This is a genomic window from Candidatus Krumholzibacteriota bacterium (assembly GCA_034520215.1).
Classification (GTDB): Bacteria; Krumholzibacteriota; Krumholzibacteriia; order Krumholzibacteriales; family WJIX01; genus JAGHBT01.
In genome coordinates this window covers 922,744-980,414 of the sequence record JAXHNR010000002.1, presented here as the reverse complement: position 1 = coordinate 980,414, position 57,671 = coordinate 922,744, and the positions used below count along the sequence as shown (strand labels likewise).

Annotated in this window: 44 protein-coding genes and 1 riboswitch (1 of these 45 running past the window's edge); of the genes, 13 read left to right on the top strand and 31 right to left on the bottom strand. The window is 44.6% G+C overall.

Translation table 11 applies throughout. The features are described 5' to 3' along the window. Positions 1-24: 24 nt before the first annotated feature. From tgt to U5O15_10805, 11 genes are all read right to left on the bottom strand, one after another. Complete coding sequence (gene tgt, locus U5O15_10855) at positions 25-1,128, bottom strand: tRNA guanosine(34) transglycosylase Tgt (protein MDZ7861139.1); 1,104 nt, start codon at positions 1,126-1,128, stop codon at positions 25-27. A 35-nt stretch (positions 1,129-1,163) separates the two neighbouring features. Beyond that, positions 1,164-2,219 (bottom strand): tRNA preQ1(34) S-adenosylmethionine ribosyltransferase-isomerase QueA, encoded by a 1,056-nt coding sequence (gene queA, locus U5O15_10850; GenBank protein ID MDZ7861138.1) that lies wholly within the window; start codon positions 2,217-2,219, stop codon positions 1,164-1,166. 26 nt (positions 2,220-2,245) lie between these two features. Beyond that, on the bottom strand, positions 2,246-3,280 hold the full coding sequence (ruvB, locus tag U5O15_10845; GenBank protein ID MDZ7861137.1) for a Holliday junction branch migration DNA helicase RuvB: 1,035 nt from the start codon (positions 3,278-3,280) through the stop codon (positions 2,246-2,248). Positions 3,281-3,302: 22 nt separating this feature from the next. Continuing rightward, positions 3,303-3,905 (bottom strand): Holliday junction branch migration protein RuvA, encoded by a 603-nt coding sequence (ruvA, locus tag U5O15_10840; GenBank protein ID MDZ7861136.1) that lies wholly within the window; start codon positions 3,903-3,905, stop codon positions 3,303-3,305. After that, on the bottom strand, positions 3,902-4,396 hold the full coding sequence (gene ruvC / locus U5O15_10835) for a crossover junction endodeoxyribonuclease RuvC (GenBank protein MDZ7861135.1): 495 nt from the start codon (positions 4,394-4,396) through the stop codon (positions 3,902-3,904). Before ruvC ends, ruvA begins: the two co-directional genes overlap by 4 nt. 77 nt (positions 4,397-4,473) lie before the next feature. After that, entirely contained in the window at positions 4,474-5,229 is a 756-nt protein-coding gene (locus U5O15_10830) for a YebC/PmpR family DNA-binding transcriptional regulator (GenBank protein ID MDZ7861134.1), read from the bottom strand. Positions 5,230-5,250: 21 nt separating this feature from the next. After that, the gene (gene fusA, locus U5O15_10825; protein ID MDZ7861133.1) at positions 5,251-7,341 is read right to left on the bottom strand and encodes an elongation factor G; all 2,091 of its coding nucleotides are present in this window, start codon (positions 7,339-7,341) and stop codon (positions 5,251-5,253) included. A 115-nt stretch (positions 7,342-7,456) separates the two neighbouring features. Continuing rightward, positions 7,457-8,191: a YIP1 family protein gene (locus U5O15_10820; protein ID MDZ7861132.1), complete on the bottom strand. Its 735-nt coding sequence runs from the start codon at positions 8,189-8,191 to the stop codon at positions 7,457-7,459. A 191-nt stretch (positions 8,192-8,382) separates the two neighbouring features. Continuing rightward, complete coding sequence (locus U5O15_10815) at positions 8,383-9,459, bottom strand: PDZ domain-containing protein (GenBank protein MDZ7861131.1); 1,077 nt, start codon at positions 9,457-9,459, stop codon at positions 8,383-8,385. Positions 9,460-9,718: 259 nt separating this feature from the next. Beyond that, entirely contained in the window at positions 9,719-10,975 is a 1,257-nt protein-coding gene (locus tag U5O15_10810; GenBank protein MDZ7861130.1) for a glycosyltransferase family 2 protein, read from the bottom strand. 333 nt (positions 10,976-11,308) lie between these two features. Further along, positions 11,309-13,327, bottom strand: a complete 2,019-nt coding sequence (locus tag U5O15_10805) for a two-component regulator propeller domain-containing protein (GenBank protein MDZ7861129.1) — start codon at positions 13,325-13,327, stop codon at positions 11,309-11,311. A gap of 337 nt (positions 13,328-13,664) precedes the next feature. On the opposite strand from U5O15_10805, the gene cysQ reads away from it, so the two are divergent. The 4 genes from cysQ to cysC are packed head-to-tail and all read left to right on the top strand — an operon-like array spanning position 13,665 to position 17,067. Then, positions 13,665-14,426: a 3'(2'),5'-bisphosphate nucleotidase CysQ gene (gene cysQ, locus U5O15_10800; GenBank protein ID MDZ7861128.1), complete on the top strand. Its 762-nt coding sequence runs from the start codon at positions 13,665-13,667 to the stop codon at positions 14,424-14,426. Positions 14,427-14,459: 33 nt separating this feature from the next. Next, entirely contained in the window at positions 14,460-15,032 is a 573-nt protein-coding gene (locus U5O15_10795; GenBank protein MDZ7861127.1) for an adenylyl-sulfate kinase, read from the top strand. Further along, positions 15,007-15,180: an adenylyl-sulfate kinase gene (locus U5O15_10790; GenBank protein ID MDZ7861126.1), complete on the top strand. Its 174-nt coding sequence runs from the start codon at positions 15,007-15,009 to the stop codon at positions 15,178-15,180. Before U5O15_10795 ends, U5O15_10790 begins: the two co-directional genes overlap by 26 nt. A gap of 12 nt (positions 15,181-15,192) precedes the next feature. Then, on the top strand, positions 15,193-17,067 hold the full coding sequence (gene cysC / locus U5O15_10785; GenBank protein ID MDZ7861125.1) for an adenylyl-sulfate kinase: 1,875 nt from the start codon (positions 15,193-15,195) through the stop codon (positions 17,065-17,067). A 124-nt stretch (positions 17,068-17,191) separates the two neighbouring features. Here cysC and U5O15_10780 read toward each other — a convergent pair whose 3' ends face one another. The 6 genes from U5O15_10780 to tyrS form a co-directional block, all read right to left on the bottom strand. Then, the gene (locus U5O15_10780) at positions 17,192-17,380 is read right to left on the bottom strand and encodes a hypothetical protein (protein MDZ7861124.1); all 189 of its coding nucleotides are present in this window, start codon (positions 17,378-17,380) and stop codon (positions 17,192-17,194) included. Positions 17,381-17,498: 118 nt separating this feature from the next. Next, complete coding sequence (locus U5O15_10775; protein ID MDZ7861123.1) at positions 17,499-18,686, bottom strand: hypothetical protein; 1,188 nt, start codon at positions 18,684-18,686, stop codon at positions 17,499-17,501. A gap of 535 nt (positions 18,687-19,221) precedes the next feature. Further along, positions 19,222-20,655 carry a M1 family aminopeptidase gene (locus U5O15_10770; GenBank protein ID MDZ7861122.1) on the bottom strand — a complete coding sequence of 478 codons (1,434 nt, stop codon included), beginning with the start codon at positions 20,653-20,655 and terminating at the stop codon, positions 19,222-19,224. 176 nt (positions 20,656-20,831) lie between these two features. Next, positions 20,832-21,809 (bottom strand): hypothetical protein, encoded by a 978-nt coding sequence (locus tag U5O15_10765; protein ID MDZ7861121.1) that lies wholly within the window; start codon positions 21,807-21,809, stop codon positions 20,832-20,834. Between the two features lie 69 nt (positions 21,810-21,878). Beyond that, positions 21,879-22,217 carry a carboxymuconolactone decarboxylase family protein gene (locus U5O15_10760; protein ID MDZ7861120.1) on the bottom strand — a complete coding sequence of 113 codons (339 nt, stop codon included), beginning with the start codon at positions 22,215-22,217 and terminating at the stop codon, positions 21,879-21,881. Positions 22,218-22,321: 104 nt separating this feature from the next. After that, a complete protein-coding gene (tyrS, locus tag U5O15_10755) occupies positions 22,322-23,557 on the bottom strand; it encodes a tyrosine--tRNA ligase (protein ID MDZ7861119.1) in 1,236 nt (411 codons plus the stop codon). A 263-nt stretch (positions 23,558-23,820) separates the two neighbouring features. On the opposite strand from tyrS, the gene U5O15_10750 reads away from it, so the two are divergent. From U5O15_10750 to U5O15_10725, 6 genes are all read left to right on the top strand, one after another. Then, on the top strand, positions 23,821-25,299 hold the full coding sequence (locus U5O15_10750) for a C1 family peptidase (GenBank protein MDZ7861118.1): 1,479 nt from the start codon (positions 23,821-23,823) through the stop codon (positions 25,297-25,299). 32 nt (positions 25,300-25,331) lie between these two features. After that, positions 25,332-25,763, top strand: a complete 432-nt coding sequence (locus U5O15_10745; protein ID MDZ7861117.1) for a hypothetical protein — start codon at positions 25,332-25,334, stop codon at positions 25,761-25,763. Between the two features lie 100 nt (positions 25,764-25,863). Next, complete coding sequence (locus U5O15_10740; GenBank protein ID MDZ7861116.1) at positions 25,864-26,652, top strand: DUF3800 domain-containing protein; 789 nt, start codon at positions 25,864-25,866, stop codon at positions 26,650-26,652. A gap of 548 nt (positions 26,653-27,200) precedes the next feature. Beyond that, positions 27,201-27,313, top strand: a riboswitch (cyclic di-GMP riboswitch). Between the two features lie 96 nt (positions 27,314-27,409). After that, positions 27,410-28,021: a hypothetical protein gene (locus U5O15_10735; GenBank protein MDZ7861115.1), complete on the top strand. Its 612-nt coding sequence runs from the start codon at positions 27,410-27,412 to the stop codon at positions 28,019-28,021. Between the two features lie 114 nt (positions 28,022-28,135). After that, entirely contained in the window at positions 28,136-28,366 is a 231-nt protein-coding gene (locus U5O15_10730; GenBank protein ID MDZ7861114.1) for an addiction module antitoxin, read from the top strand. Beyond that, positions 28,353-28,673, top strand: a complete 321-nt coding sequence (locus U5O15_10725) for a type II toxin-antitoxin system PemK/MazF family toxin (protein ID MDZ7861113.1) — start codon at positions 28,353-28,355, stop codon at positions 28,671-28,673. The genes U5O15_10730 and U5O15_10725 overlap by 14 nt, the downstream gene beginning before the upstream one ends. A gap of 171 nt (positions 28,674-28,844) precedes the next feature. Here the strand turns inward: U5O15_10725 and U5O15_10720 are convergent, their stop codons facing one another. The 9 genes from U5O15_10720 to wecB form a co-directional block, all read right to left on the bottom strand. Beyond that, positions 28,845-29,354: a hypothetical protein gene (locus tag U5O15_10720; protein ID MDZ7861112.1), complete on the bottom strand. Its 510-nt coding sequence runs from the start codon at positions 29,352-29,354 to the stop codon at positions 28,845-28,847. Between the two features lie 187 nt (positions 29,355-29,541). Next, positions 29,542-38,385, bottom strand: a complete 8,844-nt coding sequence (locus U5O15_10715) for a glucoamylase family protein (protein MDZ7861111.1) — start codon at positions 38,383-38,385, stop codon at positions 29,542-29,544. An 892-nt stretch (positions 38,386-39,277) separates the two neighbouring features. Further along, positions 39,278-41,137: an ABC-F family ATP-binding cassette domain-containing protein gene (locus U5O15_10710; GenBank protein ID MDZ7861110.1), complete on the bottom strand. Its 1,860-nt coding sequence runs from the start codon at positions 41,135-41,137 to the stop codon at positions 39,278-39,280. Between the two features lie 203 nt (positions 41,138-41,340). Beyond that, on the bottom strand, positions 41,341-42,549 hold the full coding sequence (locus tag U5O15_10705; protein ID MDZ7861109.1) for a glycosyltransferase family 4 protein: 1,209 nt from the start codon (positions 42,547-42,549) through the stop codon (positions 41,341-41,343). A 431-nt stretch (positions 42,550-42,980) separates the two neighbouring features. After that, positions 42,981-45,134 (bottom strand): bi-domain-containing oxidoreductase, encoded by a 2,154-nt coding sequence (locus U5O15_10700; GenBank protein ID MDZ7861108.1) that lies wholly within the window; start codon positions 45,132-45,134, stop codon positions 42,981-42,983. A 25-nt stretch (positions 45,135-45,159) separates the two neighbouring features. Continuing rightward, a complete protein-coding gene (locus U5O15_10695; protein MDZ7861107.1) occupies positions 45,160-46,401 on the bottom strand; it encodes an alginate lyase family protein in 1,242 nt (413 codons plus the stop codon). Positions 46,402-46,800: 399 nt separating this feature from the next. Further along, on the bottom strand, positions 46,801-47,973 hold the full coding sequence (locus tag U5O15_10690; protein ID MDZ7861106.1) for a hypothetical protein: 1,173 nt from the start codon (positions 47,971-47,973) through the stop codon (positions 46,801-46,803). A gap of 86 nt (positions 47,974-48,059) precedes the next feature. Beyond that, on the bottom strand, positions 48,060-49,181 hold the full coding sequence (locus tag U5O15_10685) for a hypothetical protein (protein MDZ7861105.1): 1,122 nt from the start codon (positions 49,179-49,181) through the stop codon (positions 48,060-48,062). Beyond that, positions 49,171-50,301 (bottom strand): UDP-N-acetylglucosamine 2-epimerase (non-hydrolyzing), encoded by a 1,131-nt coding sequence (gene wecB, locus U5O15_10680; GenBank protein MDZ7861104.1) that lies wholly within the window; start codon positions 50,299-50,301, stop codon positions 49,171-49,173. Before wecB ends, U5O15_10685 begins: the two co-directional genes overlap by 11 nt. Before the next feature lie 588 nt (positions 50,302-50,889). Here wecB and U5O15_10675 point away from each other — a divergent pair. From U5O15_10675 to U5O15_10665, 3 genes are all read left to right on the top strand, one after another. After that, the gene (locus U5O15_10675) at positions 50,890-51,696 is read left to right on the top strand and encodes a sulfotransferase family 2 domain-containing protein (protein ID MDZ7861103.1); all 807 of its coding nucleotides are present in this window, start codon (positions 50,890-50,892) and stop codon (positions 51,694-51,696) included. 510 nt (positions 51,697-52,206) lie between these two features. Then, positions 52,207-52,347, top strand: a complete 141-nt coding sequence (locus U5O15_10670; protein MDZ7861102.1) for a hypothetical protein — start codon at positions 52,207-52,209, stop codon at positions 52,345-52,347. A gap of 227 nt (positions 52,348-52,574) precedes the next feature. Then, complete coding sequence (locus U5O15_10665) at positions 52,575-54,146, top strand: flippase (GenBank protein MDZ7861101.1); 1,572 nt, start codon at positions 52,575-52,577, stop codon at positions 54,144-54,146. Positions 54,147-54,201: 55 nt separating this feature from the next. Here U5O15_10665 and U5O15_10660 read toward each other — a convergent pair whose 3' ends face one another. The 5 genes from U5O15_10660 to U5O15_10640 all read right to left on the bottom strand — a co-directional run. Continuing rightward, positions 54,202-55,275: a polysaccharide pyruvyl transferase family protein gene (locus tag U5O15_10660; GenBank protein MDZ7861100.1), complete on the bottom strand. Its 1,074-nt coding sequence runs from the start codon at positions 55,273-55,275 to the stop codon at positions 54,202-54,204. Between the two features lie 4 nt (positions 55,276-55,279). Continuing rightward, positions 55,280-56,629 (bottom strand): Coenzyme F420 hydrogenase/dehydrogenase, beta subunit C-terminal domain, encoded by a 1,350-nt coding sequence (locus U5O15_10655; protein ID MDZ7861099.1) that lies wholly within the window; start codon positions 56,627-56,629, stop codon positions 55,280-55,282. 42 nt (positions 56,630-56,671) lie between these two features. Continuing rightward, complete coding sequence (locus U5O15_10650; GenBank protein ID MDZ7861098.1) at positions 56,672-56,902, bottom strand: integrase core domain-containing protein; 231 nt, start codon at positions 56,900-56,902, stop codon at positions 56,672-56,674. A gap of 46 nt (positions 56,903-56,948) precedes the next feature. Next, entirely contained in the window at positions 56,949-57,380 is a 432-nt protein-coding gene (locus U5O15_10645) for an IS3 family transposase (protein ID MDZ7861097.1), read from the bottom strand. Positions 57,381-57,513: 133 nt separating this feature from the next. Further along, positions 57,514-57,671, bottom strand: partial view of a hypothetical protein gene (locus U5O15_10640; protein ID MDZ7861096.1) — the 3' portion only. Its footprint extends 1 nt past the window's final position; 158 of the gene's 159 nt are visible here — the last part of the coding sequence; its start codon straddles the right edge of the window (only 2 of its three bases are visible, at positions 57,670-57,671); the stop codon is at positions 57,514-57,516.

The following is a 57,671-nucleotide window of genomic DNA, read 5'->3' as shown; positions in this document are numbered from 1 at the left end:
CATTCCTCCCTTTTTAAAGTATAACTAGTGATTATCTTTCTTATTATAAAATTCCTCCCTCCACTGGAGGAAAGAACCTTCTTCAATAGATTGCCTTATTTCGGCAAGCAAATTCAAGTAAAAATAAAGATTATGGTATGTGGAAAGGCGCGGACCCAACAATTCGCCCGCCATAAAGAGGTGCCTGAGATAGCTGCGCGAATAATTCCTGCACACCTCACACTGGCATTCCGGGTCTAGCGGACCGAAATCATCCTTGTTAGCAGCGTTTTTAAGGACGACTTTGCCGGTCGATGTAAATACCGTTCCATTCCTGGCGTTTCGCGTAGGCATAACACAATCAAACATATCCACTCCTCGGGCAATTGCCTCAACGAGGTCTTCAGGAAAACCAACTCCCATTAGATACCTCGGTTTCTCTACAGGAAGAATATCAGCAACTAACCGGGTAATATCAAGTAATTCATTCTTTGGTTCGCCAACAGACAATCCTCCTATCGCGTATCCCGGAAAATCAAGGGCTGTTATTTCACTCACAGACCGCTCTCTCAAATCGGGAAAGACAGATCCCTGCACAATACCGAAAAGCGCCGGACGGCTGTCATCAACAATACCTGCGGAACTTATATGCTCGATACTTTTTCGGGCCCAGAGAGTAGTCCGTTCCAGGGCGTCTTCCGCCCTTTCCCTTCCGCACGGATATTCAACACACTGGTCTAATACCATAATAATATCCGCTCCTATATCAAGCTGTATATCCACTACCCTTTCCGGCGTGAACATGTGTCTTGATCCGTCTATATGGGATTGAAATTCTACTCCTTCGTCGCTGATACGGTTTAAATCAGCGAGACTGAAAACCTGATACCCGCCGCTATCGGTCAAAACCGGCCTGTTCCAGGACATAAACTTCCCGATACCGCCCCCGGCGGATATTATATCCTCGCCCGGTCTCAAATGAAGATGATATGTGTTGGCAAGAATTATATCCGCGCCAATCGCACGCAGATCCGCCGGCGAAAGGGTCTTTACAGTACCAAGAGTGCCAACCGGCATAAACACGGGAGTATCTATCCCTCCATGGTCTGTTTCTATATACCCCCTCCTCGCCCCATTATCCGTATTCAACAATTTAAAACTGAAGGACACCCTTTAAATCCCCTTTACTGGATAAACATCACGTCACCATAACTATAAAAGCGAATACCTCTTTTAGCGGCCCAATCGTAAGCATAAAGCATATTTTTCCTGCCCGCGAAAGCTGAGACAAGCACGAAGAGGCTCGATCGCGGTAAATGCAGATTCGTAATAAGAGCGTCTGTGATTCTGAATTTGAACCCGGGAGATATAAACAGTCTCGTGCCGCCGGTTATCCAGATCTCTCCGTCTTTTTCATCTTCCGTTCTATCTTCAATTACTCCCGCCGCGAGAGATTCCAGAACCCTCGTAGTGGTAGTACCAACGGCAATTACCCTGCGCTTATCCTTCTTAGCCTGTTTTATTTCATTCCAGACTTTCTTTCTTATTTTAATATATTCATATGATAATTCGTTTTCCTCAACGACCTCGTTCCTCAACGGCCTGAAAGTCCCCGGCCCCACATGAAGAGTCAAAGGCAGAACAGAACAACCCTTCCATTTGATCTTTTGTAAAAGTTCGTCCGTAAAGTGAAGCCCCGCCGTCGGCGCCGCGACAGACCCCTTATTAGAAGCGTAGACAGTTTGGTAACGTCTTCTGTCAATCTCCTCACTCTCCCTTTTTATATAAGGAGGAAGCGGCATCAAACCGTATCTCTCAATAAATTCCCATTCGGAGGTTTCTACCAATAGTTTTATTTCCCATTCCCCCCCTCCCACTTCCCTTACTATCACAACCGAATCCCCGTCCTCCCCCACAAGTATCCGGTCACCTTCCTTGATACGCTTCGAGGGCTTAACCAGAGCAGTCCAGGCTTTTTTACCGGTCTGTCTGATCAAGAATATTTCAACACGCGCCCCCGTTGGCTTTCTACCGTATATTCGAGCGGGGATTACTTCTGAATCATTAATCACCAGAAGGTCACCGACCCGCAGATACCTCGCAATATTAGCGAAACGGGTTTCTCTAATACCTCCGTGTCTCCTGCCGAATATAATCAATCTGCTCTCTTCGCGGCTTTGGGAAGGATACTGCGCAATAAGCTCGTTGGGTAAATTGTAATCAAAATCACTTAGTTTCATTCTATTATCTTCTACATATAAACTGATTAATCACTGAATATGTCGCCTTGTTTCCCATCCCGCCCCGCCCGGTCAAGCCCGAGATGTTTTATTCCAGCTTCGGTAATTACACGCCCTCTTGACGTTCTCTGCAGAAATCCCTTCTGAATCAGGAATGGTTCATATATATCCTCTATTGTATCGACTTCTTCAGATACCGCTACGGCTATGGAATTAATACCAACCGGCCCCCCGGAAAACTTTTTAGTGATAATTTCGAGAATATTTCTGTCCATTTCATTCAAGCCCAGGTTATCTATCTTAAGTTTATTCAGTCCGTATTCCACAATATCTTTATCAATACGACCGGTGCCCTCTACCTGCGAGAAATCTCTTACCCTTCTCAGAAGCCTATTTGTTATTCTCGGAGTACCTCGTGAACGGCGGGCTATTTCGGCCGCGCCTTCATCATCGATACTGATTTCCATAACACGCGCCGACCGCTTAGCTATAGATAATAAATCCTTCGTGGAATAATAGTCCAGTCTTGCTACGATTCCGAATCTGCTTCTCATTGGAGAAGTTATCATGCCCGCCCGGGTAGTTGCTCCGACAATCGTAAAAGGCTCTATGGAAAGTGAATAATATCTGGCGTGAGGTCCTTTATCAACAACCAGTTCGCATTTAAAATCTTCCATCGCGGGATAAAGATGCTCTTCGACTATAGTGTTTAACCTGTGAACCTCGTCTATAAACAACACATCTTTCCGCTCGAGCTGGGTAAGGATAGCTATCAACTCGGCGGGCTTCTGGAAAACAGGTCCTGATGAAACATTGATATTCACCCTGAGTTCTTTTGCGATGATATGAGCCAGTGTTGTTTTACCAAGTCCCGGGGGACCGTATAGCAGAACATGATCCAGCTGTTCATCTCTCTGCCTTGCGGCCTCGATAAATACGGCAATATTTTCTTTCAATTGCTTCTGACCGACAAACTCGGAAAGAGTTTCCGGCCTGAGCATCGATTCTACTCTTCTATCTTCAGGTGTCACTGAAGAATCTGTAAGTCCATTTTCAGTCAAAAACAAATCACCCCATTTAGTCCTATAAGCTTCTTCTAAGCAGCTCTCTTACAATATCTTCAACTCCCGGTAAATTGGAAATATCTTCGGATGAGAGACTGTTAATTGCCTTTTGAGCGGAAACTCTTGTAAATCCCAGAGAACACAGAGCGGCTGTTACTTCTTCTACCATATCATCATCCTCGGTAACAGCGCTTGCCCGGGAATCCGCACCGTATTCTCTCGCATCGATCTTATCTTTCAGCTCCAGAATGATTCTTTGAGCCGTTTTCTTTCCAATTCCCGGAAAAGCGGTCAGGGCGGAAGCCTTCTCCCTGCATATAAAACCGGCAAGTTCTGAAGCAGTGCTCGCCGAGACAATACCCATAGCCACCTTTGGGCCTACTCCGCTTACACCGAGCAGGGAAAGAAAAATCGATTTATCCTCTTCGCCGGCGAATCCATAGAGTACAATCGCGTCTTCACGGACATGCATATATGTAGAGAAAGATACAGTTTCGCCTTTAGGTCCCAGCTTCCTCAAAGTTCTCGAAGGAACGAAGAGCTCCAGCCCCACACCGCCGGTTTCAATGATAACACTCGCTTCTTTCTTCGCGGTTAATATCCCTTCAAGGGTTGCTATCAAATCAGTCCTCCCAGTTTGCTGGAAATTCTTAATATATGACAGAAGGCTATCGCTATTGCATCCGTTTCATCCGCCGTCTCAGGTTTATGTTTGAGCTTTAATAATTTATCAACCATCGCGGCAACCTGTCTCTTCGTGGCTGCTCCCGTTCCAACAACACCGCACTTAACTTCTCTGGGTGAATACTCAAAAATATTCTTGCCGGCCTGTACGGCTGAGAGTAAGATCACACCCCTGACTTCAGCTAGAGAAAAAACACTTTTAACATTTCTCGACATAAAAATACCTTCTACGGCAACGTCGTCAGGATCAAATTTACGGAGGATTTTATCCAGACCATTCTTCACCATCAAAAGCCGTTCGGGACGAGGAGTTTTTCTCTTTACTCTAATAATACCCGAACCCAGACATACAATTTCACGTCCCCGCTTTTCCAGCAGACCGTATCCGGTCACGTAGCTTCCGGGATCAATGCCAACTGTTATGGGCACAATTTAACTCCTATCAAGCAACTCAACCGCCTTAAATGCTTCTGGGTTGGCAGACAATACCCGGTCAAATCTATTTGTCAGATTTCTTCTTCAACTTCACTTAGGATTTCATCAGGAATATCAAAATTCGCGCTTACCCTCTGCACATCATCCTGATCCTCCAGGGAATTGATTAATTTCAATACACTGACGGCATGGTTTCTGTCCAGCTCAACAGTAGTGTTTGGTATCAGGGAAATCGCGGCCTCCTGACATTCTATTCCTTCTTTAACAATTTCTTTATGAAGTTTTTCGAAATTCTCCACGGGAGATATTAATTCATAAACGTCCTCATTTGATTCAATATCTTCAGCTCCGTTTTCGAGGGCAATTTCATATATCCGCTCTTCATCAGCCTGGGATTTATCGATCACGATCACCCCTTTCTTCTTGAACAGATAAGATACGGAATGGGGTTCCCCGAGGTGACCGCCGTATTTTGTAAAGAGATGCCTTACTTCAGCGCTTGTTCTATTTTTATTGTCAGAGAGACATGTCACAAAAACGGCCACTCCCCCCGGCGCATACCCTTCAAACGCGCAAGCTTCATATGTTACTCCGGGAAGTTCTCCGGTACCTCTCTTTACCGCCTTTTCAATATTATGCTTCGGCATATTATTGTCATTGGCGTTTTGGATGGCAGTTCTAAGAGCTGGGTTTGAATCCTCGTCTCCCCCGCCTTCCTTGGCGGCAACTACGATCTCCCTTATTATTTTTGTAAAGATCTTCGCTCTTTGAGCGTCAGCTTTCCCCTTTTTCCTCTTTATTGTACTCCATTTAGAATGTCCGGACACCGAATGCCTCCCGCAAAGTTATTAATCACTCTCTTCATTCTCCATCTCTGACTGAGCTATTACCTTCTGAGCCTGATCATGCGGAACAGTTTCATAATGAGAAAATTTTCTTGTGTGGCTGGCTCTGCCCTGAGTCATGGACCGAAGGGAAGTAGAATATCTGTATAAGTCAGCGAGTGGTACATGGGCCGTAATCTTCTGCCGCCCTTGTTCCTGTACAGTTCCCTGAATTTTACCTCTTCTCATTGAGAGATCACCCATCACATCACCCATATGTTCTTCAGGAACAAATACTTCAATTTCCATTATGGGCTCTAAAAGAACCGGCTTGGCTTCTTTCATAGCTAATTTAAAACCTTTTTTTCCCGCGGCCTTGAAAGCCGCGTCTGAAGAATCCACGCTGTGATACGATCCGTCATAGAGGGTCGCTCTCAGATCAACGATTTTATACCCCGCTAATACTCCGGCTTCCATAGCTTCTATAATCCCCTTTTCAACAGCTGGAATGTGCTTTGTCGGCACATTACCTCCCACTACTTCATTGGCAAACTCAAAACCTTCACCTCGGGAGCGGGGCTCAAGTTTCAAGTAGACATCACCATACTGACCTCTTCCGCCGCTTTGTTTCTTATGTTTCCCCCTTGCCGAGGCTGAAGCGGAGATTGTCTCAAGATACTCAACTTTCGGAGGAACCATCTCCACATCCACATTATATCTTTCCTTCAATCTGCTTAGTATTACGTCAAAATGCTGTTCACCCTGCCCGGAAAGTATAGTCTGTCTTAACTGCTGGTTGCTCTCGATAGTGAAGCTTATGTCTTCTTCGGCCAGTTTGTTCAGTCCCATACCAACCTTGTCCATTTCTCCCTTCACTTTCGGCACAATCCCGGTTCGTATCGAAGGAGAAGGACACTCAATTTCGGGAACCAGAACCGGGTCACTCTTGTCGCAAATTGTAGTATTTACCTTTGCTGATTTTAGTTTCACAGCCGCGCCAATATCACCGGTCGGGATAGAATCGGTATCCACTTTTTTCTTGCCATTCATAAAAAACAGCTGGCCTATCCGTTCAGAGGATTCCTCGTTCGCGTTGTACAAATCCTGGCTCCCCGCGACTTCTCCCGAGAAGACCTTAAGGTAGGACAAATCACCGATATCTTTCTCTGAGAAAGATTTAAAAACAAAAGATATAACAGGCGAATCCTCATCAGCTTTTACCGTTTTTATATCATCTGAAGAAGGAGTTTTCACCTCTATTTCACTTCGCCACTGAGGCGAGGGCAGCATTTCTATGATCAAATCAACAAGCTGTTTAACCCCAATATTGTCAGTTGCTGAAGTAACAACCATAGGCGCGAGAGTTCCCTGATTACAACCCGCTCTTAATCCTCGGACTAGTTCTTCATCGCTCAGCTCGCCGGATTCAAGAAACTTCTCAAGGAGAGAATCATCTGATTCAGCAGCAAAATCCTGAAGTTTCTCTCTCCACTTCTCGACCTCATCAGACATCTCGTCAGGAACATCCTCTTCCTTGAAATTTCCTGTCGAGTCCTTAGAATATACATAAGCCTTCTTATTCAATATATTTACAACACCTTTGAATTCCCCGCCCTGCCCAATCGGAAGCAGAATAGGCATAACTTTCTTGCCTAGCTCCTCATGCGCTTCATTTACACATTTTTTGAAATCGGCATGCTCTTTATCCATTTTGTTTACACATACTATTCTCGGAAGGTTGTTCTTCTCCAGATAACCCCAGGCCTTTTCTGTTCCAGCTTCGACGCCATGCTCGGCGCTGAGTACAACAACCACCCCTTCGACAACCTTCAGCGCGGCTATCATCTGACCTATAAAATCATCGTAACCCGGAGTATCAATAAGGTTTATCTTTTTCCCGTTATGATCAACCGCGGTAATATTAGAAGAAACCGAAATTTTTCTCTTAATCTCTTCCGGATCTGAATCCATCACAGTGTTGCCTTCTTCAACCTTACCCATTCTGTTAATAACACCCTCATTATAAAGAACTGCTTCACATAAAGAGGTCTTCCCCGATGATTGATGACCGACAAATGAAACATTCCTTAATTCATTGATATTGTATTTCTTCAAAGATAACCTCCAATTCTTACAATAATTAACTATGGATTTCTGTATTAATAATCAGTAATCAGCGCCGGATTAGAACAACAATTTGACCGGTCCTGTTTTGACCTGCCTGATCAAATTATCCGATACTACCAAGCACCTTACTTAAATATAAAAATAACATCGTAATTATCCAGAGAATAACAACGGGAATTACCGATTTTTTTATCTCTATTCTGAAAATAGCTGCTATTCCAAGTGTCAAAACAAAATAATACCAGATACCAAAAACACTCAGGCTCTCAAGAAAAGCAGCCCAGAATCCTTCCAGGTCCGGGAATAAAGCAGCTAAGCTTAGAGAAATTCTGGCCCCCTCTGACGATTCAATAGCCTCAAGCCCTCTTGACCTTATAATAATCACGCTGATAATCTGTTCAACAATGGCAATAAAACCGGTAAAAGTCACAAGGCTCAATGATTTCCTGTAATCTGAACGCGCGCTGAGCAGATTAACCCCTATATTAACTATCCAGGCGTAGATTAGATAAATAACAAGTATCCCTACCGGAGCTAATATTAAACCGTAAGGACCGAATTTATCCATATTCTGTAACGCCCTGCTCAACTGTTCTTCGTTAAATCCTCTTTCATTAAGAGATAATACGTGACGCTGAATGGGCAGGCTGAACCATCCGATAATAATCTGAATTACCCCTAAAACAATAAAAGCCTTCCACCACTGAAGTCCGGCATCTATCCGCTTGAAGACTTTATTTGGCTCAAGGAAGATATCTCCGATAGAGGCAAGCAGGCCGCCGTTCTGAGTCTGTATTTCAACTCCTTGAGGCGCGTCATTATTTTCCATTTCATCCATTTTATACTCCCCGATTTAAAGCTGGTTTCAAAAGGATCAATACATATCTGATTTTAGACAGACTAAACAATAGACTACTCTGCCCCTACTGTCAAAGGGTTTTCAACCGGGGATAAAGTAATATTTTAGGTAAAAAAACAGGGCCCGCTTTATACGGCGAGCCCTGTGGGGGGGGGTTGATATTAATTCTCTTAATCCTCAAGTTCTTTCAGACGGTTCTCAATATCTTTGATCCTCTTTTCAATATCCTCTAGATTCTTTCGCAAAGATTTCTCTGTTTTCTCCTTGAGGATAACAATTTCTTCATTTAAAGATTCAAGGTCTTTAAGCTTATCTTCAAAATCCATACACTCTTTTGTTATTATGCGAAATTTTCGTTCGCCATCGGGGACTTCAAGTTTGTAAATCTTTTTTTCTGGAATCCTAAAGCAATTGTGGTCGCCGAGGTCTTCGGGTGTGAAATGAAATTCTTTTTTCTCCCCGCGGCGAAGGATAATCAGTTTGAACTCTTCTCTGCAATCTCTAAGGACTTTGTGATATTCTTCGAGAGACTCTATCTCTTTACCAGACTCTATCTCTTTACCCTTTATCCCAACTATGATATCGCCACTCTTAATACCAGCTTTATCCGCCGAACTCCCTTCTTTAACACCAGTTACTAGAATACCTTCATCTTCATCCACGTCAAAATAATGGGCCATATCCTTATCCAGATCAGAGAGCTCAAGACCTTCAATGCTGCTTCCCCTAAAATACTTGTCTATAACGCCGCCTACAGACCTGCCGATTCGCTTGCCCATCTTTCCCATCTTCTCAGCATATTCATCCCAGTCGTAGTCAACGGTGTAAGAATTATGCTTCTTGCTTGTAAGCTCGACATCAACCCTTTTTCTGTCTCCCCCTCTGAAAAAAACAATCTCAACTCTGTCACCAGGGTTTTTTTCACTCACCATGCGGGAAAGCCCCTTTGTATCATCTACCTTGATGCCGTCAAAAATATAGATAATATCATCGCTTTTCAATCCGGCTTCCTCTGCCGGACTGTCATCGATTACATCCTTGATGAGAACACCCTTGCTGTAGGGATATCCTTCATCTTCGACGGTTTCTTCTGAGATATCTGACATATAGATACCAAGGAACGCCCTTTCACTGTCTTTATCCTCACCGGAAACAACAACGCTGCTTCTTTCGGCGTACGCGCAATTGGCAAAAGAAAGTGAAATTCCGATAAACAAGATAATACTTACTAACCCTGCACGCTTCATATCCTTTTCCTCCTTATTACTGATCGAACAACGGTTGATGAACACTTTTCCCATATCTTCTTCTATCCATATATATTCCCGAACTCGGAAAAAGTTTCAATTTCGGCTCTAAAAAGTAAAGAGGACACGCGCAGCACCCGCTTTAAAAGGTTTTTTTCGCAAAGCTCCTCCAGGGCGTGACAACCAGTCTCACATACAGAGGAATGCTATATAAGTTAATTTAGCCGGGGCGCGAATAGAGCTTTAATCGGCTTAGAAATCAAGTAGTCTTTTCAAACCTCTTGCTCCACTTTTTATCCCGGGATAGTGAAGAACTGTCTCTAGCGCTTAGAATCTCTGCATCCTTATCATAGGAGAGGGATTTTTGGATATCTCTTGTCGTTTCAGCTTTATCCCAGACCGAGAATCTCCTGCCGGAAATATATGTGACAATCGCTAAAAGAGCGGCTGTGTTTACCATAACGAAATAGAAGGGAATGTAGATGATCTTTTGCTGTTTTGCTTCTCCCTCAATAAAGAGCCCAGTAAATGCCAGAAGGTAAAAAAGAGACTGAAGTATAAAAAGACTTAAAAATAAAGGTTCATCGGCGAGAAATAGATTCACCGTAAATAAAACCGGGAGTATCGGCCCAATCCACCATCTCAACAATTTTCTTGAAACGAATTGAAAAATTTGGCCTGGTCCGCAAAAATTCTTCCTCAGATACCCAAAACCTGTCAATCCGCGTATTATTATCCGGTATTTTCTCTTAAATTCTTCAGTTAATAAAGTGCTTACCTTCTCAGTGGCAACTGCTTCGGGTTCATAAATCACTCCAAAACCTTGTGAAAGTATGTCGGCCGGTATCTGAAAATCATTCGCAATATCAACAGATACTGAGCGGTAGAGTCTCCTCCTAATTGCGAATATGGTCCCCGTTCCAACTAATACTGATTTCAATCTGCTCTCAAGCCTGTTAAGAAATGATTCATATCTCCAGTAAAGGCTTTCCCCTTTACCTACATTGGACTTACCGTCGATGTATGTCAAATTACCGATAACACATCCAATATCGGGGTCTTTAAAATTACGCACAAGTTTGCCGACAGCATCCTTCCTGTAGAAAGCATTGGCGTCTGAGAAGACGATAATATCATCTTCAAGCCCCACTATAGCTCTATTAAGAGTAGCGCTCTTGCCGCTCCTTTTTTCAAATGCCTTGAGGTGCACATTCCTGCCCGCGTATTCTCTGACAATTTCGTTAGTGCCGTCATCGGAAGCATCGCTGGCTATAACTATTTGCAGTTTATCCTCAGGGTAGTCAAGCTGGAGACTGTTTTCGATCTTATCTCTTATAATCCTGCTTTCGTTATGAGCCGAAATAATAAGGGCGACAGTCGGAATGTCATAACTGTTATCAGTCTTTGATCTTTTCCTGAAAAGGCCGGCGATAAAAAGTACAAGTGGATACCCGGCATATATATAAAGTATTACAGAAAGCAATGATACAAATACTATCTTTAAGAATAACTCCATCTTTTCTCCGAGGCATTAGCCGGCAAATGCTGATGCCACATTATAACTTATTGTTAAATAATATGAAAGCAGTGAACATAAAAAACACGCTATACTTTTCCTTTTTATAAAGCAAGTTTTATTTTTTCAACTTCAAAAAGAAAACTATAGCGAATTTTCTATACAGATACCTTTCTTATTCCGTTCATTAAATATATTCACAAAATATTAGGATGTCAACATCAGAAAAAGCCCTATGCTTTGAATTGAGTTTAGAACATCCTTAAAAGATTCGCCACATCAAAGGTTTACGCCTATTTTTAGTAACCGGAGGGAAACACTTTCATAAGAAACTTAGTTCGGCTTTTTGTTTTCCGCGTCGGGAAAATAGATAAACCTGCCGGCACCTTTACCGCGGGTACCTATCCAGATTCTACCGCTTGGATCTTCATGGAGCGAAAGAACCCCCTTGCCTGAAAACCCCGACAGAACTTTTAGATGCCGCCATTTATTTCCGCTTAGAATGAAAATCCCGTTTTCCTTCGTACCCAGCCACAAATCTGATCTTTCAGTTTCTATTAATGCTGACGGAGATATTTTATATCCCGTTTGAGGTAGATCAATTCTGGACCATTTACCTCTATAATTGAAATAGATTCCATCATCACCGGCGATTACCACATTCCCGGAATTATCCCTTCCCAGGCACCCGCCTCCGCTGGAGAAGGTTCTGCCGCCTGAGCCTGAAAGAAGATAAATATCAGGGTCATTTAAAATAGTTATATCTTTATTTATCCCTCCGCGAAAAACAGCTTTACCCGTACCGGGACCAAAACGCTGCCAGCCGCTGTCTGAATAACAGGCTGTTTCACCGGCAGCTGTAATAACCCACGGTTTTCCCGACCGGTCAAAAATAATATCTTTTATGGCGTTCCCCGGAAGTCCATTTTCAACTGTATAATGATACCATTTACCGCCGTTAAAGTTCAGGACTCCGCTTTCGAATGTTCCAAACCATACACCTTTTCCGGAATCAGCCGCCACAGAGGTGAAATACTCCGTCGGAAGCCCGCTCCGCCGGTCAAAAATCTTCCACGAATCTCCCGAGGACCGCAGAATTCCAAAGCGGGTAGTAATCCACATACGGCCCGTGTCTTCGACCGCGATATCCGTCACGGATTCTGAATAGTAGTTATCGGGCAGGGATAATCTGGTAAGGTGTTCCCCTAGCTTGAAAACACCGTTACATGTAACAAAATAAATCAGATCCTTATACCCGTATATCTCTGATACCCGCGAGGCTGGAAATCCCTGACGGAGCCTGAGCTCACGAGAACTGTCCCGGTCGAGAATTATTATTGTCCCATCGTCTGTTCCGAGATAAGTTCTGCCGGAAAGATCATGATGAATCGAAAGAATATTGTACTTGTTAAGAGGAATACCGGGAATCCTGTATCTCGTCCAGCCCGAACCGTCATAGTAACTCAACCCCTCACTCCCCCCGGCAATCAGTTTCCCGGTAAGATCGAGACTGAAGGAATTAATATCCCACCCTGGAAGTCCGTCCCTGTCTGTATAATTAGTGACACTGCCAAATTTATATCTGGAAACTCCCTGCCTGCAAACAGCTATAAAGAGATTTTTCCCTTCATCAAAAGCAAGGTCGTTTATCGAGCCGATCGGTATATTATTTCCGTACCGCATAGATTCCCATTTAAAACTGTCGGCGTAACAAATACCGCTTGCCGTTGCGAACCATATCCTGGAAGCTGTTTCTTCAACGATTTTCAACACCCTGTTATCCATAAGGGAATCTTTTTCGGTAAATACGGTCAGGGAATCCCCTGAAATATAACCGCACCCGTTTCCATAAGTGGATATCCATATCTTTCTGCTTCCGACCGTTAGATCTCTTATTCTCTCAAAGAACGGATGGGTATGTCTGGTATAGTAATTCCAGGTCTGATTTCTGAAGGCAACCCCTTCATCACAACCGACCCATAACCTTTCATAGTCATCCACAGCGAGAGCTCTTACCGATAGAAAGGGAAAGTCCTGGGCGGCAAAGAGAGAATCACTTAAAGTATCTAAGGCAAATAATCCTCCCTCGGTTCCTATCCAGAGAGTATCATTAAGTGTGACCATTGCCCTTATCCTGCTGGAAGGAGCAAATGAGGAAAATACACCTTCCTTATAAAGGGGATAATCGGTCTCCGGAGAGACAGAGGATATCGTGCCGCCTTTAAGCCATCCGGCCGTTTCAAACTGTTTTACACTTACAGCTTCATCCGGAAAGATGTCCGCCTGACAATAGGCGCAGTCTGTTATGCCGAGAAAACAAACAATAAGCAGAAATCCAAAAAATTTGGCCATAATCTGTTCTTCCGTCAGTAAACCCTTATAAAACAAACCTCTTTTAACCTTTCCCCCGAGCTTCTGAAACTTTAGTCGAATAATATTAATTTTTCAAGTAGATAGTAGAATAAAAGATATTCGTTAACAAGTATCAGTTAACGGCAATTATATCAAATGACCGCAAATACTGTTAAGTGGAAAGGGTCTTCAGGGCGCCGGGAAGTCTTTTCAACCGCTGATTGATATATAATAACCGGGGAAACCACCATAGCAAACACAATTGACCTTAACCGGTATCATTGCTATATTGTTATGGAAATTTATAAAAAGAATTCATAACCTCTATTAAATAATTATGAATGACTTAAAGACAGATATACTAATCGAAATAGCGGCTGAAGCCGGAAATAAGATCATGGAAATATACCGGTCGGGTGATCTAATGCGGGAGAAAAAATCAGACAACTCTCCTCTCACGCTTGCCGACCGAACGTCACACCATATAATAAAAAATCTTATCAACAAAAACTTTCCGGCAATCCCCATACTATCTGAGGAGGGCGTCTCAATCCCCTTTGAAAAGAGAAAGAGCTGGGACAAATTCTGGCTTATTGACCCTCTTGACGGGACGAAAGAATTTATCAAGGGGAATGGAGAATTTACTGTTAACATAGCCCTGATAGTCAAGAACCGGCCTGAAGCAGGTGTGATATACGCTCCCGCGCTGGATACTTTTTACTATACGGCCGAAGAGGGGGGCGCGAAGAAAATAGAGAATGGTAAAGGTCCCGTAAGTATAAGTGTTAACAAAAGCAATAATAAACCCCTTACAGCGGTTACGAGCAGATCTCATTCTTCAGAAGAAGAAAAACAGATTCTTACCGGTTATAACGTCGCAGAATCGATCGCAGTGGGAAGCTCTCTGAAATTCTGTATGGTAGCAGAGGGCAAGGCGCAAATCTACTATCGAGGGGGACCTACTATGGAATGGGATACCGCTGCGGGCCAGGCAGTGGCGGAACACGCGGGCGCTGAAGTTAAAGGATTAAGCTACAATAAGGAAGTGCTCAGAAACGGCCCTTTCCTCGTAACTTCCATAGACTTACCCGTGCGGTGAGGGATTTTCGGAAGATAGAGTAAATGAGAAAATATGCATAAGGATTCAAAATTTCGATCGATAATGAAATCCGCCTCCTATCGTTTCCTTACAACACTGACCACATTCTCGCTGGTATGGATATTTACCGGGAAATTGACGGTCGCCTTTGGAGTAGGCGCTCTGGAAGTAATAATAAAATTACTTATCTATTTCTTTCACGAACGCCTCTGGGAGAAGATAAAATGGGGCAAACAGGAGATCGAACCGTTCGTTGTCTGGATCAAGGGGTTATCCGGAGCCGGAAAGACTGAAGTGGCAAAAATCGTCGTGGAAAGACTGCGCGAAAGAGAACTTAAAACAGACCATCTTGACGGTAAAACAATCCGGAAAATTTTTCCGCGTACCGGTTTTACAAAACCGGAAGTCAACAGGCATATAAAGCGCGTGGGGCTGCTGGCAAGCAGGCTCGAGCAAAACGGCGTGTTTGTCATAGCATCATTTATTTCACCGTACCGCGAGTCGCGTGATTTTGTAAGAGATCTATGTAATAATTTTATTGAAGTCTATTTGTCTACTCCGCTTAAAGTCTGCGAAGACCGTGATCACAACAAAACTCTACAGTAGAGCAAGAAAGGGAGAGATAAAGAATCTGCCGGGGGTCGATGTGAGGTACGAAAAACCTGTAGGTCCAGACCTCGATATCGACGTAAGCAGCAGAGGAATTGAGAAAGCTGCAGATGATATAATTAAATACCTTAACCGTTTTATGTAAGGAGACTCAATAGTGAATATTTCATCGTTACAACCACACGGCGGCGGCCTTATAAACAGGATAATTCCGGAATTAACAAGAGAGCAACTCTTAAAGCAGACTGGCGATAATGTCTACAACATAAGTGACGCCGATCTGTCAATTTTTCATCGTATAGCTGACGGGGCTCTCTCTCCCCTGGAAGGCCCGATGGACTCGGAAACATTCAACAGAGTTCTAGACGAAGAGGTGATATTAAAGAACGGCGATAAATTCGCCTGGACAATTCCGATCTCATTTCCGGTCTCGAAGAAGAAGGCGGAAAGATTTCAGGCCGGCGAGACAGTTGCCGTAAAAAAGAGTAACGATGAAATAATAGGAGTACTTGAAATTTCAGACATCTTCCCTTTCGACAAGAAGCGTTATAACAGCATTATCTACGGCACCGACAGGGACGATCATCCCGGCGCCCGTATTTTCAACGAAGACAGCAGGGAATATCTGCTTGGAGGCAGGATATGGGCATTCCCCCAGCGCTTTGACAGAAGATTCAGCCGCTATATGATTACACCCGAAGAAGCGCGGAGTCTATTCAGGGTAAGAGGCTGGGAGAGGATAGTAGCTTTTCAGACAAGAAACGCCCTGCACAGAGCTCACGAATACGCTCTCCTCTACGCGGCGGAGAAGCTGACACGCGAAGGTTACTTTACGGGAGCTGTTCTCAACCCCTTAGTCGGCGCCACAAAATCGGATGATGTGCCCGCGGATGTGCGTATGCATACGTATGAAGCGCTCCTTGAGGCGGGAGTTCTAGGAGAGGGAGACAGAGACGAGAAACTATGGAAATCCAAGGGGTATGATTTTACAGATCAGGTGATAATGATAGGACTGGATATGAAGATGTTCTACGCGGGACCCAAAGAAGCGGTCATGCATTCTATTTATCGCCAAAATTACGGATTTACCGATATTGTCATTGGCAGAAAACACGCCGACGCACCATACGACGACGGAAGCGCGATATGGGGTGATTTCGACGCTCACGAAAAATTCGATCATCTCAGCGGCCAGCTCAATATACAGCCGGTAAAGGTTGGATTCGCCGCCTATTTTGATGAGATATCGAGAGTGGGTTTGATTGGGGAATTCAAACCGAAAGGATACAGCCCGGTTTTTATATCCGGCAAAGAGGTAAGAAGAACACTTAAAAACAACGAGCCCGTGGATGAGAGAATAATGCGTAAACCGGTAGCGGATATACTCGCGGGGTTTTATTCCGCCGAGTCTGATGAAGGCGCCGGCAAACAGAAAAGCTCCAATGTCACCTGGCACGATACAGGTATAGATAAAGAAGACAGGGAGCAGAAGAATGGCCACAAGGGATTTGTTCTCTGGCTTACCGGGCTATCAGGGTGCGGCAAATCAACGATTGCCACCGCGCTTCAGAAGAAGCTGTTTGAAACGGGACATCTGGTTTATATCCTGGACGGAGACAACGTCCGTCACGGCTTAAACGGCGACCTCGGCTTTTCTCCCGAGGACCGCGGAGAAAATATCCGGCGCATAGGTGAAGTGGCGCACCTCTTCGCAGAAGCTGGAACAATTGCAATAACTTCCTTTATATCACCATACAGGGAAGGAAGAGATCGCGCCAGAAAGCTCAATGCCGATGGGGATTTTATAGAAACCTACGTCAAAGCCCCTGTTTCTGTTTGTGAAGAGCGGGATCCTAAAGGGCTGTACAAAAAAGCCAGAGAGGGGATTATAAAGGAATTTACGGGAATATCAGCTCCCTATGAAGAGCCGGAAAATCCTGAGATAGTAGTAGAAACCGATAAAATGTCAGTTGAGAATTGCGCGGATGCAATAATAAAATACCTCGAGGAAAAGGGTATGCTGAGGAAATAGAGCGCCTGATTCTGCTCGGATTAAATAGAGGTATCTCTTAATTGTTATCTGTTGTTATTAACAAATAATTCTGAGGAATGTCAAGTTTTTCAATCTCTTTCTAGCGTCATTGCCGGAATCAGAACTAACTCGCTCTCTTTATTTTCTCATCACCGCCTAAAATAATATCAGGGGCGGTGGTATGAACAAGCATTCTAAGATACTCGGAGATATCATGCCCTGTAATTTCTTTCACTTCAGCTGTGAATCTCTTTTCGTCTATCTTTGTGCCGTATTTTCCATTGTTATATATATTACTTAATATATCTATCAACTCGGTCTTTCCTTCCGCCTCTTCTTGATGTCACAACAACACCTTCCATGTTATGGGATTGGCCGCTCAGGACGGATTTATCCGCCTGTTTCGTCGCAACTCGCAAAAATCGTACCACTCAGTTATTTTCGATGAATGTCCACTCGCGGCGGCCGCCGGTCGGATTGAACGATATGCTGGCCTCGCCCAGGCCGAAAGAACGCCTGTAAGTCATTATGCTGTCAGGATTTCCTTCAACTGTAAGTCCTGATAGCGCCTGTCCGGCATCGATGTCGATCGACCATCCCTGGAAGGTGAAGTCATTGACCAGTTCGGTATAGAAGCAGTCCGCCAGCAGGCTGGAAAGCATGCAGAACATGTTGTTGTACTCGACCACGTTATTGGTCAGAAGGGACCAGGTCCTGCCGTGAGCCTCGGCGAGCCACCCGTCTGCCTGGTTCTCCAGCAGTTTCTCTAAACCGGCACGGTCGGTGAGGCTCCATGTCATATTGGGAAACCACTCGTAGAAGATTCCGTTGAGGTACCCGGCGAGCTCGGCGTCCTCTTGAGGTACCTTTCCGTTGGCGATCTGTATGAAGTCCCTGCCCAGCCTTGATCTTATGGCCGCGGCGTAGTCCTTCTGCCAGCGGAGGAAAACGGCCCGCTCGTTCTCGTCGTTGCCGATCAGGATCCCGTTTCCATCGAGATCGAGGTCTCCGATGACGTTTTCGTTATTGGGGTTCACCCACGGCTGGTACATGAAGTAGTCGTGCATCACTCCGTCGAATGCGTCTGGCCAGGCGTTGTTGTACTCCTCAAGCAGGTCGACGATGCCGTCCATGAGTTCCCTGTCCGCCCGCCCATACTCGTCTATCGGATTGAGGAATATCGAACCGGGCCAGATAGAGAATGTGTCACCGGCGGTAGTCCAGGCCCAGTTGTCCTCGACAAGCCTGTAGAAGTCGAGTGTCCAGGGAAGCGATTTCTCGAGATAAGCCGTATCTGGGTAAAGCTCGGAGACCTGCAGGACACCCAGGTATCCAAGTATCTTTATATCGGGATTGATCTCTCTCAGGCGCGCGATTATCTCTACTGCCTCTGGAGAGAAACATCTATCGATCGGAAAGATGATCAGGCCCGCCCTGGCCGCCGATGCCGTCGTCGCTTCGTCCCATTCAAAGAAATTTGTCCAGTGGGCTATCCCGCGCATCGGTTGCTGCTCGAAGGGAGAAGTCGAATCCCGCGGCTCGGCAGGTTCCGATGGAGACTCGGAGCAGGCCAGGAAGACTGCGCATGCGGCGATGAGTATGATCACGAACGAGCGCATTATGCGATACCTCTAGTGCTTAAGAAAGGAACTATACTCCACTGCCGGGCATTACTGGATGCTACAGGGAATGCCCCGTGGCCGCCGGTCTCGGCCGGCTGTCACCTTGAAGGAAAGATGCAACGACGGTGCCGAAAAAGGCTTTCCCGGTGCGATTATTGTTTTCCATCCGGTTCCGCCCGTTGTAGAATTGTACCATTCTTTCTGTAAATTGTATTTGGACTGAGAAAAGCTTGCATCTGAGCAGCTTGGAAATGCAAAAAAGACTGCAATCAAGACGTTTTCAAGTTATTCAGTAAGCTCTAACATAATTATGTTTTCGGACAGATCATGATGGTATAATTTAATATAAATTTGATTTGAAGATCAACAGGGTTAGGTGAAGAGAAGGACGCTATGGGAAAAATCTTCAATAGATTCAAAGAGTATTTCTATGAAGAGGTATCTCTTAATTGTTATCTGTTGTTATTAACAAATAATTCTGAGGAATGTCAAGTTTTTCAATCTCTTTCTAGCGTCATTGCCGGAATCAGAACTAACTCGCTCTCTTTATTTTCTCCTCACCGCCTAAAATAATATCAGGGGCGGTGGTATGAACAAGCATTCTAAGATACCCGGAGATATCATGCCCTGTAATTTCTTTCACTTCAGCTGTGAATCTCTTTTCGTCTATCTTTGTGCCGTATTTTCCATTGTTATATATATTACTTAATATATCTATCAACTCGGTCTTTCCTTCAGAAACATCAATAAGATGCCTGTCGATTGCCCTTGCCGCCATAAATCCGCCGTCGTAGAGAAAGTTGACCAGATCTTTATCTCTCATATCACTGTTACCCGAAGAAGCAATTGGTATATCCCGCAGATACGGATTCAGCTTATATCTTTCCATGATAGAATCCATCTTACGCTTATACCGCCTTTCAGAAATAATTCCCAGATCGAGTAATATTTTATATGAATAATATACGGTAACACCCTCAGTAAACCACATAAAGCTGTCTGAGACGGGGCTGAGGGCCTTTCCATTCCAGTTATGAAAAAATTCATGTGAAATAACAGACATCTCTATATCAAAGAGATCACTTTCGTCCATCCGGGGATCGAACAGAAGCAGAATGTTCTGCCCAGAATGTGTTCCGTAATAATCGAACCCCTTACTTCCCAAAACGGGGTTTCTGTCGCATATAAAGAGATACCTGCTATCGGGAGCAGAACCAAACATTCCTATTTCATAGGAGACTATATCCCTGATCAAACCTAACATTCTTTCATCCTTAAAGGCCCAGCCTCCCACGCTGGCAAACAGCACCTCTGTCCCTCCCGCAGATGCCGTCAGGTAACTGTAGTCCCCTCCCGCGTACAAAGACATTGGCATATCATCCGCCCCGGGTAGTATCACCCTCGTACCTAAACCCTTGTAAACAGATCGAACCAAATCTTCGGGAAAGAAATTAAAATCAACAATAATGCCTTCACTGACATTAGAGGCCGGAACGAGAAAAATATCCCTACCAAGAACACGAAACCTGCTTTCGTCAAAGTGTGTAATCTTGCTCCTTATTCTGGATGAAAATCGATCCTCTCTCATAGTAATAACATCATAAGACAGGGAAAAATCCCTATTCCCGTTCTTAACCGTCCATTTTCCTTCATTTGCTTCAATTGGAAGTTTCTCATCGTCTTCCGTTACGGCAGTTATGTTCAAGGGGTCGGGATAGAGGCGCCCCCCCGACTTAACAGCTTGAAATGAATAATCTTCCTCATTTGCTCCGTGAACACTCGCGGTCACATTAACAAGATCCAACCCCTTATTTTTCATAGTTACTCTGTAGCTTATAAACGGAACTGAATTATTCCTGTTATTCATCCAGCTGCACGCCGCGAAGAATGTGAGGGATATAAGGATACACGAAAGCACGATCAGAGCTGTCTTTACCGGTACTCTGTTTGGTTTCTTCTTTAACATTCTGTCTGCTCCGGGCTGTCAGTTAAAATATGACAGCAAAAGCGCCCGCGGCACTATACGCAGATACCGCCGAATATCCTTTATCAGATAAATCAGCAAAGGGTATTCCATAAATGGAATATTATGTATTTTTTTCTCTGATTATAAGTGGCGGGCCCGAGGGTTATGCTAAGAAACTAATGTTTAATACAGAAAGTGAATATAACCCCCTGAGGATACTCTTCGCCGGACGCGCTGTCATTTTCAACTTTCGAAAAAACAATAAAATAGTCAACGTCCAGCTGAAACTGAAAATCGTATGTCCTGAAAGCGGCGAGACCAACTCCTCCGCAAAGAGAAAGCCCGGTGCCTGATCCTGTATCGTCCAAGAATATGCCGTTTTTCTCTATCTTTGCCCTGTTATACTGAATCCCTATTCCTCCGCTTATAAACGGGCTGAAATCACCGCGGCTCAGATATCTCCCTATCTTTGTTTCAAGAATGGTCAAATTAAGAGAGCTGTTATCCCCCCATTTAATCCCTCCTCTGCCTGAGAGAAAATAGTCTTTCATGTCGTGCTGGACAACAAAATCAATTGCGGTCATCCGGTCCGTCTTACCGAACGAATCGGCAGACGGCCACATAAATCCAGCTCTAAGCCCCTTACTCGTAAAAGACTTCCTTCTTCTGTCGGGCCTGGATTCAGATTCTGTAACCAGCCCGAGCTCAGCTGTTTCATCCATCTCCCTGCCACTGGAAATACTCTTCGCGAGACGTTTCAGAACAACATCGAGGTCTTCTTGAGTTTCCGAAACAGCTTCCACCGTTATATCGACTTCTCGGGCTCTAACATCAACGAGTTGAACATCAACGATATATTTACCGCCCAGCCTCGTAAGTTTCCCCGTAACGGCTTTGGGGAAACCGGCTTCCGCCGCGTAATCGACAGCACAGGAAAGATCGTAACATTCCACATTTCCCACAACATTTACAGCTGAAGAGACAAAATATTTCCCCTCACGCGTAAGAGCGCTTCCGAATATCTGTTCTGCCGCGTCTATAAGTTCCTCATCCACGCCGGTTCCCTTAAATCTAAAGAGAAGTGTTTCTTCGGCGGCTCTAAGAGTGCCGGTAAAGATAAATATAATAGACAGAAGAATTATCGTCTTTTTCATGATATTACCCCCCTCGCGGAGAAAAAAAAGATTCCAGGGCCCGCAGGCCATCGGCACTTCACCTTGCTCTCAAAGCGACTCTAGTTTTTCAGCCGCTTTCCTCAAATGAGGGATCACAATCGAACCGCCAACAATTAAAGCTACATTAAAGGCCTCGTAAATCTGTTCTTTTGTGGCTCCCGCTTCGTGTACTTTCTTCAAGTGATAGCTGACGCAGTCATCACATCTTAAGACCATGGAAGCTACAAGCCCCATAAGTTCTTTCGTCTGTTCATCAAGCGCCCCTCCGTGATAAGCCTGATCATCAAGCGCGAAAAATCTCTTTATACCAAGATGCTCGTTTGAGAAAATTAGTTCATTCTGCATTTCCCTTTCCTCAAAAAAATTCTTTTCCCATTTCTTTGCCATAACAAAAGCACCAGCCTTTCAACAGCTTACAGTAAAAATTAAATCATAAAAAATCCATAATCCGTTCCAACTAACATATGCTAACACCTCTTGAAGCTCAATACCTAGTTATCATTTCCAGGTACAACTCTCAAATACTTCTTCTTGCCGGCGCGAAGAAGCAGAGCGCCGTCTTTTATGTCATCCAGTGTAATCTTACGGTCAAAAGCTTCGATCCTTTCATCATTCAAATAAGCTCCACCCTGCTTTACAAGACGCCTCGCCTCACCCCTCGATTTTACTATTCCGGAATCAGCAAAAAGGATAAAAGCGGAGACACCCTCTTTCAGAACTTCTTTTCCAATCGTACAGGTCGGAACTGAGTCAGCGCCGCCGCCCTTTTTACCGGAAAAGAGAGCCCTGGCGGTTTCTCTGGCTTTTTGCGCTTCCAGCTCGCCGTGAAGTATCCTGGTGGTTTCAAAAGCGAGTTTTTCCTTGGCCTCTCTGATATCGGCCCCTTCAAGAGACCCTAGTTTTCTTACCCGGTCCATTGGAAGAAATGTAAAGAGAGCCAGGAACCTTTCTACATCTCTGTCATCGGTGTTTATCCAGTACTGATAATAATCATAGGGGGAGGTTTTCTCTGAATCGAGCCAGACAGCTCCCTTCTCTGTCTTTCCCATCTTCGCCCCAGAGGCAGTTTCAAGGAGCGGAAAAGTAAGCGCTTCAGCATTCCCCCTCTCCACTCTTCTTATAAGATCAGTGCCGGCGAGTATATTCCCCCACTGATCATTGCCGCCCATCTGTACACTGCAGTCGTAATTTCGATACAGATGCAGAAAATCATAAGACTGAAGCAGCATATAATTAAACTCAATAAAATTTAGTCCCGTTTCAAGACGCTGCCGGTAGCTCTCGGCGGCAAGCATTTTATTTACACTGAAATGACGGCCGATGTCCCGCAGGAAATTTATGTAATTTAACGGCCTCAGCCAATCCGCGTTGTCAAGAACAAGAGCCTTATCACTTGAAAGGTCCAGAAACTTCCCGAACTGCCATTTAAGCTTCCTCCCATTCTCGTCAATCAGCTCTGAGGAGATAATCTGACGCATCTCGCTCTTTCCGCTCGGATCCCCTATCATCGCCGTCCCTCCGCCCAGAAGAGCTATAACCCTGTGGCCGGCTCTCTGCATATGGGAAAGAGCCATTATCGGCACAAGACTCCCGCAATGAAAGCTGTCGGCAGTCGGATCGAACCCTATATAACATGTCGCGGGGCTGGAAAAGATCTTTCTAACTTCATCCTCATCGCTGCACTGCTCGATGAACCCGCGCTCTTTTAATATATCATAAATATTCATGTAGCAATTCTCCTTCACGAACGAAATTTTATATGCTTTTCTACTTAAAACATCATATATTTAGTATAATGGTAGTAGTTTATAATAAAGGCAATAACATTTTCTCATGATTGTCCAGCAAAGAAATGAGAATCCCGCGGTTAAAAGAAAGAATGATTTATGTTATAATATATTGCAGCATTGCCCCTGCCGGGAATCTCAGGGTAGAAGAATAAACTTCAAGACTACATACCCGGCAGATCTCATGAAAGGGATATGGCATTATGAAAATACAAAATATCTTTTCAGCATCGGTTTCGTTTCTTTTATTAACAGTATTTACCTTCAGCTTAAACGCGGCGGACAATACGGATCTGCAAAAAAGAATAGACGACCTGAACCGCAAGCTCGCCCAAGAGGGCAAACACTGGAGAGCCGGTATAACATCTATGAGCCGTCTCTCAGAGAGTGAGCTTAAGGGCCGACTCGGATACATCCCGACACCTCCTGAAGTAAAAAATAATATCCCTCTCTATAAGCCCTCATCCGCTTATTCGACAGATGATCCGGTCTTCGACTGGAGAGAAATGCAGGGAACAACAGCGGCCAGAGATCAAGGCAGCTGCGGATCCTGCTGGGCATTCGCCACGGTGGGTCAGCTTGAAGCGCATATAAGAATATATGCCAACTATACTGAAGACCTTTCCGAGCAGCAGGTAATCGACTGCAATTCGCGGGGGTACGGCTGCCCGGGGGGAACGCTGCCCGCCGCGTACGATCTCTTTGAAAGCTACGGAGTTGTCGCTGAAGACAGTATTGAATACTTAGAAGATGACGGATATATTTGTACTCAGGATCAATACCCCGCATTTGCTAGAATATCCGGCTACTCAAGATTAGTAAACACAATAGATAATGTTAAGCTCGCGCTGCAGTCCGGCCCGATAGCAACAGGTATGACCACACCGCCTGATTTTCAGAATTATTCAGGCGGCTGTATCGACACAGATTCAGAAAATCCTCTTAATCACGCCGTTTTGATTGTAGGCTGGGACGACACGGCCTGCGGAGGAGAAGGCGCGTGGATATGCAAGAACAGCTGGGGAACAGACTGGGGAATAGACGGATTTTTCTACATAAAATACGGATGTTGCGGAGTCGGAGAAGTAGACTCATACCAGATAGAATATAATCCCGCTGTAACTCTGACTTCACCGGGTGAATTCGGTAGAAGCTGGGCGGGCGACAATTTTAATATCAGCTGGGATACTGACGGCGAAGACCCGTATCTGGTTGATGTATTCCTTCGGAACAGAGACGATGATTCATTCGCCTATCAGATTACAGATAACGAAACTGACAGTACGGGGTCAGTAGAATCTGAATTTCCTTATCGTAATATGGAAAACGCCTATTTCCAACTGACAGCCGAAGCTGTGGGCTTAAATTTTATTGGAACCACCTGTTCGGAAACATTCAAGCTGTCTATCAAAAACATTATTATCTCCAACGCTCCCAACCCGTTTACTGAAAGCACAACCATTTCATACTCCATTTCAGAGGCATCCAGGGTTGTTATAGAAATATTTACCCCTCGCGGCGGGCTCGTAAAAAGAACCATAAGTTATAACACTCCGGATAAATATGATTTTACCTGGGATGGAAAGAATGATTCAGGCCGCCATGTCGCCCCCGGCCTTTATCTCTGCAGGATTAAAACTAATAATTTTTTTGAGGTAAAAAAACTTATCTATCTGAAATAATCTTCCTGCCCGTCCGCGATAGGAGGTACAGAATGCAAAGGATTTTAAGACTCACGGTGACTTGGCTTCTGTTGGGAACGACTCTTCTGTTGGGATCTGCCTGCATCGGGCCCGACGAAGAGTATCGGGACTACATCTCCACAGTTAGTACTGTCCTCCTTCCAGACAGCACCCAGGCCGGCAGCGACATTCCTCTCACGATAGAGACCACCGCCCCAAATGGGTGCTGGGAGAAAGGACACGATGACGTCCAGATCGTCGAGAGCGGGTACCTGGTCATCCCGTATGACCGGCTGGATACCGCATCTGTAGTCTGTCTCACTGTCTTAATGGGATTCACCCACACCGTTTCGCTTAGTACTTCTGAGCCGGGAGTCCATGAGATTGCGATCCGACACCGTCTCAGGAGCTCGACGGGAGTGGACTCAATCGCCACAATCACTAGAGAGGTAGTGGTCTACTGAGAATTGTGGACGAACAGCCCAACAGGCGTATGAACCTGTCAGTCGGCTTCGCCGCCTGCAGGTTATACGCAGTACGTTAGATTGATTAAAGAGGTAAATTTTGCATATCGCATACTACGATGAGTCAGGCGACGATGGATACCCGGATTATTCATCCAATCTTTTTATCCTTTCATCTTTATACCTTCATTATTCCCATTGGAATGAAGAATACCAACGAATTTATTCTTTTCGAAAAGAGCTGAAAGAGAAATATTCGATTCCGGTAAAACAAGAGATTCATTGCAAGCAATTAATATTAAATAAGAATCCATTTCGAGACTATGGTCTACCGAATGAAGAAAGAATAGAAATCATCGATGCATGTTGTGAATTTATTGGTGGTTTGAATGCGAAAATTGTAAATGTAGTGATTGTTAAACCTAAAATTAAGATTAACGATTATGACATCCTTGATACAGCTCTGAAATACTCTGTTCAGAGGATTGAAAATGATCTTGATCCTCAAAAGAATCCAGACAGCAAATTTATGATTATCACAGATCCTGGCAGAGTTGGAAAAATGAAAAAAACTACAAGAAGGATACAGAGAATAAACTATATTCCGTCCAAGCTAAGTCCAACTCCTATCAGACGTGATATTCAATCCCTTATAGAAGATCCACTTCAAAAGGATTCAAAAGAGTCATACTTCATACAACTTGCAGATATTGTAACATATATTGTCTATCTATATTCCATTTCTAAGAGCAGAGAAAAGAAGTATCCCAATAGGCTACCCAAAGAAATTGATGGAAATACAATTATCGATTGGATGAATCTCTTAAAACCTAGTTTAAATACAGATGCATCAAGGAAGGACGAATTTGGAGTTAAATTTCACCCTTAAATACAAAAGGCGACCTGTTGGTCACCTTTTGTTCACCACCTACGATGCATTCGCACTTTCAGTGGTTCAAAAGGAAGTATATTGATGTTATAAAGTTTGTCAATAGGTAAATTCAGATTTTTGTGGAGCTTTATGGTATTTCTATAACATGAATAGACAATCTAACCATCATATCTGGACTCCTCTGTCAATAATTTGTTTAATTTAATGAACTGAACGGATCTGACTGCAAACGTATCTTCGGCCTCACTTAGTGGAGATTCTATTTTTCTCCAGGCCATGATGTAGAATGCGCGCACCGAGCCAATCGCTTTGCACGACCTCAAGGGGTCAGCAGAGTTATCGGCTTAACCCTGCGCCGGTACAGACCGGTCAGTCATCGATCATGCAACATCTTTTCTGTAAATTCTATCAACCGACCGTTCGTTTCCCATGTTTAAATACCTTCTGCTCGTGCATTTCTATAATATTCATAATGTTCATTTAAACCTTCAAGATGCTGCATGATCATACTTTTTGTTTGACAAAATAATTTAAAAGGAATGGAATAAAGCTAGTGAGGCTTTGAATTGTAATCAAAATTTGGGCGCTTTTCTTTCTTTCTTGCTTATTAAAGAAAGTATTGGTTACAAAGAGCAAGTAGCGCAACCGACACATCATAATTTGAATTATTATTGAAAGCCTCACTTTTGGAGACTTTTTTATAAATTAGTTCTTTAAAAGTTCATTTTTTCACCCTTGAGAAAAAGAGTTTGTTATGAAGTTCAGTCGTGTTTTAATACTGGTTTTAGTTATAGTTATAGTTGATACAGTTTCTGCGGAGGCTCTTTCCTGGCCTTGGGAATGGTTTAAGGGTAAAGAGAAAGATAATCGGCCTTTATATGTAGATGATTCTGGTTGGGAGATAAGAAGTGCTTTACCTGGCACAAGAATTGTGGAGAAATATGAAAGAGTCAAAAGTATGGGGCTTCTTTCTAGAATTCCAGATAGTCGAATACCAGAACATCAAAAATATATATCTTTTTCTGGCGCCGACAATTTCTATGGATTTTCATTAATTATTCCATCGAGTATAGTAACTTACTGGAATAAAAGTTGTGCTGTCATACTAGAATACACTTGTGATGGTGATACGCTTCAAGCTAGAAGCTATGAATATTTCTTTGCTGTTAGGTCGCCTAATAAATTGATATTTGGGTTGGATTTGGAAAATTATTTTTATATTCCTAATCCTTCTCTTGATCTTTGGAAAACAAGCAAGGGAAATCCAATACTTTTTGCTGGATTTGATTTTAAAGGAAATGAACCGGAAAGGTTGTTAAAATGTTTACCGGTGAATGTTCGCTCAAATTCAAAGGAGCTTCCTTAGCGCAGGAAGGGGGTCATGATCTCTCTTCCTATTCCCGAACTCCATTGTTCCCACTCATTGACATCCCAATCTGCACGTGTTATAATACGTGTATATTAAAGGAGGTGCTTCCAAATGCGAAAGAAGCTTACAGTGACCATAGACGAAGAGGTCTACGAAGGTCTGCGTACAGTCATCGGGCCACGAAAAATAAGTCGTTTTATTGAAGAACTGGTACGGCCTCATGTTTTAAAAAAAAATATGTACTCCGCTTATAAAGAGATGGCTGCTGATCAAATAAGGGAATCTGAAGCTCTTGAGTGGGCTGAAGGCACAATGGGAGATTTTGGCGATGAAGAGAGGTGAAGTATGGTGGATTAATTTCGAACCTTCCATCGGAGGCGAAATCCGCAAACAGAGGCCAGCCGTCATTGTAAGCAATGATGCCGCCAATCATTATCTTAACAGAGTTCAAGTTGTACCTTTAACGAGCAGTGTCGACAAACTTTACCCAAGTGAAGCCTATGTGACGTTCCGAGGTAAAAAAACCAAGGCGATGGCAGACCAGCTCACTACGGTAAGCAAGCAACGTTTAATCAATTCAGCCGGATCGGTCTCTTCTATTGAGATGGAAAGTATTGGCAAAGCGATTACTACTCAACTCGACCTATAAGGCAGAACCAGCCAGTCCACCGGACGGCAAAAAGCCGCCGCCGCTGAACCGGAGCTTAGGATTAAGAATCATCGTAGCTTAACAATCATTTCATTTCAATATTTTTAATATTTAAAAGGAGTCAGATCGGCCAAGCTTCTTTAAAGCGCATCAAGGACCGTTCAAATTGCTCTAAAAGCTTTTACTGATTTGAAGTCCAAATCCCGCACTGCCCTTATCGTCTGGGAAGATAATTGGGTCAACAACTAATCCTGTCTCTGTGTTCCTGTCATAGCTCAATGAACGGTGAAAACTCTTTATTCCTGCAATGGTGGTGATAGTCCCAACAATAGATACAGGAATTCCCAAAAGACGGTGTCCATGATCTTCAGTTAAAGGATCTTCATCCTCATCAAGGGTGGAAAGCAAATAAATCCCGCCAATAGTGACAGGAATACCCAGTAACACTCCGGCCGAACCCCAAAAATAGCTGCCATCTCCTTCTATCTGATGTGCATTTACTACACTTACGATTACACATGGAACTGTAGAAAACACAATAGAACCAGTTATAATAGCATCACCAATACCCTCAAGTCCTTGATTATAACTCGCAAATGCGGTATTTGGGCTCCATATACAAAAAGTTCCAAAAGTCACGATACATATAGCAATTATTATTTTAAGCCTATTTCCCCGCATATCTAAACATCTCCTCTCAATTTCACAATTATAAACTGTGGCCTTCCCCCATTTACTCAGCCACGTTCAAGGTTAATCTTTTTTCTTTAAGATGTCTAGTAGCAACCAGACTTGGGGGCATACCCCCAAGTGAACTATGTGGTCTGAATGTGTTATATTCGCACCTCTGATGCTCGGACCGGGCATCTCAGGTCGTTTCGTGCGTTTTCCCCATGCGTACGAGGATCCGGTGTTTTATCAGATCCCGGCTCAGCGGAATAACGCCATCCGGCATAAGCCGGCCATCCATCTCCACCCGTGACACGCCTCGCTCGCAACCTTCCGGGTTCTCTACCTGAATTTCATATACACCCTCGCCGTGACGATATCTCATCTGGAAACCCTTCCACCTTCCGGGTATAACAGGATCTATTCGCATACGATCTCCTCGTACCTTCAAGCCCAGGATCTCTTCAACCCAGGCCCGGTACATCAACGCCGCCGAACCCGTATACCAGGACCACCCGCCGTAACCTATCCGCCCGGGCAATCTGTACACATCGGCTGCGACAACGTAAGGCTCGACACTGTAGCGCCAGACCGTTTCAGGATCTCGCGCGCGCTCAATCGGGTTGAGCATGTGCAGAATTTTCGTCGCACGCGTGCCATCCCCCCGGCGTGCCATAGCCATGGCGAGCCACAGGGCGGCGTGGGTGTACTGGCCTCCGTTCTCACGAACTCCCGGAGGGTACCCCTTGATGTATCCGGGCGAAGAACCCGATTTGTCGAAGGGAGGGGCGAGGAGCAATACCAGGCCTTCGTCCTCGCGAACAAGATGTTTCCACGCCGATTCCAGGGCTGCATCAGCGCGTTCCGCGTCGGCGGCACCGCTCAGCCACGCCCAGGATTGAGGCAGGGAATCTATCTTCGCCTCATCATTCGCCGATGAACCAAGGGGCGTGCCATCGTCGAAAATCGCCCGGAGATACCATTCCCCGTCCCATGCCGCTCGTTCTGCGCGGTGAATCAGGGTCCTCCTGTACTTCCTATAGGTCCGGCTCAGATCCGTCCGATCGAGCAGGTCAGACAGCTCGGCCATACCCTGGAGCACATCCGCGATGAACCACGCCAGCCAAACGCTCTCCCCTCTGCCCCCGGCACCCACAAGGTTCATTCCGTCATTCCAGTCCCCCGTTCCCATCAGGGGCAACCCGTTGGTCCCGGCGGTAAGACCTCGTGCGACCGCACGCCGGCAGTGTTCGAACAGCGTGACTCGTTCGGGCGAAGCCTCCGGTGTTGATAAAGCCTCGAGCTGACCGTCTTCCAGCGCGGGAGCGTTGAGTAATGGGACCTCCATGTGCAGGATGTCCGCATCGCCGGTGGTCCGGATGTAGTGGGCGGTAACGTAGGGCAGCCACAGAAGGTCGTCGGAAATACGCGACCGGATACCCTCGCCGACCGGCGGGTGCCACCAGTGCTGTACATCGCCTTCCTCGAACTGACGGCTTGCTGCAAGAAGGATATGCTCTCGCGCCAGCCCGGGATACGCTAGTGTGAAGGCCATAACATCCTGCAATTGATCCCGGAAGCCGAATGCACCGCTGGACTGGTAAAAGGCGGAACGCCCCCAGATCCGGCAGCTGAGGCTTTGGTACAAGAGCCAGCGGTTGATCAGGAAGTCCGCCGCGAGCTCGGGTGTGTGCACTTCAATCGTTCCCAGCAAGTCGTCCCACCATGTTCTCGTTCTGGTCAACGCGTTTTCGAACGCCGGAATTTCCCGGTATGTTTGGATCAGTGTCCGGGCCTCGTCCACCGATCCGGCCTGTCCCAGTATGCATATTGTCTCGGAGCTCTCGCCGGGAGCCAGGTCGACGGTGATTTGCAGCGCTGAGCAGGGATCTAATCCAGCTCCTATCCGTTTCGAAAGACTGGTTCGCTCCATCGCCGCTGGTTTATCCATCGGGCGATTGCGCCCCATGAAGGAGGTGCGGTCGCCGGTGTACGACTCCGCCGGAGGGCTAACAGCCGCGAAAGCCACCCGATCCCCAAAGTCCGGGTGGTAACGATTTCGGGCGAACAGAGACTGGACTTCGTCATCCCAGGATGTCGTGACATGCATCTGGGATGATTCACGGTGCTCACCCAGGGTCCATTCAACATAATACGTGATCGACAGTTTGCGCTCCCGTGAGGAGTCGTTCCGTAACTGCAGCCTTTGCAGCTTGATAGGCTCGCCGCCGTTCTCGTCCACCGGAACGAAGACCGTCAGTTCCTGTTCGATCCCATGGCTGTTATGCTCGAATACGGTGTACCCCGCTCCATGCCTTGCCCGGTAGGCGGTTTCTTCAACGATCGGTGACGAAGTCGGCGTCCAGTAGATGCCGGTTTCCTCATCCCGGATATACAATGCCTCCGAGGGCGGGTCCATCACGGGATCGTTCGACCAGTGCGTCAGGCGATTGCGCTGGCTGTTTCCATACCAGGTAAACCCGGCCCCAGTTTCGCTGATCAATGTTCCGAATGTCGGATTGGCGATGACGTTGACCCAGGGCGCGGGCGTGTGGATACCGGGGCCGAGATAGATCACGTATTCGCGCCCGTCAGGGGTAAATCCGCCAAGGCTGTTGAAATAGGGTAACTCCATGAAAGGGAGCGAAGCCGAAGGGTCCCGGGGCGCGCGTTTCCTGACAATGGGTTCCGGCAGATCGGGCGCTTCCGTGGACACACCCAATTGCTGGGGCAAAGTTCCGCGGGCCGCCACCAGAACCACATCCGCCGCGGCTCTGAGCAGCATAAGGTCTTCCTCCGGTATAATATCCGCGCTGCGCAAATAGACTCCCCCCGGACGATCAACACCGGCATGCATCGAATGCGCCTGGATCAGGTTCTCGATTCGTTCACGCAGCGGCTGCTCATAGCCGCTCGCCTCTTCGTTGAGGATCACCAGGTCAGCAGTCAACCCGTGCATTCGCCAATAGGCGTGCGCCTGGAATAGTTGACGGACCAGGTTGATATCCCGTGCCTGACCTATAACGATCAGGACGATCGGCAGATCACCCGAGATTCCGTAAGGCCACAGGCCGGCTTGGCCCTTGCAATTCTTGTCAATGCATTCGGCGGGAGAACGCATAAGAGGGTTGGGGAACAACAAGTGGCTGGCCAACTGCTGGAACCGGCGGGCTTCGTCCGGTTGGATGCGAAGCAAACGCAGCTCGAGCTGGGCGGAGGCCCAGGCGATATCCATCGCCCGATCGATCGTATTGATATCGCTGTATTTACTCATTAGCTGCAAGACCTGCTGGCGTGTTTCGCCGGCGGCTAGAACAAGGGAAATTTCGACTCGCTTGCCTGGATCTATAGTCACGCTGCGCCTCAGGCTGAGGATCGGATCCAGGACAAACCCCTCGCTGTTGCCGGGTTCCTGGGAGACACCCATAGGGTTCGCGAGTGTCCGTCCCCTCCCGATGAACGGGCGCCGGTCCGTCTCGAACCGCATGGTTTTATCCCCGGCGTTTTTCAGAGTAAGGCGGTGCGCAATATAGATGGGCGGATCATTCTCCCCCCGGGGCCGGCGGTACGCGAGGAGTGCTTCATGTTCGGGAACCGCCTCGGTCTGAATGAACAGCTTATTGAAGGCCGGATGCTGCCGGTCCGCGTTGTGAGGCGCCATCGAGAGTTCAACATAGCTAGTTAGATCCAGGTGGCGGGTATGAATCGACCGGTTGAATAGAGTGATCCGCCTGATCTCCACGTCGTCTTCCGGCGAGACGATGATTTCCGTTTCGGTTTGAATGTCGTTATCGTCGCGCCGGAAGACGGCCCTGTCGAGCGCGAATTTGACTGAATATGCATCGGCCTTGCCGCCGGTCGGGTGATATGTATTGGACCATAATCGATTCGAATCGGCTTCATATATGTAGCAAAAGGTTCCCCATGGATCCCTGGTGCGATCTGACCGCCAACGGGTAATCTCGAAGTCGTTCCACCGGCTGTATCCACCGCCGGCGTTTGTGAGCATCAAACTATAACGGCCGTTGCAAAGCAATTGTGTTTTGGGCGTGGCGGTATGGGGCGTGTCGAATTTACTTGTTGATGGTGCCACCCCGCCTACGCTCATCACCGACGGCATTCTCTCCCTTGTGGGGATGTGGTGCAGTGGAGGAAGGCTGGGGATGCGTTCATGTAGCAGCGGCTCTACCGCGCGTACGCGCGGGTCGGCATGGAAACGGCGCTGGACGGGGTTGCCGTGAATGAAGTTGTTCAGCGACAAGAAACCCATGCCCTGATGATGGGCCATGTAAGTCCGCACAATCACTCCGCGCTCGCCGTCTCGGCGAGGTTGTCGGCCAAAGTCCATTGCTTCATAATAGCCGTGATCGCTTAAAAGCCCCAATTTGGTCAGTCGTTTTAGATTCTGTACGGCCTCTCCCGGCGCTATGTTCATCGACAGAAGGGTGGCATAGGGCGCTACGACGACCTCTTCCCGGATATCACGCTTTAAACCGAGCCCCGGTACGCCCAAGGCCTTGTACTGGTAAGTCTTATTGACGTCCAAATCTCCAAAAGCGGATTCCGAGATTCCCCACGGTATGCGGCGTTTGCGGCCGTACTCGATGTGGATCGCCACGGCTTCTCTGATCGCGTTATCCAGGAGGGAGTTCCCGTAAGAGCGTTGAAAGATCACCGGCATCAGATATTCAAATATGCTCCCCGCCCAGCTGAGCAGCACTCGGTGCCGGCCGATCGAGCCGTAGGGCCGACTCATGGAGAACCAATGTTCAATTGGGACGTCCCCCCGGGCGATAGCGATGAAACTTCCAAGTCGCGCCTCGCTCGCGAGAAGATCGTAGTAGGAGGTGTCCAGTCGACCTTCAGAGACGTTGTAGCCGATCGAAAAAAGCCGCCGCTCGGTGTCATACAAAAAGCGCACGTTGATCGATTCGGATAACTCGCGGGTGTCCTGGATAAGCTTCCTGCCTGACGCCAGCATTTCGCTGGCCAGCCATTTCGATTTTACGAAAGCCTGCATGAGGCGGTCGATCCATTCGAAGAGTGGATCTGCGTCTGCGGGAGCATCCTCCCGGGTTGAGCGGAGCAACTGAATGCACGCGATGTTTCCGTTGGCGAGATCGAGAAGCGAAGGTGCGTGACGCAGGTTCCCGCGGTACGCTGACAGGACATCCTGGCCCAGCCTGACGATTTCCTCTTCCGTCTTTTCATCGAGGATTTCAATCCATTCGAGGTAGCGATCCGCGATCCCGAGCCAGGCCGATGCCTGATTTTGCATCTGCCTCGCCCAGTATGTCGTACCCGTTTCTGCGCCGGTGGTCTCGCGTATCTCGTCGGCCAGAGCCCGTACACCGCCTTCCACCCGATGCAACAGGCTAATGGCGTCGGTGATCCGCTCCGGCGGGGTTTTCAGCGTATTCATCAGCTCGTCGAGGCCATGGGCTTGTAACCCAGAAACGCCTTCTTCCTCGATGGCCTGTTTCAGGATTCCCCAGGTGTCCCACAGGCCTTCAAAGGTGTTCACATCCAGAACGGGCGTCTGTATAAGCTCTTCGAGTCCTTGCTCCAGAGCCCACAAGCAGCCAAGGAGGTTTCCGCTGTCCACCATAGACACGTAGCGGGGCTCTAGAGGGGCCAGGGTTTCTATATCGTACCAATTCAGCAGGTGGCCCTCATAGCGCTCCAGTTTGCCGACCGTCTCCGCAGTACGCGCCAAATCTTCGATGACCCGGTCCACCGTCAGGTATCCGAAATCATGCGCGCCGATCGCGCTGAGCATCCAGAGGCCGATATTGGTCGGACTGGTACGCATTGACAGTTGATTCTTATGGGAGACCTGGTAATTATCGGGTGGCAGCCACGAGGTATCATCAGTAACAAATTCCGAGAAATAGCTCCAGGTTTGCCGGGCAACTCTCCTCAGGAATAGAAGGTCCTTTTCAGGAAGGCGGGTTTGCCTGGGCTTAGCGAACGGTCGAATGATCAAGAGCCAACCGACCAGAGGAGATACAAACCACAACAATAGCCAGGGGCCCGCTACTGGAAGGCCTGATGGCGCCCATCGCCGCATCACCCATACCGCTATCCCGCTAAAGACGCTCGCCAGACCCAGTGAAATGACGAATTTTCGCACTTTCCCGGGAGCGTTCCAATTCATTGCCTGGGCGGAGGTCCACTCGAGCAATCCCCGATGTGAAATGAGGCGGCGATACCATACCCGCAATATGGCATCCAAAGCAAGCCAGGCCTGGTGTGGAAGCAGAGCGGCCTCGACTATCGCCCGCAGAAGATCGTGTGATACTTTTGAGAACGAAAAGCCCTTCAGCCGTCGACCGGTGGTTGCCCATGTGAAAGGTTGCACCAAAGGGTGAAAGAGCAGCTGCATTGCTACCACACAGGTAGATACCAACACCATCCTGGAGGAGATCAGGCAAGAGGCTGCGAGCAAGCCCAGGCTGGTTGAAGGGACAAGGCTTCGGCGCAGGTTATCGAAGATCTTCCATCGGTCGAACCAGGAAAGCGGATTTTGCCCCCGCCGCCCAGCAGCTTGCGGAACACGCGGCAAGATCCACTCCGCGATTTGCCAATCGCCGCGGATCCATCGATGCTGCCGGCCAGTGTAGCTCAAGTAATCCTGCGGAAATTCATCATAAAGCTCGATATCGCTTGCAAGGCCCACTCGAACGTGAGCGCCTTCGATCAAATCATGGCTCAGCAAGCGTTCTTCAGGAAACCGTCCTGAAAGCACCCGGCTGAAGGCGCGCACATCGTAGATGCCTTTGCCATGGTAAGAACCCTCACCGGTGAGATCCTGATTGACGTCGGAAACAGCTCTCGTATAAGGATCGATTCCGACCGGGTCCGAGAAGAGCCGGCTGAAAAGCGATGCGTTCGTGCTCGGCAGCGAGGGGCTCACGCGCGGTTGGATGATGGCATAGGAGCCGGTTTTGATAGCGCCTTCGGTATCAAAGCGCGGTTGGTTGAGAGGATGTGCCAGGGTTTCGATCATCCTGCGGGCGGTGCCGTGAGGCAGTTGTGTGTCGCTGTCCAGCGTGATGATGAACCGTACGTCGGACAGACGGTCCGGATCGCCCACGTATACCAAACGACCGGCATCCTCAGGCCGCTTTCCATCAATCAGGCGATTGAGTTCTTCCAGTTTTCCGCGTTTGCGCTCCCAGCCTATGAATTTATGCTCGGATTCACTCCATCTTCTCTCACGATGGAAAAGGAAAAAACGCTCATTACCGTACCGATGATTGAGGGCCTCAATGCCTTCCGTCACCGTTCGGAGCAGAAGTTCGTCCTCCTCATCGTGTTCCTGATCAGAATCCACATAATCCGAGTAGAGGCCGAAGAGCAGGTTGGACTCTTTATTGGCTAGATATCTGATTTCAAGATTGTCCACCGCGGTCCGTATCGAATCCGTATTCACCAGCATCATGGGTACGACGACGAGCGTACGGAATTCATCGGGGATCCCAGAATCCTCGAAATCCATCTTTGGAAGGGAACGCGGCGGAAGCAGCCGCGTGATGATGTAATTTACAATCTGGAGCGAGAGCTGGCTGACAGGGATCAGCAAGAGGAGAACAATCAAAAGCAGGCCGGCTGGTGTTTGCCCGGGCATGCCGAGCATGACGAGCAACGTGATGAATGCGGCGGAGAAAAAACCAAGCGCTAAGAAGTACGCTACGGAATGGCGGCGGTAGATCCAATTCAGGGCGCGGAAGCGTTTAGTCTCACGGCATCGTACGAGACGCGCCAGTTCTTCTCTTCCTTCACCGATAAGATACATTCCGACATGGGTCCATCGTTCATCCTCTGCCGTTTCAGGGGTGGCGCGTGTCGCCATCTCGATGGCTTGCCGCGCAACCTGGTCCTCCGTCTGACCTGACCCGCGGGCGAGTTCTTCAATCATACGGCGATACCGGTCTCGCGTGTCGAAATCCATCCGGGGATAGATTCCCGAAGGATCGAGGAGAAGCAGCCGTTCCACCCGGCTGAGCTTCTCGAATATTTTTCTCCAATCCAGAAGGGCGAGTTGCCGCAAGCTGGTCAGCGCATTCCCGATCGATATCTGGTTTTTCATCTGATGGTTTTGCTCGCGCGGGGTTAGATCGCTCAGAGATTTCCGGAACGTGCGCTCTATCCATCCCTGGACCGGCACTAGGGCGGCTTCTTGGTCGTAGAGATTCTCTATCAGTTGAGAAGCGAAATAGGAACTCGGGGTCGGATGCATTTTGGCGAGTTCCGCAAGGGTCGAAAAGAGCTGACTGGGATCTCGCCGGCTGGTTGTAATCAGTCTGTTCGCCCAGAATCCCGCGATTTCACGCTCTCGCAGCTCTGTTAGCGCTTTTTCCGCGAGATTAGAGATACTCTCGATCAAAGCAGTGCGCAGCATCTGGGGAACGGCCCAGAGTTCGCCGATCGACAGCGCGCCGACGGATTGATATGACTCGATAAACGCGAGAATGTTTTCCTGATCCAGACGCAGATCCGTATGGGAGACGAGATTCCTCGCCAGGCCGTAAATTCGCGGCAGGCCGCGGTAGGGTTCGTCAGCGAGTGACGGCAGCTCCCGGTAATAGCGCCGGGGAAGGTTTATCTGAATTTCACGGACGTTGCTCTCGATGATGTACTCGTTGTCCAAGAGCCATTCGGCGGTCGGTGGTGTACTCAGTCCCAGGTGACTCGCTTCAGCGAGATCCATGCATACCCGATGTATCCCTTGCCATGTATGTTCGAGCTGTTTGAGTAGTCTGAAGTCCCGGCGGACATCCGGGTTCACCCGCTGGTCCCCGGCTAGACGCTCCGCGTATTCCGCGATCTGCCCTGCAGGTAGCGGACTTACGGGTTTCTCCGCTTCTCCGGCTAGGTTCTCTCGCTTCGGGTGCAGGATGAATAATGCAGGAGAGATCTCGCCGCTCTCCCGCATTATTGCTACCGGGGAACGCATCGTTTCGATAGACGTCCGGAGCAGCAGAACGGTCTCCTCCGAAACCAGCCATCGTGCGTGATCCTCGAGCAGGCTTCTTTCCAAGCCGAACCTTGATCGCCTTATCCATGCTGCGCTGAAGAGGATTCCCGTGAATCCAGCCGCAATACTCGGAATCAGAGCAGAGAGGATTCCACTAAGAATCGGTTCCGGCCGCTGAAGACTTACCGATATGACTGCGGCGAGGGCTCCAAACAGCATAAAAGCAATGGCCGCTCCGAAAATCCTGTACCACCGGAAGGGGTCCCATGTATGTACATTCCCATCCGCGGTCTTGCTCACCAACGCAGTGCGGCGGAAACCTCTCCTACGCAACTCCTTGAGAACCGAGCGGGCTTCACCTCGTTTTGCGAAATAACCTATGAGGATACCTGTTTTCATTCTCTATCTAGCATTCTTGTATAGATACCCACGGGCAAGCCCGTGGCACTCTGCCCTGCGGGTTATTAGATAATTTCTAAAATTGTGTGATTCACCAATATTCCCGGATATTATCCAGGCATCAACATCGATCTCAGAAAGTTCGTTCACAAACTCTAAGATCTCGCCGCTTTCAAGGAAATTTATGTGTATGTCCGAAAACGACCGTCCAAATTCGATTGCGGTTTGAGCCTCCGCGTGCTTTCACCAAATTATAAGAAATTCGATTTTTTCTGTCAACGGGGGAAGTGCGGACAAGAGGGGTTTTGCGCCACATTTATGCTGTGCTTCGTCGCAATTATCCTGATTTCAGGGATGGAGAAATTTTCTTCAGCCATATTCTGGGCCCTTTTAGCGAAATTGGCTGTGGTGTGGGGGGATAAGGCCGAATCAGAGTATATTTCACCTAACTCCTCTCAGGAGGCAAAAAGGTTAACAATGAACTGCCCGGTTTCAGCAGAACGGTGAGCTGCAGAGCTGGGGAGGTAAAAAAGCTTATCTATCTTAAATAATCTTCTTACCCGTCTGTGTTATCAAGCGCGTCCATACGCTTTTCAAACATCTCTCTTTGCTTCTCATATTCAGAGCTCGCGCTTTCAAGCAGCTTGAAAGAACTCTCTATCCCCTCTTCACAGTTGTGGATCTTCCTGGACAGCTCCTCTATCGCGGCTCCGTCTCCGTTCTCTGAAGCCGCTATCATCTCCCCGTGGAGTTTCTTCAGCTTACCTTCACCACGTACGATCTTCTTCTCAAGTTCAGCGATCTTCTTCTGGGGCGGTTTAAGCGCCTTCGCCCTCTCGCGAACGAATTGTGAGCGCAGCCTTCTTAATTTCTTCCGATCTTTTTTCTTTCTGACCTTCTTTTCATCAACGCCTCCCGCCCGCTCTGTCTCTTCGTCATGCCAGCCTTCCTCCCTCAGAAAATCCTGATAACTCCCCTCAAAAAGATTTACCTTTTCATCGCTAAATACTATCAGTCTTTCCGCCAGCCCATGAAGAAGCATCTCGTTATGGGTAACCATAATAACGGCTCCGTCGAAATCGTTTATTGCCTCAAGCAGCGCATCGCAGGACTGCATATCCAGATGGTTAGTCGGCTCATCAAGAAGGAGGAAGTTTACAGGCTTAGCTATTACCTTCCCAAGCATAACCCTGCTCTTCTCCCCGCCTGAAAGCACCATAATCTTCTTCAGCGCCGCGTCTTCTTCAAACATCATCATTCCACTTATATTTCTCGCCTTCTGCTGATCGATGTCCGGATCAACGCTCATTATCTCTTCGACAACGCTTCTTTCATCTGCCAGATTGCTGACATTCCCCTGCTCGTAATAAGCATCTTCCGCTGTAATATTCTTCTTTATTTCTCCCGAAAGAGCATCGAGCTTTCCTGCCAGAACCTTTAAAAGTGTCGTCTTCCCCCTGCCGTTCTTTCCAACGACACAAATCCTGTCATAGGGACCGACAGAGAATGACAGGTCAGAAAACAGCATTTTGCCCGGATTATATCCAAATGATATACCCTTTGCCTCCATGACCGGTTTCCCGTTGAAAGGCCTTGAGGTGAAAGAAAAATCGAGATATTTCGGCTTTTCGAGTTTTTCGAGCCGCTTCTGTTTTTCAAGGGTCTTGATCCTCGACTGAACGAGGTTGGCAAGTCTGGCTTTGGCTCTGAACCGCTTTATAAACTGCTCGGTATCCTTCCTCTTCTTCTCTTCATTAATTCTTGTCTTTTCATACACCTCTTCTTCTTTGGCAAACTGGGAGTAAAGCTTGCCCGTGTCGCCCTCGATTTTCCGAAGCCCCTTTCTATAGATCCCCATTGTGTGAGTGACAACCTCGTCCATAAACCCTCTGTTGTGAGTAATAAGTATCAACTCGCCGCTTCTCTTTTTCAGATAGCGCGTCAGCCATCTGATAGATGTAATATCAAGATAGTTATCCGGTTCATCAAGCAGGAGGAGATCAACATCATGTACAAGGATCTTCGCAAGATTCAACCTTATCTGAAATCCCCCGGAAAGCTCAGAGGGGTGTTTTTCCTTATCCGGTTCACTGAAACCCAATCCCGCGAGGGCCTTTTCCACCTTCCAGAAATGATCGCTCTCACGCTCGGAGAGTCCCCTGCAGCCCTCCTTAAGAACTGTCTCTTCTGTAAACAATGGGTCCTGCCTCAAATACCCGTAGGTATACCCCTTCGGTATAGTTATCGTGCCCGAATCCGGCTCTTCATCTCCCACAAGAAGTCGCAGCAGAGTGGTCTTTCCGTGCCCGTTTCTGCCTACAAGCCCCAGCTTCTCACCGGCATTCAGGGTGAACCCGGCATTCTCAAAGAGTTTCTGACCACCGTAATTTTTTGATATATCATCTACAATTATCATCTCAACCTTACGCCCTCGTTACTTATTCAATATCTTTGAAGGAAACACCCTCCTCCCGCCGGGCCGGCACCGAATCCGAAATATACAAAGAATCAGTATCTATATCAATAACACGGTGCCTGGCAGGATCTTATTATTACAGGGAATTCATAAAAGTGGTTATCCGTAAGTATCTCATCTCGCCCGGGGTTGATCTAAGGGTTTCACCCCGCCTCTATCAAATCGAGGTATTTTGAAGCAAGTGTTTCACGATTATATTTCTCCATTACCGCTTTATATCCGTTACTTCCGTATTTTTTCAACTTTTCCGGACTGTTGTACAAATCCGATATAGACTCGGCCAGCTTCACGGGAGAACCAGGCTCACACAATACTCCGCAATCATGTCTCTCGACTATTGCTGTAGCTTCTCCTCGGGGCATTGACATAATTACCGGTGATTTAACCGCCATATATTCAAACATTTTAGAAGGTATTACGGAACTGAAAAGAGTACTGTCCTTCAACATAATAAGGCCTATATCCGAAATCCTGTAAAACCCTATGATTCTTTCCTTTGGCTGAAGCGGCAGAATAGTAACATTTTCAAGATTCATCTCCTTTAATTTTTCCACTATTTTCGCTTTTTCAGACCCGTCCCCAATGAGCAGAAAATGAATGTCTCTGATATCCTTAAGATATTTTGCAGCTTCCAGCACAACTTCAAGATCGTGGGCCATACCAAAGGTTCCTATATATGAACAGATAAATTTACTGCTTCTAATATTGGAACAGATCTCATCATCACTTTCGAAATTGTCCAAATCGAAAGAATTGGGTATAGTCGTAATCTTGTTAACCGGGTAGCCGGTCTTCTTTATATGTTCCTTAAATGTATCCGTCAGGGTAACTATCTTATCGGCTGAAAAATACATATACTTTTCCATATATCTTAAAACCCTGATTAGAATACCTTCTTTAAGAGTACCTACGGCTATGATTGAATCAGGCCATAAATCACGTATCTCCAGGATAAACTGAACTCTTTTGATCTTCTTTATAATTGTCCCCGCGAACCCGCAGAAAAACTGAGGGCTTGTAGCTATCACAACGTCGATATTTTTTACCCTGATAGAAGCAAAAACAGCCATAACCATATATAACAGAAAATTGACAGCCCTTCTTACTATACCCCTATTCGCCGTTAAATAGGTTTTCACTCTGATGACATTAATCCCGTCAATCCTCTCTCTCGAAATCCACCTGTTCTTATAGCCCTCATAAAGTTTTCCTTGAGGATGATTGGGATGATTTGTAATAATAGTAACTTCAGAACCGTTAGTCACCCATTTCACCGCGTTTTCATACGTTCTCCTGGAAGGCGCGTTTACTTCCGGGTAAAAATAGTGAGATAAGAAAAGCACTTTTCTCATATCATACCTCTCTCTGATATAACCCGCCCTTAACTTCAAGTCACTCTTGAAGTCGGTATATTATTCGTTGAAATGTTCCTGTTTGTCGAGATGCCCTATTCTAAAATCCGGGATTCATACAACTTAGGCTGGGCTACTGATTGAGCAATGCCAATTCCGCGATATCAAACCGTCCCCTGTCCCATTTCATATAAACCCTTGGAATATTCTACACAAGAAGCGTTAAAGGTTCAATGAATTATTTGGTCAGAGTAATATATTTTTTGACGCTGTTATTAATTCACGTTCAAATCTTTTTCTGGAATATTCAAATGATTGGTTCAGGATATTTCTGGATTAAGGAGTAAATGTCAAGATAGTTGCCGCCTTAACAACCGCCCATTATAACTGCCGCTAATCAACGACAATCATAATGTGCCCAACTATTATACCTACTCCACTTGAACAACTTTTGCCTTCTCAATCGACTCCATTACAGCGAAAGTAGCCCTTGTAGTATTAACAATAGAAGAAAAAGGAATGGGATTTGTTCCGCTGGAAACAATTGCCTTTCTGAAAGCTTCAATTTCCGACCTAAATCCCTTCTCTTTAGAGAACCTGCTCTTCACCCTGCTTTTCTTCCCGGCATTAATAATCTCAGTCTTTTTAAAATTATCACAAACCGCCGCGCCGCCGCCGCAGAAGACTTCGATCCTTTCCTTAGGTACCGATTTGCTTCCGTTTGCCAGATAGCTTATCGTTGCCAGTGAACCATTCGTAAATTTTAAGATAATACTGACATTGTCCCGCTTGTAATTACCGGGCGTAACAAGTTCAGAGGCAAAAACTTCTTCTACCTTTGAGCCGGCAATAAACGCCGCCGCATCAATAAAATGACAAACCTCTCCTATTATACGGCCGCCGCCAATCTCTAAGTCCTGTACCCATGTATCTTTGGGAATAAATCCGGCGTTGATCCTGTAGTTGATAACAGGACGCTCTCCGGTGGAATCTGCAAAATCCTTTATCCTGGCCAGATGCTCCGAAAATCTTCTGTTAAAACCGATCATTAGAACAGGTTTGTTTTCCAACCCGTCATAGAGCTCGGTCAAGCTATTAAGTTCTTTATTATTTAAAACCAGGGGCTTTTCGCAGTAGACATGCTTCCCGGCAAGCAGTGAATCCGTGATCATTCGGTAATGAAGGTTATGCCGAGTAGTAATAAATACAGTGTTTATCGAATCATCTTTCAGCATCTCCTTGTAATCGGAGTAAAGGTTCGTAAATCCGTACTTTTCAGCAGATCCTCTGCTGCTTGCTCCGGTCGCGGTTACAAGGGCCTTAAGCTGAATACCTCCGGACTTTTTAACTTGAGGCAACAGCACCCCTTTAGCAAAATTGCCGGCTCCTATAAATCCCGCCGTTATCTTTTTCGACTTGACCGTATCAAATGATGATATCTCAACGAAGGCAGCGGTTTCTTTTTCCGTATCGTAATTTAATACAATCCCTATATATTTCTCATCTGAATCTGAACTTAAGAGTTTGTAACTATCCAGCACATTATCAAATTCAAATCTGTGAGTAACAACTTTCCCGGGAGTAACTTTCCCCTCCTCAACAAATTCCAGGAAGGCCTGCATATTTCTCTGTTCTGTCCATCTTACAAAAGGATACGGATAATCGATCCCCTTTTCTTCATATTCAGGGTCGTATCTTCCGGGGCCGTAAGCCATAGATAATCTTAGATCAAGTTCCTTCTCGTAATACTTGTTTCGAGGGACATTCATCCCAATCATACCCAGCGCCACAACTTTCCCCTTGTGCCTGCATACCTCAGGAGCCATCTCTATCGGCTCGTTGCTCGGGGTCGAAGCTGTGATAATGATCGAGTCAAGTCCGTAATCATCAGTAAAACTCCTGCAGGCGGAAACATATCTCTCAGTCAGAACGGCCTTGTCCGCGCCTAATTCTTCAGCTATCTTCAGCTTGTCGGCATCAATATCAGTTCCTATGACCTTACACCCGGAAGCTTTCAATAATTGCACGGTCAAAAGGCCTATCAGTCCAAGGCCCAGAACACCAACCCTTTCCCCGGGTCTTGTCTCCGCCTGTCTTACCCCTTGAAGAGCGATCGTTCCTAACGTTACAAAGGCGGCATCCTCAAATGATACACCAACTGGAATCTTCACAGCAAGATTACGGGGTACATAGTTGACCTCTGCGTGATTAGCATACCCCGACCCGGCGCAAGCCACCCTGTCCCCGACAGCAAACTCTGTCACTTTACCGCCCACCTCAATTACTCTTCCGGCGCAACTGTAGCCGAGAGGCATAGGGCTATCGAGTTTGGTAAAGACTTTTTGTAATGTCTGGATTATTCCTTCCTGTTTCATTTTTCCTATTACCTGCTTAACCAAATCGGGTCTTGCTTTGCTTTTGCCGAGAAGAGATTTTTTGGCCAAGTCTATCATTATCTTGTCGGTACCGGCAGAAACAACAGAAGCCTCCGTGCGGATCAAAATCCCTTCATCTTTACACAGTGGATCGGGTACTTCTCCAAGCTTCATTTCGCCTGTTCGGTATGACTGAATAAGCTGCAGCATAAGACTCTCCTATAAATATAATTAATTAAATTGTGATCTCTGTTGTGATATTTATTCTATCTTTAAACTTACCTCTTACAATTACTGTATCCTGAAACTCTTTTTTATACATTTCAGGGTAATATTCTGTTTTTATCAAGTCAAAACTACCGCTAAAAGTTAAAACAACAGAACCGTTAATAATTATTCGGTCATTTTTCCGTTCAATATCGCACCCGGGGTGAACGTGAAAATACTGTTTAAAAGAATGCAGTCCCTTAGCGGCAATAATTTTATCATTGATTGTTATTTTATTTTCAGCGCTTTCTATAATTCGGTAATGTTTGTATTTTTTGTGTCTAAAAAGTGAAGAGATTTTATTTGAATCCGCGTCCTTTTTTTCTACTTCTCCGCGGTATCCAACCCGGAATGCCTCCCAGAGCTCGGCCTGCCCAAGGTTATCTACCTGAATAGTATTATGCGCCTCCACAGAGCGGGAATAACATCGCTCATCGCTTATTTTATAACTATAGTTCCCAGTGTCAGTTAGAATCGGTACATCTTTATCCCACAGCCGAACAGATAATTTATCCGCGTGAGAATGCGCCGGGTTATAGGGGGGAGAAAATGGAGAATTTATCATCATGATCTTAAGATTACCTGTTTGTAAAGAAGGAAAAACATCCGGACTTGAGGAGCTATATTCAATATTTAATTTTTCAGCATACCTTCTTAATTTGTTTAAATCAGGGCAATCCTGATAATTTACATCCCCCACGGGAATATACCTGCCGGAATTTAAATATTCAGCAGCACCTAGACCCTTACCGGCAATTCTTATTAGTTTTTTATTTATTCCCTTACTCTCGCAGATAGAATTATTCTCTAAAAGATTATAACAATTCATAATATCATTTACCGCCAAAGCGTGATAAGTAGGTGAATATTCGTAGTGTAACCCTTCAGAAGTAAATTGTTCTTCAAGTTGGTTATCTAAATTTTTTAGCGCCCAGTTAAATATTTTTTGATCTGAAAAGCAATATCCCCAGAACAACAACGCGACAATATCTTTTAAGAAATGATTTGCAAGCAGATGAATTTCCCGCTGTTTATAGAGCCACTTCCCCTGCAGATAAAGGGAATTTTTTATTCCCTTGTCAGGCGCGATGTCATTTCTAACAAAGAAAAAAACCCAGTTAACTATTCGCAGAGCTATCGGGTAGGGCTCCCATCCGTCGTTATCAAGGGATGCTGGATTTTTCTCTATCCATTCCCTTATGATCTGCATTCCTTCATCTGCCGAACAATTTCTCAGGAAATCAAAATAGTGCAAATGGTATTTTTGTAACTTGTCAATATCATCATTCCAGTTAATGTCTCTTATGTTTAGTATATCGTTAAAGAGTTTATAACCCCGCGAAGGTGGTTTTATCTCATCCGTAAATAAGAGTCGGGGAAGTTGAAAAGAGACGTTAGAGACTTTTATGGAGAATTTTGATAATAAAAAGCGCCGTAACTTAAATAAAGGAAGGCCGGTAATTTGAATAGGCCTCAGGTGGCGGATTGTTCTTATGTATCTTCCGGTTTTCATTGTTGTTTGGTTCGATTGTGTAAGATTGTAATACAATCATTCAAGTAATATCCATTACCAATTTGATAAGTCCATACCTAAAATATCTCAATAACTTTAGATGTCCAAAATCGACCGTAGTCTCACTTCCGCCCTCTGTAAAGATAGTTCCTCATTAAGATAATCTATGTATCTGCACATATTTATATATTCTCCCGGCACAACCCTTGCTATTTTGAATAATGTCCTTTCCAAACCATCCCGACCATCATACAACCATCCCCCCTTATTCAAACCATCTTCACTACAGAGTTCTCTAAAGTGACCCGCTTTGGGCGCCAGTACAGGTACTTTCATAGTAATCGCGTCAGCTAATATTCCACTTGCACGATAATCAATATCACTCACAATTGGGAAAACAACATAGTCAGAATCCATAATAATCTGAAAATATTCCTGGTCGGGCAACCGCCGATTCAATAATTTCACATTTGTTCTTGTCGTGGGTTTTTCCTTTGTTTGAAATGTGGAAGTAACAATAATTTTAAATTTTCTCCCCGTTACTTCAGTTACTTTTTGACACAAAGCGGCAAGTAGGTCCAGGAACCCGTTTGAAATAGCAAGCGTTCCTTGCCGTCCAACTAATAAAAGCCGAATAATATTATCTTTTCTAAAGGATTCCAAATTAATATCTTTGTCAATCGCCCATGGGATCAAATGACCATAGGAAGGATGTCTCCACAAAAGTGATAACCGCTTAGGGAAAAGTTCCGTGAATTTGCCCTGCACTGTGTTCGCTAAAACAATGCATTGCAGATCAAGACAATTAAACATTATTTTCCAAAGAATATGTTTGGTAGGACTTATTTTTATCCTGTACAGGTTGTGCAAAACTACATATATATCAAGCTTTTGCCGAAAAACACATATTCTCAAAAAGACAGACGCAAATAATGGAAATAATGTATATTCCACTCCGACAAATAATAATCGATCCGGTTTTTCCCGTTTGATAATAAGCAATGCATTCCAATAAATGTTCAATAATTCTAGAATCAATTTGGCTTTACTTTTAGAACAATTCCTAAATATGCTATTTATGGGATATAAATTAAAAGATTTGTTGGTTTTCATATCAAGTGTTTTTAAAACCTTCGAAACATGCCGTTTTTCAGCACAAAACCCAAACCAAGTAAGCGCTAATGATGAGCATAAAATCTCAATTACTGTAGCATTAAATCGCAAATGATCATGACCATTGCTAACACCATCAATCGCAAGTATTTTCATTGTTCACCTATCTAGCTTAGCATCTTAAATATATTCTTTGAAGAACGTCAAACATTATGCTATCTGACCTCAAATGTAGATCTTGCCTAGTTTTCTAGTTTTGCTATTTTATTAAGCATTTCATACATCCTCTGCGCCATTAAGTTCCAGTTGTGTCCATTCAAAAAAATCTTTCGACTATTTGAGGCAAAATTAGAAAGTTTTTCTCTATTTGATTTTAGGTTAAGAATGATTTCTTCGAGTTTATCAATGTTCCCCCAAGGGCAGAGATATCCAAGATTATATTCTCCGACGTATTCGGCAATTTTGATTTCACTATTTATTATTAAAGGCCTGCCGACACTCATTGCATCGTAAATTTTGTTAGGACTTGCTAATATATTATTTAGAGACATGGGTGAATAATAGGACAGAATTGCATCACATTCTGCGGCCAATTTCAAGGATTCTCTTGCAGTAATAATACCTTTAAAAACAACTTTTGGGTGTTTTACAAAAACATTATTAGCATAGTCATCATAAAGCCAACCTGCTGAGATAATCTCAAGATCATCAATCTTATCTGCTATTTCGATTATTTGTTTAATTCCCCTGTTAATATTTAAAGACCCAGAAACATAGATTTTAATAGGTCCATGTGGCATAATTGTAACTATATCATCACCTGGGTCTTCAGGAACATTTTCAACAATGATAGTTTTTGATTTAAAACGTCCGAATCCGTTAAATCTTGTTTGATCTGTAGCGATTAACTCATCGCTAAATAACCTTGCGAAGAATGAAACCACTTTTAATAAAAATACAATGATTCTGTTATTTTCACTATGTCTGTCAACAAGAGCATCAAACACATCACATACTAGTATTTTATAGAGCAATCCTTTAAGAGGTACTAACATAATGGCAGTATCTTCATTAACAGCATAAACGATGTAAGGTTTTATGGTTTTTAAAATTCTGCAAATATGTCTAGCAAAAACAAGACGACCCTTAAAAGTACTCTTACCGAATTTTGTCTCGTAATTTATAATATGTAATTTTGTATTGCCTAGATTGATTCTTTTTCTCTCACTCGGTCTTCGATCCCAGCCGATATAATTGGTATCATATCCCATGGTGGAAAGAGATCTACAGATCTTTCCTATTCTGACATCGGAGCCATCGTTTCCATGTATAACCGCAATCTTTTTCTTATTTTCAAATCTCATTACTCAATCCATCAAATAAAATATCCGATATTTTTTCACTGGCTTTTCCATCTCCGTATGGATTAGCATACTCTGCTTTTACCATACTATTGTAAGTATCCTGTTTTTCGAGCAGTGCAGAAGCTTTTTTGACAATAGTATCCCTATCTGTACCAACCAATTCGGCAGGTCCGGCTTGTATAGCTTCAGGCCTTTCTGTAACTTCACGGGTTACAAGAACAGGCTTACCAAGAGATGGAGCTTCTTCCTGAATTCCACCGGAATCGGTAATTATCATGTAGCTCTTGTCCATCAGATAAATAAAAGACAAATACTCAACTGGTTCGATAAGATGAATTCTTTCGTGTCCTTCTAGAATCTTACTTACTGGTTTACGAACATTCGGATTAAGATGTACGGGATAAACAAGAAGAGTGTCGACGTGTTTGTCAACAATGTTCCTAAGTGCCATGCAGAATTGTTCAAAAGTCTCTCCGAAATTTTCGCGCCTGTGTCCGGTTACAAGTATTATTCTCTTTCCATTAAAGCAATTACTGGGTAACTCTTCTATTACAGGTGGAGAACTTCTAACTATGTCTCGAGCTAACAAAAGAGCATCAATGACCGTATTCCCGGTTATAAAGATGTTTTTTTGAGGGACATTTTCGTTTTTTAGGTTTTCTGCAGAACTTTCTGTAGGAGCAAAACACCATCTACAAATAGCATCGGTTAATCTTCGGTTCATTTCTTCAGGCCATGGAGCCTGAAAATTATGCGACCTTAGTCCTGCTTCAACATGTCCGGTAGGTATCTTCTGATAAAAAGCTGCTAGTGTAGAACACAAGCAGGTTGTAGTGTCTCCATGTACCAATACAACAGCGGGTTTTATTTCCATGAGTGTTTTTTGTACTTCAACAACGATCTTTGCGGTGATGTCGGCAAGCGTCTGATTGTACTCCATCAAATTCAGATCAATGTCCGGTTTTATATCAAAAACGGAAAGAACCTGTTCAAACATTTGGCGGTTCTGAGCTGTAACCACAAAAGTAACTTCAAACCTTGGATCGGATTTGAGCTTAAGATAGACCGGTGCCATTTTAATAGCTTCGGGACGAGTTCCAACAACGGCTACAACTTTCATAAGCACTTTCTCACAAAGCTTTCCTGAATCAATGACTCAGATCAGGAATATATCACACTACAAAACTTCATCTTACCGGAGTTAATCATATCTTTGATTCTTCCTTCAGTCAATCTATTTAACCCTATTTGGAGTTTTCCCATTTTTCAGGAAAGAAATCCTCTAACTAATATTTATCAATTAGTTACTCATATTGAAAAGTGGAATTGATATTTTGTTTCTATCCGGTTATTGGCATTTCAAAGCTCCCAGCAGGAGACGAGCGGGCATGGCTTTTTAATTTCGGTAAGGAAACGTAGAAGGACGAGTCTGAGAGCGAGGGACACGATTTCCTCAGCTCGGGGAAATAGGCCACGTTAGGGAAAGTCCAGCTTTGAACATACTCTTGACTTTTTTTAGACCCACTGATAAATTGTGATGAGGGCAGATTAATTCTCGTATTTTATATTCTTTTTTCTTTTGTCTAAAATTTTTTTAAGAATACGCTATCTTTTTTTGCCTTAAAGAAACGGAAATTATAATTGTCGTTGAAAAAATGCTTTGCACTAGACACAATAACTAAATAATTGAAGAAAGTGTTATCTATCTATGTCACAGAAAAATATTAAATATTGTTTTATACATATACCAAAAACTGGTGGTACTTTTATTAATTATGTTTTAAGATCTTTATTTGGAATTCGCCATGTTGATGTTATAAAAAATTTTAACGAGAAAGATTCTCTTCCTGTTTGGGAAAAAGCTGTAGGTTTAAAAGATATTAAGAAAATATTTAAATTGCATCCATTTGTAAACTCCATTGCTAGCCACTTTTTGATGCCAACAAATGAAATGCTAAAAATTTTCCCTAATGCAATTTGGTTTTCAGTTCTAAGATCACCTAAAAAAAGAATAATATCTGATTATAAAGACAAATGTAGACTCAAAAACAAAATTGTTGATTTTTACTCATGGGCAGAAAAAAGAAAAAATCTTGAATTAAAAATGTTATCAGGAAAATCAGATATTGATTATTGTATAAATTATATAAGAAAAGGAAATATAAAAATACTACTACAAGAACAATTAAACGCAGACATTGAATTGCTATTTAATTTTAATAAAATTAATAGTAAAAAGCTGACAAGTCTAAAACCCAAGAATGTATCTTCATTAGAAAAAGAACTAGATGAAGCAATTCGGGAACAATTACAAAAAATCAATATTGATTTTTATATAGATAACAGCAAAATATTATACGAATATATAAGAAAAAAAAGAAATTCAAATCAAAATTATTTTAAGTTTGAGAAAAGTGAGATGAAAAATAATATTTTGAACCGAAAAAATGTATTTGCAAATAAAATATATAGAAACCTTATATATAAACCATTATCATTGTTTTCTAGTAGATAAGCAATTTGACATGAAGTGCTCCGGGTTAGTTGAACAGAAATAGTGGTTCTTTAAGGTGGAGTTTACTCTTCTTCGGCTTCTTGAAATATTGTTTTATTAAAATATAATAGGCGCTCACAGAATCAATCACAAGTATTTTCATATTTCACCTATCCCGAATAATTCATAAAAAAAGCAGTTCCCTTTTATAAATGACTGTATTACAGTGCAGTTACGATAAAAAAGAATGCAATAAATCGTCAAACAAAAAAGGAAACTACTATAATTAATAATTATCAAATCACTCTCCCCTTTGCAAGCATTTTTAGAAAAAAGTAAACGCTGATTTCACTGGCTGTGTTATAACCAGTGACGCGGAGGTATTATTCCTTCTTGAAATTGAGAAAAGAACAGATGTGATGCGGCGTCTGACGGCAACTCTGAAGCACATCCGTCATAGCAGCTATTCGGATTATTCCTATGAAGAGCTTATGACGCAAAGGATATTTCAGATAGACTGGAGTTATGAAAATGCCAACGATTGTAACACCCTGCGCGGCGATCAAAGCCGGATGCGGCCGTTGCCAGTCAACCTACCATGACTCGGCTGGAAAATTCGATCTCGATAACCGGGGTTGTTCCCCAACGAAGCGTCTCTTATTCGCCTTGTAAGTGGTATTTTATCAGAAATCATTGATGAATGGGAGGTTGGAAAAAAATATTTAAACATGGAAATCGAGTGGCCTGCTAAAAGAATTTACAGAAAAGGGGTTGCATGATTGGAGATGAGGTGTTGCATGATCTTTCAAAGAAAGCTATATATAACAAAATGAATATGTTAATAAATGTAATTTTAAATTTTGTTTTACACAATATTAACATAACAGGAAAAATCTAAAATGGTAAATTCGGGTCAAAATAATGTTGCCTTACATGATAAGAGTGTTGAACAGCTCACAAAGAAAACCGCCAAAGGTGGTGGGATTCTCTTTATTGGAGGCGTAATTGGAAAAGGGATTAATTTCCTTTTGCAAATTCTTCTGGGGCGTGTTCTTGGAACTGCAACTTATGGTTTATATGCTTTAGGCCATACTATAATCAGTATCGTACAGACAATTTCAGTTTTAGGTCTACATGAAGCTACGGTACGCTTCGTAGCTCTATATAAAGGTGAAGGTAACAAGGCTCGGGTTAAAGGCACATTAATTCTTTCTTTAACAATTTCTTTAATTTCAAGCATTTTTATAAGCATATTATTATTCATTTTAGCCAAGTTTATCTCAGTACATGCATTCAACAAACCAAATTTGGCAGGAGTTCTCCGAATATTTTCTATATCACTGCCTTTTTATGTTTTGATGATAATGACATCATCTGTAGCAAGAGCTTTTCATCTTATGCAGTATAATACAGGGCTTAGAAATATTTTTTTTCCTATTGCTAATATATTGTTCGTTGGCCTGGCCTTCCTTTTAGGATACAGGTTGAATGGAGCTTTAATTGGTTTCCTTATATCAGGCATCTTAAGTACACTTTTGGGATTGTATTTTCTCTGGAGGATCTTTCCAGAAATTATTTCTCCACTGAAGCCTTTATATAGATCACGACAACTTATTCGTTTTAGCTTACCAATACTATTTGTTAGCATGGCAGTTTCTTTTTTGTTTGGGATTGACAGGTTAATGTTGGGTTGGTTAGGAAATTCAAGTGATGTTGGAATTTACAATGCGGCGGTTCTAACCAGCATGCAAATAGGAATTTTTATCAAAGCCATAGGCACTAGTTTTTCTCCAATAATTTCTGATTTGTACAACAAAAAGAAGAAAAAACAGCTCAATCAGATTTTCAAAGCAACTACACGTTGGGGCTTTATCCTTTCCCTACCGCTTTTTTTAATAATCTTATTTTTCTCAACTAATATAATGGAACTCTTTGGATCAGATTTCTCCAATGGAAGATTGGTTTTAATAGTTTTAGCTACCGCAAATTTAATAATATCAGTTAGGGGACCAACAGCACCTATGTTAACTATGTCCGGAAAACAGGATATTGAACTACTAAATACAATTGGACTAATGGGTATAAACATAATATTAAATTTCTTGTTAATTAAACGCTATGGAATCATTGGAGCCGCACTTGCTAGTGGAGTTTCTCTTAGTGTTCTTAGCATTGTTCGTCTATTGGAGATTAGAATTCTATTAGGGATCCAACCTTACGACCGCAGGTATTTCAAATCATTGTTAGCTGGAGCAATTATAATTCTAATATACATTTTTATTCCTGAGAGTTCAAAGTCGGGGTTTGTCTGGATTGCTTACGCTAGTTTTTTATTACTGATTTATGCTTTACTAGTATACACTTTAGGATTGGATAAAGAAGATAAGTTAATCATCAGATATATACTCAATATTGCGATACGAAGTCAATTCAATCATGAGAAAGACACCGATGAACAAAAAAACAAGTAACCACCGCACTCTAAGCATTCCATTTTCTCGAACACGATGCCTGTAGCTAATTCCTTCAGCCATGAGCTAGTACCCTATGCAAAAACTCTACCGAACGCTCTCTATTTGCCCTCAAAACCGAAATAACGTTGCTCCAATCAATTTCCTTACTAAGCAAACTTGAAAATCGTTCCTTGGTACACTGATCTCTTTCAACTAAGAAATCAGATAATCCCAGCATACTTAAGAACGAGTCCAATCGAGCTTTTCCACGTCTTCGATTAACCACGCAAATAAACTTCTTCCCGAAAACTACAGCAATTGCAACACAGTGAAAAGATTCTGTGACTATGATTTCTGAATGTCTCAGTGCATAAAGCCAATCCATGACCGGTCGTGGCCCAAAGTGATACGCTTTTCCTCGAAAACGTATCTGAGGAACCGAAAGACTTACCACAGGTATGCCTCGCAGACTATGAAGCAATTCCGTAATTACAGATTCAAATACATCTGAATCACTATCCATAAAGAAACTAACTCCATAGTGTTGAGGTAGTTCCATGTAAATATCTTTGAGTGGAACAGCATACTCAGATTCGGTCAGAAGCAATGCAGGGTCTAGAACATGAGTTGCATCCACACCAAAGATATCCCGGCATATACTAACACCAGATTTCTCACGAACGGATATGGCGTCAAAGCCCCTGAGTAAGCTACTTACGTTCTCTGTTAGCTCGGGATCTCCTCTCCACGTCGATGTACCAAAACTGGCAGCGTATGATATTTTGAGTACATTCTCGTCTGCAAAGTCCAGGAAATAGCGCAGTACTCTCTCTTGAGTTAGCTCTGGTCTCCACACCTGATCACTGCCTACTAAAAAACAATCAAACTCCTTGTTAAGCACACAAAGATCATCATCAGCATAGTAGACTCCTGTACGAGGATTCAAATACTCCTCTCGAAACAAGTAAAAATTCCGATTGAAGACACGTTCATAGACATCACTCACAAATCTGTTTCTCGGACGCCTTCTAAGATCAATTATCTCACACTGATGTCCTATTTTATGCAGAGTCTTCATCATAGCATATGCCTGTAGGACAGCACCATAGTTATCGTACTGATGAAAGGTAAGAATTCCGATATTCATATGCTCACCTTTTAGCTGAAGTGTGAAGTCTCAATATAACAGATCTAGCAATTCTGAACGGCACCAATATGATACTTCTAGCCAGGATGAGAAATTCGAGGCGCCATTTATAAAGAGACATAGCCCTTTGAAAGCTACCAAGGTTACGATCCCATAATTGGGCCGATTTAAACGCAATCCTCAATTTCTCGAATTTCATCAGCCGGTCGATAATAAAGCCTCTGCCTCCCAAGTCTCTCATCTGTGGAGTATCACGACCAAATAACTTTGTTCGCTTGTTTCTAATCCTCGACTTCTGACTCTCGATAATTCGCTCGATCCCAATGGGTTTGATGTGAGATGTATTTACACAAAGCTCTGCTAACTCAGGTCGCCGCGCTATTATTAGACTATTCCCCTCTGGATCCCGAATGTACTCCAACAGCCAAGCATCCATGATAGTTGCGTCGGCACACTCAGCGAACACATCATCACAACAGAAACAGCCAGGCAACTGAAAATAGCCACTATTATATATATCACTAACACCATCATTCCAGAAAACTCGGTTTTCCTTCTCATTAGAAATTGTGTAAATCGCTATTCCAAAATTTGATGCTGGCTTATTAGGATCTTTAATTCGAAAAACGATCTTCTTCATCGCTTCCGGATTTCCACCTGTCAGTGCACAAATATATTCTGCAAAGAACTTTGAGGATTGGTGGCCACAAGTCAAACCAAGCACATAATGTATGCGCCGTCTCAATCTAGGAACCCAAGCCTGTGCCAATCGAATCGCCTTACAAACACAGGGAAGACCAATTACTGCATAACGGCCTTCATGTTCCAAAATGTGACGAATGACATCACTAATTTCTACTGGATAGTAAGCGGAGCGACTGCAAGCTCGGACATCTTCTGGAAGTTTACAAATCCTAAACTCGAATAACTTCTCTGGGTCAGCAGTAGGCCCAACTGCAATGACGCTATCAACTGCTCCAGTTTTCAGTAAGGTTTCCAATAATAGAGTTGCGACACCGCCTGACGCCCCATTCTTCCTGTGGTCAGCATCATCTGAATAACCCACATACGATGAAAGATAATAACCTGTTTGTTCTTTATACTTGATGCCCTTGATATCACTATAAAGATGGCGACCTATCTCAGTTTCGTTCTTTGTCCTACTATGTGCAGGACATGTGTCGTAGCATATCGAGCAACTTGCAGGGCAATCACTAGCATAAGCTAACTCAGTCGGATTATAAGCACCTTGCTCGTTCCAATACATTTCAAGCCGATTCCTAGGACAGATTGCGGCACACATACCACATCCAACACATAATTTTCTATCTACGACAGCATCAATAACGTTCAAAAGTTTCTCCTGTGGTCTTCCCCCGATATTCTGGACAGTCAGTTAAGCTATATTTGCCAACCTTTCGTATTCTTCAGGGCTTTTGTACCCCAAGTATGAATGGCGGCGAATGCGATTATAAAACATTTCAAAGCAGATGAAAATATCTCTTTTTGCCTCCTTCCTGGTTTTATACTTTTCTGAATAGTCAGATTCGACTTTCAAGGATCTGTAGAAACTCTCCATAACAGCATTATCCCAGCAGTCTCCCTTCCGGCTCATACTGCAGAGTATACCGTGTTTTTTGAGCTCCTGCCGGTACTTATAGCCGGCATACTGGCTACCCCCTGTCTGAGTGATGAAGAAGCCTTGGAGCTGGGCTTCTGGCCTCTATGGCCATATCCAGAGCACCTATTACAAGTTTTTCAGCCATCCGTCTGTTCATAGACCAGCCCACGATGCGTCTCGAATACAGGTCCATAACCGTGGCCAGATATAGCCACCCTTCATCCGTGGGGATATAGGTTATATCCGACACCCATACTCTGTCAGGTTCATTAATCTCAAAACATCTTTTCAAAAGATTTGGCGCCACAGGGAAATCATGTTTAGAATCTGTCGTTCTTCGGAACTTTTTCCTGAACCTCGCTCTTATCCCGCTCTCTCTCATCAATCTCTCCACTCTCTTCCTGCTGCAGCTGAATCCCCGATCCAGAAGTTCCCTGTGAACACGGGGACTCCCATAACATTCAGATAGGTTAAGCTTTAAAATCTGGAATCAAGAATGGAACCAGTGGGGTTCTCTGTCTGAATTTTGCTCAAAAGTGCGATTATCCCTTCATCCGCATCCCGGCGACTCGGCTATTTCCACAAAAATAGAATCATGGACAGTTCACGCTCATTTATCATACAATTTCAACAGAAAATGAAGGTTTATGAATTATTCGGGCTAAAGGTGCTATAACACCAAATTTCTGCTCTGTATCCTGGGGATCAGCCGATGTAACCACGATTTCGCAATTATTATAAAGAGCTTTTAACTTATTTACTATGACTTCAAGCA

What these genes read in the sequence shown, in the direction of transcription:
- U5O15_10815 (MDZ7861131.1), bottom strand. Translation starts at nt 9,459, where the DNA reads ATGAAGCGTGCAGGGTTAGTAAGTATTATCTTGTTTATCGGAATTTCA.
- U5O15_10685 (MDZ7861105.1), bottom strand. Translation starts at nt 49,181, where the DNA reads ATGAGATTTGAAAATAAGAAAAAGATTGCGGTTATACATGGAAACGAT.
- queA (MDZ7861138.1), bottom strand. Translation starts at nt 2,219, where the DNA reads ATGAAACTAAGTGATTTTGATTACAATTTACCCAACGAGCTTATTGCG.
- U5O15_10660 (MDZ7861100.1), bottom strand. Translation starts at nt 55,275, where the DNA reads ATGAATATCGGAATTCTTACCTTTCATCAGTACGATAACTATGGTGCT.
- cysQ (MDZ7861128.1), top strand. Translation starts at nt 13,665, where the DNA reads ATGAATGACTTAAAGACAGATATACTAATCGAAATAGCGGCTGAAGCC.
- tyrS (MDZ7861119.1), bottom strand. Translation starts at nt 23,557, where the DNA reads ATGAATATTTATGATATATTAAAAGAGCGCGGGTTCATCGAGCAGTGC.
- U5O15_10730 (MDZ7861114.1), top strand. Translation starts at nt 28,136, where the DNA reads ATGCGAAAGAAGCTTACAGTGACCATAGACGAAGAGGTCTACGAAGGT.
- U5O15_10675 (MDZ7861103.1), top strand. Translation starts at nt 50,890, where the DNA reads ATGTCACAGAAAAATATTAAATATTGTTTTATACATATACCAAAAACT.
- U5O15_10795 (MDZ7861127.1), top strand. Translation starts at nt 14,460, where the DNA reads ATGCATAAGGATTCAAAATTTCGATCGATAATGAAATCCGCCTCCTAT.
- U5O15_10770 (MDZ7861122.1), bottom strand. Translation starts at nt 20,655, where the DNA reads ATGTTAAAGAAGAAACCAAACAGAGTACCGGTAAAGACAGCTCTGATC.
- U5O15_10700 (MDZ7861108.1), bottom strand. Translation starts at nt 45,134, where the DNA reads ATGCTGCAGCTTATTCAGTCATACCGAACAGGCGAAATGAAGCTTGGA.
- U5O15_10665 (MDZ7861101.1), top strand. Translation starts at nt 52,575, where the DNA reads ATGGTAAATTCGGGTCAAAATAATGTTGCCTTACATGATAAGAGTGTT.
- U5O15_10735 (MDZ7861115.1), top strand. Translation starts at nt 27,410, where the DNA reads ATGAAGTTCAGTCGTGTTTTAATACTGGTTTTAGTTATAGTTATAGTT.
- U5O15_10690 (MDZ7861106.1), bottom strand. Translation starts at nt 47,973, where the DNA reads ATGAAAATACTTGCGATTGATGGTGTTAGCAATGGTCATGATCATTTG.
- U5O15_10775 (MDZ7861123.1), bottom strand. Translation starts at nt 18,686, where the DNA reads ATGCGCTCGTTCGTGATCATACTCATCGCCGCATGCGCAGTCTTCCTG.
- U5O15_10750 (MDZ7861118.1), top strand. Translation starts at nt 23,821, where the DNA reads ATGAAAATACAAAATATCTTTTCAGCATCGGTTTCGTTTCTTTTATTA.
- U5O15_10710 (MDZ7861110.1), bottom strand. Translation starts at nt 41,137, where the DNA reads ATGATAATTGTAGATGATATATCAAAAAATTACGGTGGTCAGAAACTC.
- U5O15_10725 (MDZ7861113.1), top strand. Translation starts at nt 28,353, where the DNA reads ATGAAGAGAGGTGAAGTATGGTGGATTAATTTCGAACCTTCCATCGGA.
- U5O15_10805 (MDZ7861129.1), bottom strand. Translation starts at nt 13,327, where the DNA reads ATGGCCAAATTTTTTGGATTTCTGCTTATTGTTTGTTTTCTCGGCATA.
- U5O15_10705 (MDZ7861109.1), bottom strand. Translation starts at nt 42,549, where the DNA reads ATGAGAAAAGTGCTTTTCTTATCTCACTATTTTTACCCGGAAGTAAAC.
- U5O15_10820 (MDZ7861132.1), bottom strand. Translation starts at nt 8,191, where the DNA reads ATGGATGAAATGGAAAATAATGACGCGCCTCAAGGAGTTGAAATACAG.
- U5O15_10670 (MDZ7861102.1), top strand. Translation starts at nt 52,207, where the DNA reads ATGCCAACGATTGTAACACCCTGCGCGGCGATCAAAGCCGGATGCGGC.
- wecB (MDZ7861104.1), bottom strand. Translation starts at nt 50,301, where the DNA reads ATGAAAGTTGTAGCCGTTGTTGGAACTCGTCCCGAAGCTATTAAAATG.
- U5O15_10745 (MDZ7861117.1), top strand. Translation starts at nt 25,332, where the DNA reads ATGCAAAGGATTTTAAGACTCACGGTGACTTGGCTTCTGTTGGGAACG.
- U5O15_10760 (MDZ7861120.1), bottom strand. Translation starts at nt 22,217, where the DNA reads ATGGCAAAGAAATGGGAAAAGAATTTTTTTGAGGAAAGGGAAATGCAG.
- U5O15_10720 (MDZ7861112.1), bottom strand. Translation starts at nt 29,354, where the DNA reads ATGCGGGGAAATAGGCTTAAAATAATAATTGCTATATGTATCGTGACT.
- U5O15_10810 (MDZ7861130.1), bottom strand. Translation starts at nt 10,975, where the DNA reads ATGGAGTTATTCTTAAAGATAGTATTTGTATCATTGCTTTCTGTAATA.
- U5O15_10695 (MDZ7861107.1), bottom strand. Translation starts at nt 46,401, where the DNA reads ATGCAGATCATAAGGGAATGGATAGAGAAAAATCCAGCATCCCTTGAT.
- U5O15_10765 (MDZ7861121.1), bottom strand. Translation starts at nt 21,809, where the DNA reads ATGAAAAAGACGATAATTCTTCTGTCTATTATATTTATCTTTACCGGC.